Below are 57,671 nucleotides of genomic sequence, written 5' to 3' on the forward strand. Positions count from 1 at the left end.
ATAATTGATCGAGTCAATTACATTCTTAGCTACTAAAAGCACGCTAGCTTTTAGATTATTAATAGAAAAAACAGGGTATGTTTTTTCCTTACATACTGGTTGTTTTGTTCAGTTTTCAAGGAGCAAAATCGATGTTGTCTTTTTAAGTGACAACTCTTAAAATGTTACCACATCATCCTGATTATGTCAACAACTTTTTAAAATTTATTTCTTTAAAAGTTTTTGGCGTCTTAATCAGCGACCTACTAAATATATCATGGATATACCGTTAATGTCAACATTATTTTTCAATAAAAATTCTACTTAATGTCGTTAAATAAATCTGCCGTTCTCAGAACAGCAAGTACAACTTTACCACGATGAAATCAGTTAGTCAATGGATATTTTACTTTATAGTACGTCGGTATTTAATAGCCTAATATGTTCAACATTATCTATTTGACTGTTCTATTAGACTGAACTCCCGGGTTTCTGCGCTTCTCTGTCCATTAGACTTCTTCTATTAGACTGTAATCCAAGCTTTCACGATTCTCTGTCCATTAGACTTCTTCTATTAGACTGTAATCCGAGGGTTCACGCTTCTCTGTCCATTAGACTTCTTCTATTAGACTGTAATCCGAGGGTTCACGCTTCTCTGTCCATTAGACTTCTTCTATTAGACTGTAATCCGGGCTTTCACGCTTCTCTGTCCATTAGACTTCTTCTATTAGACCGGTCTTTGGTGTCATTTTGTACATTTTAGTGAAAACAATTCTATCGATTGTCTAGATTATGCTATACTATGCATGAAAGTATAAGGAGGATACATAAGAATGGCTCAACTCGTTTATTCAAGTAAAATTAACAAAATACGTTCTTTTGCCTTAATCTTAGTTTTTGCCGGGATTCTTTTAATGTATGTTGGCTTACTACTTAAAAAAGTTGAATGGGTAATGGTTCTATTCTTTATTCTCGGGGTTATATCCATTGTACTAAGTACAGTTGTTTATTTTTGGATTGGGATGCTTTCTACAAAAGCAATCCCCATTGTTTGCCCATCATGTAATAAACCAACAAAAATGCTAGGTCGCGTTGATGCCTGTATGCACTGTAAACAACCCTTAACTCTTGATAAAGAGCTTGAAGGAAAAGAATTTGATGAGAAATATAATTCAAGAAAATACCGTAGAGAGCTAAAGAAAAAACAATCCAACAAGTAAAGAGCATCTGCCTTATGGTAGATGCTCTTTTGCTATTTTTCCTTACATAAATAGCTATTAATCCAAGACCTATTGTGAACGTTATTGTTACAGACCATATCTGAGAATGGGGTTAGCATAATGATTTTGGTCATTGATAATTATGATTCATTTACCTTTAATCTAGTACAATATATCTATGAGCTTGGCCTGGAAGTAGAAGTTAAGAAGAATGATGAAATTTCTGTATCAGATATTTTACAGCTACATCCATCCCATATTCTTCTTTCACCAGGACCAGGTAATCCAAATCATGCTGGTGTTTGTTTAGAGGTGGTTAATAAACTGCATAAGCAATTCCCTATCTTAGGAGTTTGCTTGGGACATCAAATTATTGCACAAGCATTTGGTGGAAAAATTATCAGCGCAAAGGAACCCACACATGGTAAGATTTCCTATATCAATCATGATGGGAGAGGAATTTTCTTGAATTTAGAAAATCCATTACCGATAACACGTTACCATTCTTTAATGGTAGAAAGTGACAGCTTACCCGAATGCCTTGAAATAAGTGCTGTCACAGAAACAGGTGAAATTGCTGCTTTAAGACACAAAGATCTGCAAATCGAAGGTATTCAAGGTCATCCAGAATCAATTTTATCCAAGGGCGGCATGCAACTTTTACATAACTTTTTCCTAATCAAAAAAGGAGTTCAATCAAATGACTAATCCTTTTCTACACTTTGACTTTTATAGAAAGCCGATAACATTTAAAAATCCTATTAAAATAATTGCAGCAACAAAAATTGAACAGGTTCTTCCATCTCTATTAGAAGTACAGCAGGCTATTATGAATGGTTATTACGCAGCAGGCTTTATTTCTTATGAAGCAGGACCAGCTTTTAATCCTCACATGGACGTACATCATAATCATAAAATGCCACTTCTTTGGTTTGGTATTTATAATAATGTCAGTAACGAAGAACTCTCTCCAAAAGGATCTTTTTATACAAGTAATTGGGAATCAGATACAGACATTAATCAATATCAGAAATCTATACAGTCCATTAAGGATTACATACGTGTAGGGGATTCCTATCAAGTGAATTACACAATTAGAATGAATGCTCAATTTCATGGTGATCCAATTGCCTATTATCAGCAGTTAATCCATTCGCAATCCACAAACTATGGTGCATATCTAGATATTGGTCACTATAAAATTATATCTGCTTCACCAGAATTGTTCTTTCACCTAAAAAAAGGAAAGGTTATTACAAGACCTATGAAAGGGACAATTAGTAGAGGAGATAATCCTAAAGATGATAAAGCTAATGCTGATTGGCTTTTCCATTCGGAGAAAAATCGAGCCGAAAACGTCATGATAGTGGATCTGCTTCGTAATGATTTAGGTAGGATCGCAAAACCAGGAACTGTAAAGGTTCCAAAGCTTTTTTCTATCGAGGCATATCCGACTGTTTATCAAATGACCTCCACTGTTGAAGCGGAAATAGATTCAAAGAAAGGAATCTTGGAAGTTCTTCAGGCACTTTTTCCATGTGGATCAATTACTGGTGCACCAAAAATTAGTACGATGAAGATTATAAAGGAATTAGAGAATACTCCTCGAGAGGTTTATTGTGGTGCAATTGGGTATATCACACCAGAAAATGAAGCCATTTTTAATGTGCCTATTCGTACAGTCGTCCTCGATTCCGATGGAAAGGCAACCTACGGTGTTGGCGGAGGTATCACATGGGACTCCAATAAAGAAGATGAATATGAAGAGGTTTTAACGAAAACAAAGGTTCTTTCGAAGGGGCAGCAGTCTTTTCAACTTATCGAAACAATTGGACTTATAGCTGGGGAATATATCGTATTGGAAAATCACTTAAATAGATTAAGCAAATCAGCAAATTACTTTTCTTTTTCATTTCATTTAAACAAATTACGTAAAAAACTTGATGAGATTGCTCTCCTCTACTCTAAAGGAAAATGGAAAGTAAGAGTTCTACTAGGGAGGGACGGATTAACTTCTCTAGAAGTAACAGAAGAAAATATGATAGAAGGCAAACCAATCGTGACGTTGGCATCTCGTCCTATAAATAAATTGGATATCTTTCATTACCATAAAACAACGAAAAGAGACATCTATGAGGAATTGTTCGAACCGGATCTATTTGATGTTTTATTATGGAATGAGAATCAGGAAATAACTGAGTTTACTAAAGGAAATGTTGTAGTTGAAATGAATGGGACACTTTACACGCCACCTGTAGAATGCGGTTTGTTAGCGGGAACGTACAGGAAAATGCTTCTACAAAAAGAGGAAATTCATGAAAGAACCATTTCAATAAAAGAGCTTGATCAATGTCAGAGGATTTGGTTTATAAATAGCGTTAAGGAATGGCTTCCTGTTCAATTAAAATAAGCCCTGCTACATTGGTAACAGGGCTTCCAACTAGTGTTCCACCGTTTTTTGCTGTTGGCATTCTTCACAAATTCCATACACTTCCATCCTGTGATGGCTAACGGTAAAACCAGTAACTCTTTGAGCTAATGCTTCTACCTCATCTAAGGACGGATAATGAAAGTCAACAATTTTACCGCATGACTCACAAATTATATGGTAGTGATCACTTAAATTACATTCAAACCGACTAGAGGAATCGCCATATGTTAATTCACGAACTAGTCCATTTTCACGTAATACTCGCAAATTATTATAAACTGTTGCCACACTCATGTTGGGAAATTTTCCTTCAAGCGCTTTATAGATATCATCTGCTGTTGGGTGAATCATGGAGTTAAGAAGATAATCAAGCACCGCATGACGTTGTGGTGTAATTCGGACACCTGACTCTTTTAGTGTATTAATTGCCCGTTGAAGCTTTTCTTCAGACACGCCATGCACCTCGCTTTCATGTAGTATTCCTTTAACTATCGATTTTATTAAATAATAATCTTTATAAATAGTGTACGCTTTCCAAACGTTTTTTGTCAATCCTAGTATATTTTAAAAGGACGAATATTATAACGCCTCCGACTAAGCGAGGGTTATCTTCTTTATATTAATATGTTACAAAGTGATTTTATTCGTTTATACATCCGTATGTAGAGGTAATTCTTGACCTCCTAATACTTTATTGATATACCTTGCAGCAACAAATAGAAAATCCGATAATCTATTTAAATAACTCACTACAAAGGGATTTTGGATTTCCTCCCCAAGACCAACTGTTAAGCGTTCGGCTCTTCTTATTACGGTTCTAGCTACATGAAGGGCACTAGAAGGTCGGTTTCCTGAGGGTAGAATAAACTGCTTCAGGGGCTCTAATTCCTGATCCCATTCATCTATTTGTTCTTCTAGTTCATCAATGTGCTTTTTAGTAAGTTTCCAATATACCTCTTTATCAGTAGGTGTAGCAAGCTCTGCACCAACATGGAAAAGTATTGTTTGAACACGATGCATTTGATCAAGAAAAGCTGCTTTTCCCTCCCAGTCCTCTAGCTCGATTAAGCTTGTTGCAAGCCCTATCATAGAATTTGCCTCATCACAGGTCCCATACGCTTCAACACGCAGGTGATTTTTGGGGACGCGCTTTCCATATACTAGTGATGTTGTTCCTTTATCACCAGATCGTGTATATATCCTAGCCATTTCTAATACCCCCTAGTTGTATTAATGATATTTCTATAATTTGACGCTTTGCTTATAAAATTCTCTAGGTTTTCTTCAAATATTACTAATGCCCGCGGTAAATATTCAGGTGATTTACCGGAAATATGTGGTGTTACCGTAATATTTGGTTCCTTCCATAAAGGATGTTCTGCAGGAAGTGGCTCTTGTTCGAAAACATCTAGTATTGCATGAGCAATTTCTTTTTCTCGAACAGCGTTTAAAATTGTATCAGAAGCGACAATATCTCCTCTACCAATGTTCACAAACACTGCGCTATCTTTCATTCGTGTAAAGTGCCCCTCATTCAAAAGATACTTTGTTTCTTTTGTACTTGGTAAAACCGATACAACAAAATCCGCTTCTGGTAGCTTCTCGTTCAAAGAATTTAGCTGGTAGACCTCATCAAAGAAGTCTACATGGCATCCGCTACGAGAAATTCCAATCGTTTTCATCCGAAAGGCTTTGGCGAGTCTCGCAACTTCCTGACCAATTGCTCCTGTACCTAGCACTAACATCGTTTTCCCAGTAATTTCTTGTAAAGAAACCTTTGCCCATTTAGCTTGTTTTTCGTTCTCTATTAATTCTCTTTCAGTTCGATACACCTGTAACAGCATTGAAATGGTATATTCCGCCATTTGTATTTTATGAATTCCTTTAGCGTTAGTTACAAGGATATCTCTCGCCTCAATAGCTGGGAATGGTAATCGTTCTACTCCAGCAGAGAGAACCATAATCCACTTTAATCTAGCTGCTTTTTCAATAGTCTCTTCGTTAATATCCTCACCATATGTGACAAGAACAGTAGCTTGTTCTAAGAATTTCTCCGCCTCCACTATATCCTCACAAAAAACAAATTCTTGTTGCGGGTATTTCAGCCGAAGTGTATGCTGATGTTTTTCAGATAATTTAGCTGAAAATAGAATAACCAAATAACCCATCCCCCTCATTATAAATCCATTCACTCATAAAACTTAATTCTATATTAAAACATATGAATATAAATGAACAATAAAAGAAACAGTAAAAAACCTGGTCACAGAAATGAAACCAGGGTAATCCAGAGCTATTTTTTTTGATAAAGTTGTAGAAAAGTGCGAAATACTATTTTTAGATCTAATTTATAGGAGCAGTTCTGTGTGTAATATAGGTCATAAATAATCTTTTGTCCATGGCGTTCATTATCGATACCTTTAATTTGAGCATAGCCGGTTAGACCAGGTCGAACCTTTAGTCTATTAAGTTGACGCTTATTATAGTAGTCCGCTATTTCAGGCACCTCTGGGCTTGGCCCTACTAAGCTCATATCCCCCTTTATCACATTTAGTAATTGTGGTAGTTTATCCAAATGATATTTTTTCAACCATAATCCCGTTTCGGTAAATGTTACATGCTCATCTCTAGTTATCTTAAAAAAATCTGGTACCCCTCTTTCCCATGAACTTGGAAATGGAACAGGGGGAAACTGGCGAATTACTCTAGATGCATTTGTCATTGTACGAAATGACAACATCATAAAGGTGCGATTATTTTTACCTACTCGAAGCTCACGATTGAAAATAGGCTTTCCTTCTTTCTTACCAATGTAATAAGAAACAAACAAAAATAACGGTGACAGAACAACAACCAACACCACACTAATTACAACATCTAGTAGTCTCTTAATAAAGTAGTACAAATTAATATGAATAAAATAATTGGATCTTGTCTTTGCAGTTTCTAGCATTCCCACATGAACACACCTCTTTTGTACAGACTTTACTAATTCATATCTATTCAACTAGAGGTGCGTATATAACTCTGTCATGGAAAAGTAATATTAACATTCTATTAGCTACGGTATATTATTCTTTCAGATGAAAATAAAAAATATCAATAAATTAAAATAAGACCACACAAATTAGTGTGGTCTCTTCACTATCACGATAAATTTTCACGAATATACTCGAGAGCTTCCTGTACATGGCCTTCCACTTTTACTTTTCGATATTCTTTTTGAAGAATTCCATTCTTATCGATGATAAAGGTAGAGCGTTCAATGCCATAGTACTCCTTACCAAAGTTCTGTTTTAGCTTCCAAACACCGTATGCCTCTGCTACCTCATGTGATTCATCTGCTAATAGCAAAAACGGTAAATCATGTTTGTCCATAAATTTTTGATGGGAATCAATTGGGTCAGGACTAACACCGATAATTACAGCATTAAGTTCACCAAAGCTTTCATGGTGATCTCGAAAATCACAAGCTTCCGTTGTGCACCCTGGCGTCATATCTTTTGGATAAAAATATAAAACAACATGTTTTCCTTTGAAGTCTGCCAAGCCAACTTCCTTACCATCTGAACTAGGTAAAGTAAAGGTAGGTGCAGTTTTTCCTATCTCTAGATGCATTTTATTACCTCCAGTATCTATTGTATCTTCACTATAACACTTTAAAAGCTGGAAAAGCTAATCTCTTGCCCGTTCCCCCTTATGCTGTACGATATGGAAAACAAAAGCTGTCGGAAGAATGTAGCCGATTAACGCTTCAATCAATGCTAATAAGCGACCAATACCAATTGGAGTAATATCGCCATACCCGATAGTTAACATAGTAACCCCACTAAAATAAAAGGAATGGACCATGGAACCTAATGGGCTCACTTGTCGTAGCTCTCCTCCCTCGACTAGTAAAACACCTTCAAATGAAAGTATAAAATAGATTAAACCAAAGCCAAGAATAACAATAGTATAGGTAATGATTAATGCATAGAAAATTTCAGCTGAAAATCGCTTATCCCTCATACTAATTCCAAGTAGATTTTTTTCACCTGAGATGAACTGAGACAAACTTTTTATCATTACAAAACAAACTCCTACTATGAGGAGCCATGGCAGTATATTCATATAATCTCCCTTTACAATCTGCTATTATATGTATATGCCGTAAACTAGAAGGGCTTGTCATTTAATTTTCATCTTATTTGCGTTAAAATAGGTAAGTATGAATCATGGTCAATTGACCATTTATATAGGAGGTTTACATAGTGGATTTTACGAAGTCAGAGCTTCTACATGAAGAAGCGCAAAAACATATAGTCGGTGGTGTTAATTCACCTTCACGTGCGTATAAGGCTGTTGGTGGAGGAGCACCGGTTTATATGGATCGAGCAAAAGGAGCATATTTTTGGGATGTGGACGGTAATAAATATATCGATTACCTTGCAGCATATGGTCCAATTATTACGGGACATGCTCACCCGCATATTACAGAAGCTATTAAGAATGCAGCAGAAAATGGTGTCCTGTATGGAACACCAACACCTTTGGAAAATAAATTTGCTAAAATGCTAAAAGAAGCGATTCCTTCATTGGAAAAGGTACGTTTTACAAACTCTGGAACAGAAGCAGTAATGACAACTATCCGTGTAGCAAGAGCCTACACTGGCCGTACAAAAGTCATCAAATTTGCTGGTAGCTATCATGGTCACTTTGATGCTGTTCTTGTCCAAGCCGGATCAGGACCGTCCACATTAGGAACTCCTGACTCTGCTGGCATTCCATTATCTGTAGCACAAGATATGATTACTGTGCCATTTAATGACATCGATGCTTATAAAGAAGCTTTAGATAAATGGGGAGACGATCTTGCTTGTGTACTAGTAGAGCCGATTGTTGGTAACTTCGGTATTGTTGAGCCTAAGGAAGGCTTCCTTCAAGCAGTAAACGACTTAACCCATGAGGTTGGAGCACTAGTTATTTATGATGAAGTTATTACTGCTTTCCGCTTTACTTATGGAAGCTCTCAGCAAATCTATGGTGTTGAACCGGACATGACCGCTATGGGTAAAATCATAGGTGGCGGGTTACCAATCGGTGCTTATGGTAGTCGTAAGGATATAATGGAACAGGTTGCTCCACTTGGCCCAGCATATCAAGCAGGAACAATGGCTGGTAATCCTGCATCCATGTCAGCAGGTATCGCTTGTCTAGAGGTTTTACAACAAGAGGGCGTTTACGAAAGACTAGATGAACTTGGAGAACGACTTGAAAATGGAATTCGTGCAAAAGCAGACAAGTATAATATCGCCATTTCTATTAACCGATTAAAAGGCGCTTTAACTGTTTACTTTGGTAGCACGAATGAAGTAACTAACTATGCCGAAGCTGAGGCAAGCGATAGTGAAGCCTTTGCGAAGTTCTTTAAGCTAATGCTTAAGCAAGGCATTAATTTAGCGCCATCCAAATACGAAGCCTGGTTCCTGACTACTGAACATACTGAAGCAGATATAGATGAAACAATTGATGCTGTTGGAAATGCTTTTAAAGAAATGAGTACAAATTAATTTTTATATTCATTAAGGCAAACTAAAAATCGCCTACAAATTCTAGTTATTTGTAGGCGATTTTTATATTACTTTTTCTCAGATTGTTCTATCTCACGTTTGTGTGCCAAGTAAATTCTCTTGGAGATTAAGGTTTGAATAATAACGATAATACCTCCAACTGTCCAATATAACGGTAAAGCAGAGAAGGTGTTTAATGATATTACACCAATCATAATTGGTGACATTAATCCGATTATAGCCATTTGTTTTTTCATTTTTGGATCAAGACCAATTTGTGATACCTTATATTGAATAAAATAGACAATCACCGCTATTGCTATCATCAACATATCTCTTTCTCCTAGATTGAACCAAAGAAAGGTATGTGTCGCTATTTCTGGAGTTTGCCGGATTGCATAATAAAATCCAATTAGAAACGGAAACTGTATAAGTACCGGTAAACAACCACCAAATGATGCTAAAGGATTAAAATTATGCTTTTGATATAGTTGCATCATTTCTGCTTGCATCTTACGCTGAGACTCAGGATCTTTTTTATCCTTATATTTCTTCTGGATTTCGTCCATTTCTGGCTTAAGTTCTTTCATCTTATCTTGCATAATCAGATTATTCTTCGTTTGTTTAATCATAAATGGCATGACGACTAATCGAATAGCAATTGTGATTATGATGATGGATAAGCCATAATTATCATTAAAAAACTCTGCAATAAATTTAATAAGTGCGGAGAAATTATCAACGAATACTTCATGAAACCAGCCTGATGAATTAGCTGAATTACTACCTGAGCATCCTGCCAAAAAGACGGTTAATAAGATAAATACTCCGATGATATTTGTTTTCTTAAGGAAAGTGAATACAGATTTTTTTTGCATAGTAATCCTCCTTGTAATGTGAGTCGTAGTAGGTTTGTTGAGGATTTCGTTGCATCTTCTTCTTCATCTGGAAGTTCAATTCTTTTCGTGACTATAGCACGCCAGTTCCGCCTTGTTATAATTTCATTAGTAGCATTTTGATTTATCTTTAATTGTACTTTACTTCGTTTTATGCCATGTATGTCTATAGGTGTATCACGATATAACTGATTTGCAACGACAGAAATGAATTGAAACGCACATAGAACAGATAACAGCACACTCAAATAAAAATACATCGGTGAAAAATCACTAAAAAGCTCTATTAAAAAGTCCAAAATCATCTGTATTCACCTCCAATCTCTATCCTTTTCTACGTAACTAATCTTAATTCTGTTTCATCTTCTTTACAAAAGGAAATTTTTTCCTTTATATCAATCGTTTAAATGCTGAACTTGGTATAAATCATAGTAACTTCCCTTTTTCTCCATCAATTCCGAGTGTGATCCTATTTCAGTTATTTTTCCATTTTCAATTACTACAATTCTGTCGGCATGAGTTATAGTTGCTAACCGATGTGCAACTATAAATGTTGTTCGATCAGATGCTAATTTTTCAACAGCTTCTTGAATCATATGTTCACTCTCTAAATCTAAAGCAGATGTAGCTTCATCAAATATTAATATAGGCGGATTCTTTAAGAATACACGGGCAATAGCAATGCGCTGTTTTTGACCACCAGAAAGTTTGACACCTCTCTCACCTACTAGAGTAGCATAGCCCTCGGGCAATTCTTGAATAAAATCATGTGCATTTGCAGCCTTAGCTGCTTGAATAACCTCTTCATCTGTTGCATTTGGATTTCCCATCCGTATATTCTCTGCTACTGAATCACTAAATAATATATTATCCTGTAAAACCATTCCAATGTTATCGCGAAGTGAACGTGCTACAAAATCACGAAGATCGATTCCATCTATTTTAATCGCACCATCAGTCACATCATAGAGACGTGGGATCAAACTAATTAAAGTTGATTTCCCACCTCCACTCATACCAACAAAAGCAATTGTTTCTCCCTGTTTAACCCGAAGATTAATCCCTTTAAGAACTTCAGAATCTTCCTCGGCATATTTAAACGATACATTTTCAAAATCAATAGCACCATTTAATCGTCCAGCTTTTATAGCATTTGGCTTATCCACTATTTCATACGGCTCATTCATTAATTCAAAGACACGATCAATTGAAGCAATAGATTGTATGAGAATAGTTGAAGAGTTAATTAATCTTCGCAAAGGACTATAAACTCTTTCTAGATAACCAACAAAGGCTACCATGGTACCAAGAGTTAAATTATCTGTAATAACCTGGTAACCTGCAAAAGTTATAACTAATAAAGGTGCTAAATCGGTAATTGTATTCGTGACTGCAAACGTTTTTGCATTCCAAGTCGTATGTTCTAGTGCCTTGTTTAAAAAGCTCTTGTTTCGAACATTAAATTGCTCTTGCTCATAATCCTCTAATGCAAAGCTCCTAGTGACAGGTACGCCTTGAACTCGCTCATGCAAATGCCCTTGTACTTCAGCCAGTGCCTGAGAGCGCTGGCGTGTTAACTCTCTTAAGCGACTAAAGAAAAACTTTATGGAGAAACCGAACAACGGGAATAAAATGATTGCTACAATGGTTAACCAGATATCCATAGTTAGCATGATGCCAATCGCAATTAATATTGTTATTAAATCTAGCCATACATTCATTAAGCCTGTCATCACAAAATTCTTTGTTTGTTCGACATCATTTATTACCCGGGAAATAATTTCGCCAGTTTTTGTCGATGCATAATAACGAAGACTCAGATTCTGCAAGTGTCCAAAAAGCTTATCTCGTATATCGTAAAGTATCTTATTCCCTACCCATTGGGCAAGATATTGCCGAATATACTCAATCGGTGGACGTAACACTAGAAAAATAAAGAAGGAACCACCCATTATCCAAAATAAGTGACTTAGTTTTTCATTTGTATTCCAACCATTATGTCCGATTATGTCATCAATCACATATTTTAGAATTAAAGGTATCAATAATGGTATTCCAAATTTTAGGATTCCGATTAATATCGTCCAAAGTATTTTCCATTTATATGGTTTTACAAATTCCATATACTGCTTAATACTGCTCATTTTCATCAACTTTCTCTTCATATTTAGTAAACAAGCTAAAAAAGTAGAAAAGCCTTGCTACATTTGGTGTAACAAGGTTACTGGTGATGCAATTTACCAACGATACGTCAAAAATCGTTCATACCATTGATCAATAAAGCCGGGTGAGAATGGCCCCTTTCTTTGGTGAACCCAGCGTTGTAAATCATTAATATTATTATAAAGAATACGATCTAGCACTCCAGGATAATTCATTTGATTACGATGCATTTGATACTCATCTTCATCTAATAAATCAAAGGTCATATCTGGATATACTTTTAAATCTAGGTCATAGTCAATATATTTAATAGCATCATCTTCATAGACAAATGGTGAACTTATATTACAGTAATAATGAATTCCATCGTCACGTAGCATTCCAATTATATTAAACCAATGCTTTGAATGAAAATAACAAATAGCCGGCTCTCTTGTAACCCATGTGCGACCATCACTCTCCAGCACTAAAGTCCTATCATTTGCCCCGATAATAACCTGTTCGGTCCCCTTTAACACAATACTACTTTCCCATACACGGTGTAGGTGACCATTATGCTTATAGCTTTGTATTTGTATTTTTGATCCAGCCCTCGGAGCAGTCATGATAATCCCTTCCCATCTTACTGATTAGAAAAACTTGCATTCGCTCATCTCTTAACGAATAGGTTAGTTTTTCTTATGCCGGCGGAAAGTTGCTATACTTTCCTAACTGCCAAACAAGGATGTCCTTACCTTTTTTTGTTACTATTATATAGGTAAAGAAATAAAAGATAAAGCCAAAGGGCTTTTACAGGAAAGGTAGTTTTCTTTTCCAAAAAATATCCTGTAGTACGTGTTTCAAGCAAAAAGAGCTTCCGGGAGAGTGGAAGCTCTTTTTGTAGATTCGAGGGTAGTTAGATTATTTTTTGTTAGCTTGAGATTGTTGATTTTGCTTTTTAACTTCTTGTACATCTGTTTCAGAAGCAAACTCTGTACCGTATTTTCCTTGTTGTGCTGCTGCGTTCTGCTGTTGTACTTTTTGAACATTAGTTCCTGAAGCAGATTGGTTAGGATTTTTAGCCATCTATATCACCTCCGCAGTTTTAATTTCTCCAGTTCTCTATTTGTTATCCAAGATAATTTACTTCCATATTTTTTCTTTTTATGAAAACTGTACTTGCGGAGAGGATTATTTTAAAGATACTGCATCATTTTTTGATGTGATACCGGAAATGGATAAGAACTTAACTCTTCTACTGGTACAAAGCACAAACTATGATTAGTCCCATCCTCTACAATTAATTGTGCAGGATGAACCTCAAGTTCCCACGTTATATGGGAAAAGACATGTTTTAATTGTCCCTGCTTTTTCCCCATTTTAATTCGCAATCCGTATTGGTTGTAAAACCATTCCTCAACAGGACTACCGTTTAATTCTTTTACAGGAATCATTGGAAATTGCCAAAGATTAGCTAAAAGTCCATCCTTTGAACGTTTTTCAATTGCCACTTCTCCATTTTCATTTCGTATTTGCAAAACATGATAAGAGATTGTTTTGTTCTTCTTTGCTTTTGCTTTTACAGGTAGTTTATCTTCGATTCCAAGTGCAAAAGCTTGGCAATGTTCTTGAACAGGACAAAATAGACAGGAGGGCGATTTTGGCGTGCATACTGTTGCACCTAAGTCCATAATTGCTTGGTTAAATGATGATGGATCCTCATGGGAAATAACTTCATGTATGATTTGTTCAAAAAGCTTTTTTGTCTTCTGCTGAGCGATATCATCATCTATATTTAAAAGTCGAGAAAAGACACGCATTACATTCCCATCAACTGCTGGCACTGGTTTATTAAATGCTATGGATAAAATTGCACCTTTTGTGTAAGATCCTATCCCCTTTAATTGTTCTAGGTCCTTAGAATTATCAGGAACTTGTCCATTATATTGCTCCACCACCTCACGTACAGCATGCTGTAAATTTCTAGCTCTAGAATAATAACCAAGTCCTTCCCATGCTTTTAATACTTCCTGTTCCTCAGCAGCAGCTAAGTCATACACTGTCGGAAATTTTTCTAAAAAGTTATGGAAATATGGAATAACTGTATCTACTTTCGTTTGTTGAAGCATAATCTCAGAAACCCAGACTTTGTATGGATCCTGGTCTTTCCTCCATGGCAAATCTCGTTTATTAGCTTCATACCAGGACAGTAAATCCTGTTGAAAGCCCAAAATATTAAAATTATGTAACGTTCTATCTTGAACTGTCATATTAACACTTCCTTTATGGTACACTAAAGAAACACTACCAATACTTTGTTCATACATTTTTTTTAGTGAATCTTTTCAGATTTAATATTGTAGAGAAAATTAAAACCTCATATTGCTATAAAAACGATTCATATAAAACAGACTATATCACATTTTAATTGTACAAGGAGGAATCTGCTTCATGGATACTGGAACCCACATTGTTATGGGGGTTGCATTGGCAGGCCTATCCACACTTGATCCTGTCGTCAGCAATGATCCTGTACTATTTCACGCTATATTTGCCGGCACAATTCTTGGTTCACATGCACCAGATTTTGATACGGTGTTAAAATTACGTAATAACGCTACCTATATAAGACACCATCGAGGTGTAACGCATTCTGTTCCTGCTGTTATCTTCTGGGGGGTTCTTATTGCAAGTATAATTCATCTATTTGTACCACAAATCAATTTCTTTCATTTATGGCTGTGGACTGCTTTAGCAGTTGTTATCCATGTCTTTGTTGATATTTTTAATGCGTATGGAACGCAGGCATATCGCCCATTTACAAATCGATGGATTGCCCATGGCTTTATAAACACCTTTGATCCATATATTTTCACCTTGCATTTAGCAGGTATAGTTGCTTGGATTATAGGTGCAAATCCCGGGTACACTTGGCTCATCGTATATGCAGTGATTGTATTATATTACCTCAAACGGTATATGGATAAAAAAGAAATTGTAAGAACGATACGAACATATTTTCCAAATACAATAGAAGTTGCAACTTCGCCGACGGTTAAGCAAAACTATTGGCGAATAGCCATTACAACATCAACTCATTTTTATGTTGGAACAGTGGAGAATGGTCACATTGAAATTATTGACGAGTTCGAAAAGATTCCATTACCAGATTGGCCGATTATCAATATAGCGAAACAAGACAAAAACATTTCAGCATTTTTATCCTTTTCCCCGGTGTATCGTTGGGAAGTAAGTGAATTTAATGATTACACTGAGGTACGCTTTATTGATTTACGTTACCGGTCCAAGTCATACTATCCTTTTGTGGCAGTTGTAAAAATAAACCAGGATTTAGAAATAATTAGTTCCTATACTGGCTGGATTTTCTCTGAACACAAGCTACAGAACAAACTATATGTTGGAGATAGTCCTATTTAAGCTTTATTAGAAAAGAGGTGCTAATCTTATCGATTAGTACCTCTAATCTTATTTAGCCTAATAGCTTTTTCCCTAATAATGAAATGGGAATTGCTTCTTCTTTTTCATATACTTCATCCAATAGATTAACTCGGTGCCCCCATGCAAAAACACCTTCCATATAATTTATTTTGAAGCTATGTCCTAAGTCATTACGCATTTCGTATATGCTCCCTGGTAAAAAGTCTTCTGGGTTTAATGTATATGCTAATGCTACTTGCATTTTACGTTCGTACACAGCTAATTCACTAATATTTCCTAATTGTTCTGCCTTTTGTGCTTTCTCCTTAAGCTTCCCGATTTCCGCATATAGCTGTTCAACAGACAAATCACTGTAACGATAGTTCATATTGTTCTTCCCCTTTCAACTCTCTTTACATTTTATCAATTCTTTAGGACAATTGAAATGGTAATCACTTCAAAATACTTTCTAAAAAGGTGGTAATTCATCATGCCTTCAGTTGCAATAACTGGTGCAGGAACTGGGCTTGGGAAGGCCTTAGCATTTCAATATGCTAAAAATGGCTATAAGGTATATTTATTGGGTAGAAGAAATGCTCCATTACAGATTGTCCAACATGGAATACTTCAAAATGGTGGTGAGGCTGAGGTTGTACTCTGTGACGTAAGAGAAATTGCTTCCGTTCAAATTGCATTCCAACGAATTGAGAAGCTCGATGTTTTTATTAATAATGCTGGAATAGGTATTTTTGGTCCTGTAATGGATTACTCTGTTGATGATATAGATGCTATATTAGATACGAATGTAAAAGGAACCGTACTGACTGTACAAGCTGCCCTTCCTCTTATACGAGAAAGTAAAGGAAGAATCTTAACGATTATTTCCACTGCGGGATTGCGTGGGAAGGTAGATGAATCCTTATACTGTGCAAGTAAGTTCGCGGTTCGTGGCTTTACAGAAGCTCTTCAAGAAGAATGGAACGATGAGGACTTCACGATAACTGCGGTATATATGGGCGGAATGAATACTCCTTTTTGGAATAAATCTAAACATGTTAAGGATCCCTCTAACCTTAAAGCTCCAGAGATAGTTGCTGAGCAAATTTTTGCAGAGGATGATGGGCGGAAGGAAATTATTATTGACCGATAGACGGGTCCTTTAAAAGCATCAAAAAATAATCAATACTCAAAACAAGGACTTGCCTAAAGTGACAAGTCCTTTACTATACTCTATCTTCTATTTCATCAATAAATTGATTTATTAATTCCATATGAAATCCTTTCCGATACAAGCCTTCTTTCACTTTCATCTTTAATTCATAACCAAATTTCTTACCTTCATATTTACGTAAAAGCTTATCGCCTTGATAAACTAATGCTTCCCATTCATCCGTATCGTTTGCCTGATTTCTTAGTTGCATGATGACATCGCTTATTACAGGCTGTTCAAAGCCCTTTTGGATCAAGGTCATTTGCAGCTGTTGGAGCTGCTTTTTATAGGATTCCTTTTTACTTGTACCTATTTTTTTATTTACCCATTTCATTGCTTTTTCAAATTGTGTATCATAGGTGTAAAGAGCTATAGCCTCATCAGCTATAACAGCAGAAACGCCTTTATCCATTAGTTCTCGTTTAACCAAAAGTGGCCCTTTGGATGAAGTATTGATCCGTGTTAGCGTAAAAGCCTCAGCAAATTGCTGATCATTCAAAAGTCCTTCCTTCGTTAAGCGTTCCATAATTACTGCTATATGCTCTTCTTCTACTTCTTTTTGCTTTAGATAGTCGTACATTTCTTTACGAGAACGCATCCGGTAGCTTAAATAGTTTATGGCCAGAAGATACGATTTCTGAATAGTATCCTGCTTAATAAGTTGTTCTATTGTAGCTTCATCTAATTCAAGACCTTTACGAAGTCCAAACTCCACCAGGATAGCTTCATCAACACTGAATCCATAGGCATCGCTATCACCTTCAACTAGATAAACATTATATCGCTGTTTACTTTTTTTCTGTGTTGTAATACGGCTAATTTTCGCTGGCAACTTCTTCACCTCTTTTACTCATCATAACATGATAAAAAGAAAAAAGTTCGAAAAAGTGAGGGATCCTTATGAATTATCTATTAACTGGTGGAACTGGATTTGTCGGAAAACATCTCGTACAAAAACTAGTACAAAATGGCCACCAAGTATATATCTTAACCCGTACACCTGAAAAATTCCCCAATAAGCAAAATATCACTTACATCGGTTTTGAAAATTCTCTTCTTCTCCCGCCCATTCACGGTATCATTAATCTTGCTGGGGAAAGCCTGTATGGATACTGGACGAAAGAGAAGAAACAAAGAATAAAATCGAGTCGTATCAAAATAACACAAAAACTAATTGACATAATGAATAATATGAAAGAAAAGCCAAACGTTTTTATTAGTGGTTCGGCTGTAGGCTTTTATGGTGTATCGGAAGAAAAGATTTTCACGGAAGCAACCAAAAAGCCAGGAAAGGATTTTTTAGCAGATGTCGTTGTCAATTGGGAAGAGACTGCCTTCCAGGCGAAACAGCTAGGAATCAGAACTGTTTACGCAAGGTTTGGAGTAATCCTTGGAAAGGATGGAGGTACCTTTCCATTAATGACTTTACCAACTAAATTATTTTTTGGAGGTAGAATTGGTAGTGGAGAGCAATGGACGTCATGGGTTCATATAGAAGATGTCGTTCAGATGCTGTTATTTGCTCTACATAATGATCAGTTATCTGGGGCTTACAATATAACTGCACCTTATCCAGTTCGTAATAAAGAGTTTAATCAGGTCCTAGCCAAAAGCCTTCATCGTCCATACTGGTTCCCAACACCAAATATATTCGTACGAATTGCCACTGGTGAAATGAGTCAACTTGTTTTGAATGGGCAGTATGTCTTACCAAAAAAAGCATTGGATTATGGCTATTCCTTTGCTTATCCTTCACTCGAGTTGGCATTAAAAGACCTATGTTAATATCTGTTAAAAAAATTCACAAATTTTGTCGAGATTTTTGTTAAAAAAGTTGTTCCCTTTTGGATTAAATCATAGTATTATATGTATTGTTATAAATGAAAGTCAAAATATAATAGGGAAGGCAAATGGTGCGCCACCAGTTAATCTGGTTCTAGTGGGTTCGATTCCCACCCCGAATTTTTGTTGATCTTAATAAAAATTCGCGGGTGGGGTCCTAAACTAGATTCCTTTTCTTAGAACACCCTCCTGCTTAAATAAGGAGGGTTTTTCTATGCTAAAAAGACGTGAGTTGTGTGAGGTCCCGGTATTATTTGAGTTGATGTCACACCCTGAAGTCTTTCCTTTCGTTAGACATAAAGCAGCAACTAGTGATGAATTCTACTTTATCACCAAGAAAACTATAGAAGCAGAAGAATCTGGGAGATTAATATCAAGAACAATAGTTGACGAATACCAACAACCAATAGGGACAATTAATTTATTTGATATAGAAAATAATTATGGCTTTTTAGCAACATGGATTGGCCAGCCTTATTTTGGAAAAGGATATAATCGACTGGCAAAGGAACAGTTTTTCGACGAGTTATTTTTAGAATATGGTATCGAGACCATCTTCATGAAAGTAAGAAAAACCAACATCCGCTCCACTAAAGCCGTCCTTAAACTTCCTTACGTTGCCTTAGCCAACACTATTTATCCAGATATTTATACAAAAGTAAATGATAGAGAAGAAATTTATGATATTTTTGCAATTTCACAAGAGCATTATCTTTCCTATAGACAATTTGCAATTATCGACGCAAATGCAGATGGTGAGGTTGTTTAAATTTGTATAAAAATTCCTAAGTTGGTTATCCTAAGCATTAAAAAGCGAGGGATGACCATGCCTAAGGAAAAGCGTGAAATAAGGGATAAATATTTAAACAAAACCCAAGAAGTACTATATCAAAAAGAGTTTAAACGTGCTGACCGTGCAAGACATCAAGGAGATCGAGGCTAACCGCTTCGGTCTTTTTTTATTGTCTATAAAAAAACTAGATAATTTTAATTGAGCAACTTACCACCTCCTACTTCATGTTATTCACATAGTATTGTTGATATCTATTCACATACGCTTGTTGATAATGTGGATAATCAATATATATTCCTTTCCTTTAGTAAACAACTTGTGGACAAAGCTGTTGATAAAGTACGTTTCACTTCAAAATACTTTTCATTGACAGATTTGTTCCATCTGTTATACTATAAATATAACAGATGGAACAAAAGGAGTGTGCTGCAATGTGCTTATAAACCTTGACTTTGAAGCAAATGAGCCTATTTATCAGCAATTAACTAACCAAATAATTGATGGAATTGCACGAAAGGAGTTAAAGCCTGGTGAAGGCTTACCGTCTGTTCGATCCCTTGCAGCTGATATCGGTATCAATCTTCATACAGTGAATAAGGCTTACCAGCAATTAAAACAAGAAGGTTTTATCCTCATTCACCGTCAAAAAGGGGTCGTTATTAATCCAGATGGAGTGCCCAAGGCTGACGAGTCCTACCGTGCACAACTACAAAAAAAATTACGACCAATCATTGCTGAGTCAATTTGTCGTGATGTAGATGAACTCGAGTTTTTAGAGCTCTGCCAATCGATTTATAACTCATACAAGGGAGGGACTACCTCATGAACAATATCATTTTACTAACAGTATTGTTACCAATATTTATCTCGACTATCTTTATTCCGTACTGGACTAGGAGAACTGAAAGCTTTGGAATCACTATTCCTGAAGAGATTTATTATACGGATAGGTTAAAAAAAATGCGCAAGCAATTTGTGATTTTTTCCGCAGTTGCAAGCGTAATACTTACCTTATTATTTTTTATCGTCATTTCCATAAATGATATAAACGATGAAATATTTGCCATTTATTTCAGCTCTCTTATTGGGCTATATCTAATCGCTCATTTTTCCATTTATTATTATTTTCACCGCAAGATGAAAAAATTAAAGCAACAAGAGAAGTGGGGAAGTGATAAACCGCAGCAGGTATTTATAGACACTGAGTTTAGAAGACAACGACTTAATCATTCTAATCTTTGGTTTGTTATCCCTTTTCTTATTTCATTTGCTACCATTGCCGTATCATTCAAGTTTTACGATCATATTCCAAACCAGTTTCCTGTGCAATATAATTTTTCTGGTGAAGTAACGAATTGGGTTACAAAATCGCCACGAACAGTACTGGCTCTACCAATTATCCAGCTATATTTAATTCTATTATTTATGCTTTTGAATACAATGATTGCGAAAGCAAAGCAACAAATCCATGCTGAAAGACCAGTGGAATCTATGCAGCAAAATATAATTTTTAGAAGAAGATGGTCCATATTCTTAATAGGGACTGGAATCGGAACTTCCTTACTTCTAACATTAACCCAATTTTTTATTGTTTTCTCAATAAACCCAACGGTTATATCGTACATTTCAATAATCTTTACTTTTATACTAGTTGTCTGGGCTATAATTTTGTCGATCACAACAGGGCAAGGTGGTAGCCGAGTGAAAATCGCAAAAGGCAATAGTGGGGAAATCATCAATCGAGATGACGATAAGCATTGGAAATTAGGGGTTATCTATTTTAATCCAAATGACCCAGCAATATTCTTAGAGAAACGTTTTGGGGTCGGCTGGACAATTAATTTAGCAAGACCTCTTGCTTGGATTATATTTATCGTTCTAATTGGAACGTTAATTGCAATTCCTTATTTATTAGGAGTTTAAAATGAAAGGAGATACCATTAAATGGAGACTATAAATTGGGCTTTACTTGCACCCTTACTAATTATTGAATTCCTTTTGCTAATTGTTGCAATCGTTGACCTGATAAAGGTTAAAGAGACGAATGGACCTAAATGGATGTGGGCTTTAATTATAATAGTGATAAGCATTATTGGTCCGGTCCTTTACTTTATTTTTGGAAGGAGACAGCGCTAATGGTTGCTTTACTAACGGTAGAAAAACTAACAAAAAAATATGGTACAAAAACGATCGTTGATCAGATAAGCTTTAAATTTGGTCACCACAAATGTGTAGCTTTAATCGGACCAAACGGGGCTGGTAAGACGACTACACTTCGTACGTTGGCTGGTCTACTGCGACCCACCGAGGGTACTATTCAATTTGAATCACAAGCCAAAAATCAGGATATCCGTTCGTGGATTGGTTATTTACCACAGTATCCATCCTTCCATTCTTGGATGACTGGAAAAGAGTTTTTAACCTATAGTGGAAGACTAGCAAAACTTACAAAAATAGAAGCAGCTACAAGAGCTATAGAGCTATTAAAGGTAGTTGGAATTTCTGAAGAGGCCAGTAATGAGCGTATTTCAAGGTATTCCGGTGGAATGAAACAGCGACTTGGCATAGCTCAAGCAATTATTCATAAACCAAAATTATTAATACTTGATGAGCCTGTTGCCTCTTTAGATCCAATTGGTAGAAGAGAAGTGCTTGTTCTAATGGAGCAGTTAAAACAAGAAATGACCATCCTTTTCTCGACACATATTTTAAATGATGCGGAAGAAGTTAGTGATGAACTTTTACTATTAAACAAGGGAAAAATAATTGAGTCTGGCTCACTTCAGGACTTACAAAAAAAGTATCAAACAACTGTAATAAAGCTAGAAATAGACGATAGTGTAGATATTTATCAGGAAAAAATTAATGCGCTTGAATCCGTAGCTAATACAAAGATTGAGCGGGGTGCTCTATTTATTTCTACTGTAGATTTGAAGATAGCACGCGAAGAAATTTTAACTCTAGCAGCGAAGGAACACTGGCCAATAACAACATTTTCAATTAATCGCGCTTCATTAGAAGATATGTTTATGAGGGTGGTGAATAACTAATGCAATGGTCTACATTATTTCAAAAGGAATTACTAGAGAATTGGAGAAACAAAAAATGGATTTGGGTTCCGCTTGTTATTATTTTACTATCTATCATGGACCCAATAACGAATTATTTCCTGCCGCAAATAATTGAATCAGTAGGCGGTATGCCTGATGGAACAGTATTTGAACTACCTGATTTTTCACCCTCTGAGGTGATTATGATGAGTCTATCACAGCTTAGTAGCTTAGGCGTATTAGTTATTGTCTTACTTTCCATGGGAACGATTAGTGGAGAACGGAAAAGTGGTGTATCTGAACTAATTTTAGTGAAACCCGTTTCCTATAGTAATTATATTACATCAAAGTGGCTGTCTCTACTTTTACTTGTCTGGCTATCTCTTTTCCTAGGCTTATTAATGAGCTGGTACTATACAAATATTCTATATGGGACCTTATCCTTCGTCGATTTCACTAAGGTGTTTTTCTTCTATGGAATATGGCTTACATTAGTTGTATCACTCAGTATTTTTTATAATTCAATTTTTAAATCCTCCGGTTTAGTAGCATTTTTTACGATATTGACCATTATGATCATGAGCATTATTACGAAAATTTTTCACCATGTTCTGGACTGGAGCCCGAATAATCTATCAATCTACATCCAGGAAATGCTAACTGCAGAAAAAATTAACGGCGATCTTTGGGCGACTTCAGGTGTTGCGTTGGCTATTTCAGTGCTGTTGGTACTAGTCTCAATACAAATGTTTAAACGAAAAGAAATGGCAGGTTAATAATAAGCAGACTGGAAAGGCTATCCAGTCTGCTTATTTTAATTACGCTTCTCAATGGTAACTCTTCGAACAAATACAAAGGAGAATAAGTATAGTACTACACCTACTCCGAGGAGCTCAATAAAGAATACCATATCTAATTCTTTTGAAACACTGATGATAAATTCAAAAATCCACCCTTTTGCAATCCCAATGAGGAAAACGATAGCTAGAGTTCCAGCTACAATTCCACCACCAGCAAGACCATATTTATAAAATAATAAGCCCATAATAAACATAAATGCAAGGAGGAAAAACATTAAGCTAGTATCGATAAGAACACGGTTTAACCAGTTGTCTTCTACTAACATTGCTGGGTGTAGAAATTTAAAGTTATCGAGCACAGTACTTTTCGTAAGGAAAAGTACAATCTCCTGAATCGTATTAGCCACTAACGCTTTTACAAGAGCTACACCAAGAAAAAATATACCTAAACTAATAAATAAATTTTTACGAGTTGCTCCTATTTTTATTGCAAATGGAATCGTTTCCTTTACCGTCAAAAATCCTAAGATGATGCAGTAGATGTAAATAGCGAATGGAAATCCAAATGTAAAAGCTCCATCTTCAATTCCGAGAAGATAGTATGAAAATGCTAATGATACAATTAAAACAAGTAATAGAATTGACCAAAAAATGAGTAGGGAGTGACGAATATCAGTGATGTAAAAATAGAGTAAACCCTTTATTTGTTTATTCATGATTATGCCCCCTTCCTTTCTGTTAAATAAATCATAAGATCTTGAATAGGTACACCTTCAACCGTAAGACCCGATACCTTTGCCTCTTCCATATTTCCAAAAACATATGCGGTCATCATACCCGCAAGTTGCTTCGTAGTAATTACCTCTTTATTTTGAATAAAGGCTTTCACCTGCTCGAGAGACCCTGATACTGCATAAGACCTCTTTCGTAATACATCAGCATCCTCTTGCAGGGCTAATTTTCCTTCTTGTAATATGATAACCTCTTCAAACATTAAGCTAACCTCATCAATAAGATGTGTAGAAAATATAATCGTTCGCGGCTCATCTTCAAACTCTTCTAATAAGATATTATAAAACTTCTTCCGTGCTGCGGCATCCAGACCAATGTATGGCTCGTCAAAAACCGTTATTGGCGCCTTACTAGCGAGTCCGACAATAATTCCAAGTGCAGATTCCATCCCTTTGGATAATGTTTTCACCTTTGCCTTTGGATTAAGATTGTATTCCTTCACTAATGTATCTGCTAGTTTTTGATCCCAGGATGGATAGAAATAAGAATTAATTTTTAAGATGTTTTTCATGGTTAAATCTTTTTTAAAATTATTCCCCTCTTTGATTAAACAAACTGACTCTGTCAATGATTGATTGTCAAAAGGATTTTCTCCGTCTATTAAAATTTCACCATCACTAGCTAAAATCTGTCCTGCTAGGATTTCCATAAAGGTTGTTTTACCTGCACCATTCCGCCCTAGCAACCCATATATCTTCGGCTCATCAAGTTGAAAGGTTAGGCTATTTAATGCTAATTTTTCCCCATACTTCTTCGTTATATTTTTTACTTCAATCTTCATCCCCTTGTTCTCCCTCCATCATACTTATTAGCTCTGCTTGGCTAATGTGTAACTTTTTAGCTTCTTCCTTTAATGGCAAAATATAGCTTTCATAAAAGGTCTGCTTACGCTTATCTATAATAATTTCTTTTGCATCTTCTGTGACAAACATTCCAACACCCCTTCGTTTAAACAAAATATTCTCAGCCACTAGCTCATTTATCCCCTTTGCTGCGGTAGCCGGATTTATTTTATAAAAGGATGCGAATTCATTTGTAGAAGGTACTCGTTCCCCGGCTTTTATCGAGTCATTGATGATGGAATCTTCGATATGCTCTTTAATTTGGAGGTAAATTGGCTTGTTTTCATCCAATTGGTTTTTCATTTTTCTTCTCCTCGTTATATGGTTCATTACTTATGTAACTAACCATATAACAATAGAACCTTTTTGTCAACAATAATTTGCAAATTTTCTTAACAAATTTCAACAGGTGCCAGGAATCACAATACTGTGGCCCTGGCACCTGTCGTTTAGTTGGCATCCTGCAAGATTCCTTGCAGTGGTGATTTTTGAGGATAAATAAAGTAGTTTTTTCCTTCTGTATATATAACTAAATCACCAAATGCTGCAGTGGAATATATATGTGTGTTTAATTCGATTAGTTTTTCGATAACGCGATTGACGGGGTGACCAAAACGATTAAATTTACTGTAGGAGATAATGGCCACACTTGGATCCACTTCTTCTAGAAACTTACTGGAGCTACTTGTTTTAGATCCATGATGAGCAATCTTAATTATTTCTGCTCGTACATCATATTTTTGGGCGATTTTCTTTTCTTGTCTATCCTCAATATCTCCTAGAAACAAAAAATCCACGTCATTATAGCTAAGCTTAAGTGCAATCGAGGATTGATTATTACTCTTTCGTTTTCCATATCCATTTAAAATGCGAAAATCTAGTAGTGGATCAATGGAGATATGTTTGCCTACCTTGGCAATTGTCATTGGTATTTCCTGCCTTCGAACCTCATTCATGTAGCTAGCATAAGCCCTTGTTACATGTAGCTTCCCTGAATCTAAAATATGTTCCACCTCAAATGTATTCAAAACAGCTGGGAGCCCACCGATATGGTCTCGGTCTGGGTGAGTAGCTATAACAAGATGAAGCTTATCAACGCCAAGTCCTTTCAAATACTGAACTACTATTTTCCCTGCTCTTGGTGGTCCGGCGTCAATTAAGATATTCTTACCATTCGGAGTTTTAATAAATATGCTGTCACCCTGTCCTACATTGATAAAATGGACATCCATTTTTTTGGCAAGCTGTTTAGCATAGGTAGGTGACTTGTCTACCGCCGCAAAAACAAGGAAAAACAGCATTATGAGTGCAAATAATCTTTTGTATTGCAGCATGACGAATACATCCTTTTTATTTAATTCTTTATTATACTTTCACGCTTCCGAAAGAATTATTTATTGTTTATTTTACTTTTCCCCTATTTAACAAGATAATAAGGCTAGATAGATTATTCAGTAAGCTAGGGAGGGGAAACTTTTGAAAAATGAAAAAGAAAAAATGGTGAATGGTGAACTATATAATCCAGCTGACCCAGTATTAGTTGCAGACAGAATTAATGCTCGTAGGCTAACGAGATTATATAACCAGACCGTTGAAACAGAACTCGAGAAAAGAACAGAAATATTAAAAGACCTATTTGGATCAACTGGAAGTGAAATATATGTAGAGCCATCATTTCGTTGTGACTACGGCTACAATATTCATGTTGGGGAAAACTTCTATGCTAATTTTAATTGTGTATTTTTAGATGTATGTAAAATTAGTATAGGTGATAACTGTTTTATTGCACCAGGTGTTCACATTTATACGGCAACTCATCCACTTAATGCAAAAGAAAGAACATCTGGAGTAGAATTTGGTAAGGCTGTTAGTATTGGTGACAACGTCTGGATTGGTGGGGGTTCTATTATTAATCCAGGGGTTACGATAGGTAATAACGTTGTCATTGGTTCTGGAGCTGTTGTGACGAAGGATGTACCAGATAATGTAGTGGTTGGTGGAAACCCTGCAAAAATAATAAAACAGATTGAAAACTAAAATAAATATTAAAGGTAAAGGAATAACACCTCATTAAGAGAGACGTTATTCCTTCCCACAGCAACATATCTATTGAATATTATACATATAATCAGATACTTCTTCAGGCACCTTAAAGCTAAACGTTTGTTTTTTAATTTGGAAGTCGATATACGGAACATCCTGAAAAACCATTATCTTAGCGACTTCCTTTAGTTCTTTTTCTTTATCATTGGACCCGCCAAGTTTTTTCATTTCACTATTAAATAAAATGAATCTCTTTTCAATGCTAGAATTTGAAGGTGCTTTTTCTAGTTTCCACTTATTTATCTGAAGTGCCTGAACAATTTCTTCTATGCCCTCGTTATCCGTAATGGTTGCTATCACCCGAATTATTTTCTCCTAACACTTCAATTTTTTGTGTTTCTTCTAAGCTAGTGTTCCAGTCATTACGATTTCCTCACTCTTACAGCCAAGCAAAATAATAAGAAAACAGATTGCTAACACTAGCAAAACTTTTTTCAGCCTCATTTTATTCTCCTTTTAAATATTTGATTATTTTTCTTTACAAATTATTATTCATCTTTATGTAAGAAGGTTAGTACTACCAACAATTGGTCATTCTAACATAGCTTATTCTATGGAGAGAAATAAAGAAAAATATCCGAAAAAAAACGCATTGGAAACTATTCCAATGCGTCACAACATTTTTACTTATTCAGATGCCATATTTACTACTATTTCGCCATCTTTCACTGACACGTGAATTTTGTCTACATTCTCTTCTTCAAGTAAAAGATCTGTTAACGGATCTTCTATTTTATCTTGGATTACTCGGCGTAATGGTCGAGCACCAAATTTAGGATCATAGCCAAGTTTTACAAGTGATTTCTTCGCATCACTAGTTATCGTAATTTCCATATTATTTTCTTTAATCGTGTTCTTCAATTCACCAAGCATTAAGTCAACAATATCTATTAAATTATCTTCACTTAATTCATTGAACTCCACTATAGAATCGAAACGGTTTAAGAACTCTGGTTTAAAATAAGCACTTAAATTTTCTAATGTTGATACAGACTCATGTTTGTCTTTATTAAAGCCAACCGTGATTGGTTTAAAACCTGTTCCAGCATTACTTGTCATGATAATAACAGTATCCTTAAAGCTTACCTTTCTGCCTTGGGAATCTGTTAAATGACCATCCTCCATGATTTGGAGGAAAATATTTTGCACATCAGGATGAGCTTTTTCAATTTCATCTAGCAAGATAATAGAGTATGGACTACGACGAACACGTTCTGTTAATTGACCTGCTTCGTCATGGCCAATATATCCTGGAGGTGCACCGATGATTTTAGACACAGAATGTTTCTCCATGTACTCACTCATATCAAGACGAATTAACACATCACGCGAACCGAATAACTCTTCGGCTAATGCTTTCGTTAGTTCTGTCTTCCCAACACCAGTAGGGCCAATAAATAAGAAGGAACCGATTGGACGATATTTAGATTTTAGGCCTGCTCGACTGCGTCGAATAGCCTTAGCAACTTTATCTACTGCTTTATCCTGACCAATTACTTTTTTACGAAGATTTTCACCAATATTTTTCATTTTCTCTTGTTCATCAGCTTGTAGCTTCGTTACAGGAATACCCGTTTTCTCTTCAACAATCAATTGTATATCAGAGACATCGACATCTATTACCTGTTCTTCACCTTTTGCCTTTTCTAGCTGCTTTTGTAATTGTATTTCTTGGTAACGAAGATTTGCTGCACGTTCATAATCCTCTTGTTCTGCAGCAGCTTCTTTTTCCTTCACAATTTCATCAATACGCTTTTGAATGGAGACAGAATCGTTTTGTGAATTTGTTAGGTTTAATCGTGAACCAACCTCATCCATTAAATCAATTGCCTTGTCTGGTAAAAAGCGATCCTGAATATACCGTGCAGAAAGTGTAACAAATGCACGGATTGCTTCATCCGAATAGCGAACTTCATGGAATTTTTCAAAACGTTCTTTTAAACCATTTAGTATTTGAATTGCTTCTTCAATAGTTGGTTCCTTTACCATAATTGGTTGGAATCGACGTTCAAGAGCAGCATCTTTTTCTATTTGACGATACTCTTTTAGGGTTGTTGCACCAATTATTTGTAACTCACCTCGGGCTAAGGCAGGCTTTAAAATATTACCTGCATCCATCTGAGAACCTTCTGCAGTTCCTGCACCTACTAAAAGATGGACTTCATCAACAAATAAAATGGTATCCTTTCGTTGATGCAATTCTTTTATTAATTGTTTCATACGTTGTTCAAATTGACCGCGAATGCCAGTATTAGCAACTAGTGAAGCTACATCTAAAAGATATATTTCTTTATTCATTAATTTTGCTGGTACGGCACCCTCAGCAATTTTTAATGCTAGTCCTTCCGCAATTGCTGTTTTACCAACTCCAGGCTCACCAATTAATACGGGATTATTTTTTGTTCTTCTATTTAAGGTCTCAATTACTCGCTTAACCTCTTGATCACGACCAATGACTGGATCAATTTCGCCAGCACGAGCTGCGTCTGTTAAGTTTTTACCGAGCTGATCTAGTAATCCATTACGTTTCTTCGCTTTTTGTTTGGTTTGTGTAGCAGTGTTAGAATTTGCATTTGCGAAACCGTTATCCTGGAAAAAATTTGGTGCAAATGCATCATTTTCTCCATCAAAGAACGGATTTTGGAAAAATCCATTTGCATTCATCATATTTTCTTGGATTTCACGGAAACATGAATTGCAAAGGTGCATCTGCATTTTTTCATCATTAAATTGCATTGCCATGTTAATATTCGCTTCATTTACACCACATTTTTGACATTTCATATTCCATTCCTCCTATTTCATCGTTAACCATTTTAGTAAGGTCAATTTGACTTTGACTATCTTTGACCTTATGCCTACATTATACTCTGACCTTTTTTGACTTTCAAGTATTTTGTTATGTTTTTTTAGAAATTTATTCTTAGATTGTTTACGATGGTATATTTGTAGTGGGTTGGTATCTTGAACTACAATTATTGCGCAGGTTTGAATTTTATATATCGTGAACATTTTGGAGGTTTATATTTTGGTTTATTGAGCATATTATCGTCTCGTTGGGGTTCATACTTTTGACTATTGGGTACATGCTCATCTCGTGAGGCTCATAATCTTTAACTACTAAGCACGAAGAAAAAGACAGCAAGTGCGCTGTCTTCACATCTATTAATTGGACTTAACATTCCTATCCGCTTCTAACTGCCGTAATTCCACTCGTCTAATTTTCCCAGATACTGTTTTGGGAAGCTCTTCGATGAACTCGATCACACGAGGATATTTATAAGGGGCAGTTAAATTTTTTACATGCTCCTGTAATTCCTTCACTAGTTCGTCGGGATCTATTAATATATTTTTCTTTAGCACAACAAATGCCTTAACAATACTTCCCCTAATTTCGTCTGGACTAGCAATAACTGCACACTCTGCCACAAAAGGATGTTTAACTAAGGCATCTTCTACCTCAAAAGGACCGATAGTGTATCCTGAGCTAATGATTATATCATCACTTCGTCCCTCAAACCAAAAATATCCATCTTCATCTTTTCTTGCTCGATCTCCAGTAATATAAAAATCACCACGTCGAGAACGTTTAGTACGGTCCGGATCCTTATAATATTCGAGGAATAATGCAGGACTATTTAATCGAACAGCAATGTCACCAACCTCGTTTACTCCCACCGGTTCCCCAAATTCATCAACAATTTCCACATCATTACCAGGGGTTGGTTTACCCATCGAACCTGGCTTCACCTTCATATCCTTCATAACACCCAACAATAACGTATTTTCAGTTTGACCATAGCCATCACGAACGGTAACATGAAAATATTTTTGGAACGTGTTAATTACCTCTACATTTAATGGTTCACCTGCTGAAACTGCACTATTTAAATGTGGAAGGTGATATTTATCTAGGTTATCCACCTTTGCCATCATACGATATTCCGTTGGTGTACAGCAAAGAACATTTATTTCATGTTTTTCTAACAGAGACAAATATTTTTCAGCATGAAACTTTCCGATATATATAAAACCAGTTGCACCCATACCAAGGACAGACAAGAAAGGACTCCAAATCCACTTTTGCCAACCAGGTCCTGCAGTAGCCCAGACCTTATCCCCTTCTTTTACACAGAGCCAATTTTCTGGTGCTGTTTTCAGATGTGCGAATCCCCAACCATGTGTATGTACAACCCCCTTCGGATTACCAGTCGTACCTGAGGTATAGGAAATAAAAGCAATATCGTCCCGAGTCGTTTCTTCCATATTAAGTTCCATAGAAGCGTCTTCCATCAGTCCATCAAGATACTTCCAGCCATCTACAGATTCTCCAACTACAAATTTAACTAATGAATTATATTCAGAAAGCCCCTTGTATTGCTCTGTAAAGGGATAGTAGCTTACAACACCATTTATTTCACCGTGGCTTATACGGTATTGGAGATCCTGTGTTTTTAGCATTTCAGAACTTGGCACAATGATGATTCCATTCTTAAGTGCTGCCAAGTATACCTCGTATGCTTCAATCATTCTAGGGATCATGACAAGTAGTTTATCGCCTTTTTTCAGACCATTACTTTTAAAAACATTCCCTATTTTATTCATATTTTCTATGAGTTTACCATAAGAAATTTCCCGTATATCTCCACGTTCATTTTCCCAAATTAATGCTTTTCTGTTCGGTTGACTAGCATATTTTTCCACTTCCATTGCGATGTTATAATCCTCTGGTGCTATTAATTCCTCTCTATTCATACAATCACTCCCCTATTATAATTGTAGGGTTTATTATATCAATAATTCTGAAATGTTTAAATATTATTCAGCGAAAAATAAAAAAGAGACAGATTGTCTCTGTCTCAGTTCTACCTTAAAATCCGTATATTCCTTTAGGAACCTTATCTTTTATCACAAATTCGTCCAGACTCTTAAATGTATAGCCATTCTTTTTTAAATCCTGAAGCATTTTTTCCATTGCCATCGCATTATCCTCTGAAACTGCATGCAGTAGAATTATTGCACCAGGATGCACCTGTTCCATGACTTGGTCATAGGCATACTGCCAGCCCTTTTGTGCATTTGTATTCCAATCAATTATAGCTAATGACCAGAATACATGAATATACCCTAGTTCATTTGCCCATTCTAATGTTTGTTGATTGAACATCCCCTTGGGTGGTCGAACATACTTTATATCATCTTGACTAGATACCTTCCGAACAGCTTCCTCCAGCGTTTCTAATTCTCTCTTCATGACCTCTTTGGTAAGAATGGTAAAATCGGGATGGTGATACGAGTGGTTTCCGATTATATGTCCTTCATCAACCATTCGCTTAATTAACTCTGGTTGACTATTTACATAATGGCCGGTCACAAAAAACGTTGCAGGGACTTTTTCTTTTTTTAAAACATCCAATATCCCTTCCGTATAGCCCTGTTCATAGCCATTATCAAAGGTTAAGTAAAGTGTCTTTTCACCCGAGTCGTCAACATAATATGCGCCATACTCTTTCAAGATTTCTCCATATCTTCCAACGTCAGGAATCTCATGATCTTTATTTTTTTTATACCCCCAACCATACCCAGCAGCTTCTGTCCCATGAATATTAACGAAAAAAAAGGCAAGAAAAAACACAAAGGCAGTTGGTCGTAAACGATTTATTCTAAACATAATACCCCACCTATTTTTTTCTTACCTTTTGCTAAATGAACTATTTTTATACAGGTTAATACTTCTATGCCTATTACAGGAACAATGCAGCCATCCATCCAAATAAGAATAGTGGAATATTAAAATGAGTAAATGTAGGTACACAGGTGTCCCAAATATGATTATGTTTTCCATCTGCATTTAGTCCTGATGTTGGCCCAAGGGTACTATCTGATGCAGGTGATCCTGCATCACCTAACGCTCCCGCTGTCCCTATTAATGCAGCTGTTGCAATCGGACTAAAACCTGCTGACAAACAAATAGGAACGAATAATGCTGCAATAATTGGAATGGTTCCAAACGATGAGCCGATTCCCATCGTAATTAGTAAACCAACTAGCAGTAAGACAAATGCGATTAGTGCTTTATTATTCCCTAAATATCCAGACGATGCTTCTACTAATGCATCCACTGCACCTGTATCTTTTAAAATAGTCCCATATCCAGATGCAACCAACATAACAAATGCAATAGAACCCATCATACCTACACCATCAGATATTATTTTATCTCCTTTTGAAAATGGAACCACGAAGAAAAGAAACATCAATCCTAAACCAATTAGAGCACCGATTATTAAGCTACCAGAAATTATCTGTGCGATAAGTGCCCCTACAATAGCGAAAACTGTCAGCAAATGCTTCAAATTAAATGAAATATCAGCTGATTGCTTCTCATTATATAACGTTGCATCTTGACCATTAGAAGTATATTCTTTATCCTTACGATACGTTATAAATACAGCGATGAGTAAACCAACAATCATCCCTAGCCCTGGAATTATCATCGACTTAGCTACTTCTCCCATTGTTATAGTGGCACCATTTTGCACCAATCCATCGTATATGATCCCGTGAAATATAAGTCCAAAACCTGCCGGAATCAAAATATAAGGAGCCTGCAATCCAAATGTTAAGGCAACTGCCACACCTCTTCTATCTACCTGCATCCTATCAAATAATGTTAATAAAGGCGGTATTAATATAGGAATAAAGGCAATATGAACCGGCACAACGTTTTGTGACAAGGATGCTACACCAGCTATAACTAATAAGAGCGTAGTTTTCTTTCCACTCATAATCCGAATTAAATATTTTACTAATATGTTTGTTATGCCTGTATAACTAATCGCAACAGCAAAAGCACCAAGTAATACATAGCTTAGCGCTGTGTTAGCTTGACCACCCATGCCACTAACTAGCATCTCAACAGCTTCTACTATATTTAGCCCTGACATTACCCCAGCAACTATTGCCGCGATAATGATAGATAAAATAACATTAACTCGTAATAAACTTAGAATAACCATTAATAACACTGAAACAACAACGACCCACTCCATATTTTCTTCCCCCTGCATTCCGTTTGCTTTATCACTTTAATATGATAAAGCAATAAAGCAATTTTATCAACCTCTTATTGTAGAAAAACGGATAGACTTATTTCTAATAGAACGAATACTGTAATCAAAAAGGCTCCGCACGTATGAATGCAGAGCTTTTCCTTCAACTAACTTATCTAACCTCATAAGAAAAAGAAATATGGTCTTGAATCGGAATCCAAGCACCGATACCTTGTTTGGTTACATTTTTTATCACTAATGTAGTTTTAGTCCCTTTCAACTGAATGTAAACCTCTCCAAATGTTACTTTTCCTTTTTCGTTAACTGCAGGAGCAAACGCGTGTAATAATCCGTATTTTTGTGGTTGAACCCCATAGGAATTTTCCTTTTTTGTTCCATTTCCAATGGTTGTATTATAGGATAGGGGGAGCTTTGTTTTTTGCTTTGCTGCCATAATTATCATTTGCTTTACATCGTCTGGATTCGCTATTTTGTTGGTTAGGGCACCTTTTATATTTTTCTGTTCTTGTTGAATATAGTTAATTTTTTGTACTTCTCCACCACCAATATTATTTAGCTCATTAACATTAATTTTTTGATATTCCCAGTTAATATTGGTATCGTCTGATTCATAATTTAGTGGCCATCTTCCTAAAAAAACCATGCCACGATATCCAAAGGCAATTGGAGATGGATTTAAAGTTGTTTCATTGAGCATTTTAATTAAATTTGGATTGGAAATCTTTACTTTTGAGGTATCTATTAATTCTTGTGAAAGCTCACTAGGCTCGATAACCTCTTCATCCTCGGTAGAATTAGGGAAGGTATTTTCCTTTGCAATATCTAATACATGGCTAGGAATATCGAATTTATTCGTTTTTGCCTCTTTTTCCTTAGCAACAGCAGGTAAAGGAAATTGTAATGCAATGAAAATCGTAATTAATGCTATGATGTATTTATTATTCATCTGCCCATTCCTCTCTTTTTGCCTTAGTTTTTTCGAGCACAAATTTTTTATACATAAATAATAGAAAAGTCGGCATGGGCGTACTACACATCACTTAATCTGTTCATTTATTTTATCATCAGGGGGAACAAGCATGATATTAGATCGTTTTCGCTTTTGGATTTTAACATTACTTGTTACAATATCAGGAATGTCACAGGGTATGCTAATGCCACTATTAGCCATCATTCTTGAACAGGCTGGTATCTCATCTTCTATAAATGGGTTACATGCCACAGGTCTCTATATCGGTGTCTTACTCGCTTCGCCATTTATGGAAAAACCGATGCACAAGTATGGCTTTAAACCAATAATCGTAATAGGTGGACTAGTTGTTATCGTCTCTCTTGCCATTTTCCCTATATGGGAATCACTTTGGTTTTGGTTTATTCTCCGCGTTACAATCGGTATAGGCGATAATATGTTACATTTTGGAACACAGACATGGATAACAACTACTGCAGATAAAAACTCTCGTGGTAGAAGCATTTCCATTTACGGCATGTCGTTTGGACTCGGATTTGCAATTGGTCCATTGTTAACACGACTAATAGAATTCCATGAATCCCTACCCTTTATTGTTTCAGCTGCACTTAGTACATTAGTATGGTTACTAATGTTATTCGTTCGAAACAAATGGCCAAAAAATACTGTGGATACAATCTCTACCACAAAGGATAGCTCTATGAGACGATTTATCCAAACGACCAAAATAGCGTGGATTGCCCTTTTACCACCACTTGCCTATGGCTTTTTAGAAGCAACATTGCATGCTACCTTTCCTATTTATGGACTGCGAATTGGTCATAATGTTGACGTGCTCTCACTAATTATTCCATGTTTTGCCGCTGGAAGTTTAGTTTCCCAGCTGCCATTAGGAATTCTTAGTGACAAATATGGCAGAAGACATATTTTACTCGTTATTATTTCTTTAGGTCTATGCTGTTTTTTCGCTGCAGCATTGCTTGAGACATCTTCTGTCTCCTTATTTATCTTATTTTCCTTAGCAGGGGTTTTCGTTGGATCACTTTATTCATTGGGAATATCCTATATGACAGACTTGTTACCAACAGCATTACTACCTGCTGGTAATCTTTTATGCAGTATTGCCTTTAGTGTAGGAAGTCTAGGTGGACCTTATCTAGGCGGACTATTTATCGAGCTTTTTCCTGGAGTTTCATTCTTTTATGTAATAGCTTTTGTATTAGCGATAATAGTAGCCTTAATGCTATTTAAAGGGGATAAGAATGCAGAGATGCTTCCCCTTTAACTTCTTGGTTTTGGAAATGTAAAACAGGAGACCTCATCAGATCTCCTGTTTTACATATTTATTAAACCTTTTTTCCAATCGTTCCTGCAAAAATGCAATTCCAATCCCTATCGGCCAATAAATTAGTGCCACCATAATGTACATTGTCATCGCATCAAAGGTACGTCCAGCTACGATTTGTGCCTTTTGAAAAAGTTCTGGTACAGTAATAATGGCTGCAAGTGATGTTGACAGCATTATACTCAAGAAAACATTCGCCAATGGTGGTATAGCTATTCGAATCGCCTGTGGGAGAATAATAATCCTAAGTGCCTGCCAGTATCCGATGTTCAGTGCTTTAGCTGCTTCCCACTGGCCTTTATCCACACTACTTAATGCTGCTCGATAAATCTCAGCAATATAAGCCGCACTATTTAAACCAAAAGCAATAGAAGCAGCTAGAAACGCAGTAAGCTTAATTCCAATAATCGGTAAGCCATAATAGATAAGAAACAAAAACACAATAATCGGTGTACTTCTCATAAATGAAATATACAGCCGTGATGGCCATCTTAGAACAAGCTTAGCTGATCCTCTTGCCAAAGCTATGAAAAATCCTAATACCAAACCAACTAACATTCCAATGACTGCTAATAGAATTGTTACAGGAACACCCTGCAATAAGAATGGTAAACTCTCCCACGCTAATTCTGCATCAAACAAATTGTTTAATTGTACGCGATCTATTTCAAACATACGATCACCTTAGTCAATACCCTCAATTTCAATTACTTCTTCTTCAGGTTCCTTCGAGACGTCTAATCCCCCGAAGAACTCACCAGAGATTTTCGTTAAGGTACCATCCTCTTTCATATCGGCTATTACTTCATCTATCTTCTTTAAAAGCACTTTAGCCTCTTTTGAAACGACTACATTATTTGTTGTTGGATGAAAGCGCAGGTCCGGATGTAGCGTAATATTGAACTCAGGAAATGCAGTAATCGCAAGTTTTTGTAAATAGTAATCATTTATTACTACGTCTGTTCGCCCATTATGAACATCACGAAGATAAGCATCATTCGTCACATTACCATATGTAACAACCTCAGCATCAAATTTTCTAGCAATATCACTATAAACTGTAGTTGCCGCACCTCCAGCTTTTTTCCCTTTTAAATCTTCTAATGTATGAATTCCTGATAAATCATCTGCCCTTACAATCATCGTTGCAAATGAATATTTAATCGGTTCAGAAAAACCAAATTTATCTCGACTTGCCTCACGTGGACCTGCTTGGATCATATCAACACGTCCACTCTGCAATGCAGAAAGCATCGCATCAAAAGCCATCGTCTCGAATTTAACGTCAACCCCTAAACGTTTACCAATTTCACGAGCAACTTCTACATCATATCCAGTCAGCTCCTCTGATCCTTCTGGATAATAAGATGCTGGAAATAATGTCCCAGCTGTCCCTACAACAATCTCGCCAGATTCTTGGATTGATGCCCAAATTTTATCTTCTGTTTTTTCTTCCGTATCGTTCCCACATGCTGATAAGAGCAGAAAAATACTAGATAAGATGGTTAACCAAATAATTTTTTTCACAATAACTCCCCCTATTTAACCTGTTACACATTTTCAACAATTCTGATTGTAACAGTATATATCATTCATAGCAATATAATTACTCACAGAGAAAAAGCTGTATTCGCATTATTATTAGGTGAAATGTAACAATATGAAGGTTAGACTGAAAAATTGACATTACTAGTATTCATGTTAAACTGTAATAAATATTACATTATAATAATTATAATTTAGGTAGGTGTATATCATCTTAGGAGGGGAAAATATTGCATTTACTTTCAAGACATAAGTTAGATGAACGTTTATTTACAAAATCCAAGGTAGCATTTTGGGAAAAAGTATTTTCTAATCTAGAATTAATTGCTGCTTTCATAAGTGGGGCAATCATACTAATTACATGGCTTTCAAAAGATCATCTTTCGGATACCACGTGGGTTATATTACATCTATTTGCATTTGCTATTGGCGGATATGCAAAAGCAAAGGAAGGAATTACCGAAACAGTAAAAAATAAAGAAGTAAATGTAGAATTGCTTATGATTTTCGCTGCTATCGGTTCAACTATTATTGGTTATTGGACAGAAGGAGCCATACTGATATTTATTTTCGCTTTGTCTGGTGCACTAGAGACATATACTACAAATAAGAGCAATAAAGAAATTTCTGCACTTCTAAAATTACAGCCGGAAACAGCTTCTGTGATTAAAAATGGTTCAGAACAAATAGTTCCAGTAGAAGAATTAGTAATAGGAGATAAAATTCTCGTGCGTGCCGGGGAGAGAATCCCTGCTGATGGGATGATAATAAAGGGCACTACATCAATAGATGAAAGTGCGATTACCGGTGAATCCATACCAGTTTTAAAAGAAAGAAACGAACAAGTCCTAGCTGGAACAGTTTCGATCGATGGGACCATCACAATTGAAATTACAAAACAAGCCAATGATACCATGTTCCAGAAGATTATTAATCTAGTCCAATCCGCACAAGAAGAAAAATCCCCTTCTCAACAATTTATAGATAAGTTCGAAGGGACATATGTAAAAGTTGTTCTTGTTGTGTTTTTGATTATGCTATTCTTACCTTACCTTTTATTTGATTGGTCCTTAGAAGACAGTATTTATCGAGCAATCATTCTTCTAGTGGTTGCATCACCCTGTGCATTAGTTGCTTCGATTATGCCAGCAACTTTATCTGCTATTTCAAATGGTGCTAGGAGTGGTGTACTATTTAAAGGCGGCATACACATAGAAAATCTTAGTCAGATCAAGGCTATTGCATTTGACAAAACAGGTACCTTAACAACTGGAAAACTAGCCGTAACAGATTATTACATTACACCTGATATGGATCAAAATACTATCATTGGAATTACTGGTGAAATTGAAAATGGGTCTTCACATCCGGTTGCCAATGCTATCTCCTCTTTCAGTATAAATAATAGTTTGAAAGGAGATTGGGAAATTTCGAATATAAAGACCGTTAGCGGTAATGGTGTAGAAGCATGTGTAGATGGTCAGCTATGGAAGATTGGCAAAGCTAATTATGTAGGCATTGAGCTGGCAGAAGCCTTTCATGGCGGAATAATGAGGAAGCACCAAAGTGAAGGAAAAACCATTGTTTTCGTAAAAGCAAATGAAAAAATAGTAGCACTATATGCCTTAAAGGACTCTATACGAGAAGATGCTAAAGAATTAATTCATAATCTAAATAAGCTTGGTGTAGAGACAGTTATGTTAACAGGGGATAATGAATTAACTGCTAAAGAAATCGCTGAGGAATCTGGTATTACACATTATATTGCTAATTGCCTCCCCGAAGAAAAGGTAACACATATAAAAAAACTTAAAGAAACATATGAGAATGTAGCAATGGTTGGTGATGGAATAAATGATGCTCCAGCATTGGCTACAGCTAATCTCGGTATTGCAATGGGAGAAGGAACTGATGTTGCATTAGAAACTGCTGACATTATTCTCATGAAAAGTGATCTAGCCAAGATTACTAAAGCTATAAAGCTTTCTAGTAGAATGAACCAAATCATCAAACAAAATGTATTCTTCTCCATTAGTGTTATCGCTATCTTGATTCTATCCAACTACTTTCAAGCCTTGGATTTACCACTTGGAGTAATAGGTCACGAAGGTAGTACTATCCTTGTAATCCTAAATGGGTTACGGCTATTAAAATAAGCTCCTTGGGGTTATCCCCTAGGAGCTTTATTACATTTTGATAAGTGTTGCATTTATAATTCCACCAACAATTACAATAAATGCTGATATATAAAACCATATCATCAACGATATTACTGCCCCTAAACTTCCATACATGGTTGAATAATGCGCTAGATTAGCTACATAATAGGAGAAAACATAGGAAGTTAATTGCCATGCTATGGTAGAAAAAAGCGATCCCCAAAATACATCTTTAAAACGTACTTTCGCATTTGGGGCAAAGCGATATAGAAAAAGAAATACGATAAAAAACACAATTGATGTAAATACCCATCTGAGCATTTCCCACACTGTTACAAAGTCGTCGGATAAACCAAAAAACGAGAATAAATAAATCCCGATCATTTTTCCTAGGACAGGAAGCAAAATAGCAAGAAACAATATACCAACCATTGCAATCGTAAATACTACTGCTATAAACCTAGAAAAAATAAATGAACGATTCTCTTCAACCTCGTAAGCACTATTTAATACCCTCATAATTGCATTAATCCCATTTGAAGCTACCCATAATGTACCAATTATTCCTATCGACAACAGATGACCATTTTGTTGCTCAACCAATTGCTGGACGTTTTCCTCAATCAATTGCATCGAATCTCGTGGAGCCACTGATGATAGCATTAAGGTCAAGATATCAGTATTTATAGGAAGATACCCAAGCAATGTCACCAATACAACTAGTAAGGGGAAAAGAGATAATAGAAAAAAATAAGCTAACTGTGCAGATAATCCAAATGCTTGTTCCTCGTATATTCGCCCAATTAGCTTGTTTAAGAAAGCTTTTGCCTTTTGCAAGCCATCCCCTCCCAACTAACATTATCCCTCTATTCTTTTTGGTTTTGACAATTTTTCTAATGAGTTTTCAACTTGTTCAAGTGCATTCATAGCATTTTGCGCTTGGTAACTGAAGCTTTCACTAAATTCTTCTACCGCAATTCTTGCATTACGAATCCCTTGTGTTGGATTATGAATAAAGTTAGATGACTTATCTCTAATTATTCTTAATTTATGCTTTGAATAATTTCTAGTCTCCCAGTCACATAGCGCTACAACTCCACCCACTGCTGCACCAATAACCATACCAGTGATTAATCTTCTCTTTCCCATCTGTTCGTTCGCTCCTTTTTATTAGATGTTATGGTTGTCCCGAATATACGAAAGTAAATGCCCACATCCTTTTGAAACTAACTCATAAGTATAGTCAAAATCTCCCGTATAATAAGGATCTGGAATATTTTCTTCCTTCGCTTCTGGTACGAATTCCATCAATTTTGCTATCCTGACATGACCATCGTCCGAATTAATTTGATATAGGTCTTTTATATTTTGGTCATCCATCGCAATAATATAATCAAAATCATCCCAATCCTGTTTTGACACCTGTCTCGCTTTCAAGCCAGCATAGTTTATATGATATTTATCTAAAATTTTTCTTGTTCCCTCATGAGGTGGTTCTCCAACATGCCAGTTCCCAATTCCACCAGAATCTACTTTAATTGCATTGGATAAATTATTCCTATTTACAAGGTCACGAAATATCGCCTCTGCCATTGGCGAACGGCAAATATTTCCTAGGCAAACAAATAATACATGAATCATCTATTATTCCACCTTTCAACTCCTATTATAATCCTATAATTACCATTGTTTAAATGAAAAGTATGAAAAATAGAATCTATTGTCTTTATCTGTCAAACAAGTCATTTTCTAAGAAATCTTTTATACATATGATATAGATAAAAGAATTATTAAAAAGGGAGGGATAAATGATGCAGGCTGTAATAAATAATATTAGTAATTTTGTATGGGGACCACCAATGTTGATTCTGATTGTAGGGACAGGTATCTATTTAACTCTACGTCTAGGATTTCTACAAATTCGCACCCTTCCATATGCACTACGACTCGCTTTTAGCCCTAAACGTCAGGATAAAAAGTCAAAAGGAGATATTAGTCACTATCAAGCACTTACTACTGCAATGGCGGCAACAATCGGTACAGGAAATATTGTTGGAGTTGCAACGGCTGTTGTACTAGGGGGGCCAGGAGCAGTTTTTTGGATGTGGATTACTGCATTATTCGGTATGGCAACAAAGTATGCTGAGGCTATACTTGCTGTCAAATACCGAGTAGAAAATAGTAAGGGTGAAATGTCTGGTGGTCCGATGTATTACTTAGAAAGAGGGTTAAATGCCAAATGGTTAGGAATATTATTTGCTCTATTTGGTGCTGTCGCAGCATTTGGTATTGGAAATATGGTCCAATCCAACTCCGTATCCGATGCTTTGGAGAGCTCATTTAATATTCCAACATGGGCAACTGGAATTGCTCTCACTATATTAGCTGGCTTAGTTATCATTGGTGGAATTAAAAGTATCGGAAAGGTGACAGCATTCTTTGTACCAATAATGGCATTATTTTATGTCATCGGTGGTCTTATCATTATCTTCATGAATCTTTCAATTGTTCCGGATGCTATTGCTCTTATATTTACAGACGCCTTTTCCGCTAGTGCTGTAGGTGGTGGAATTCTCGGTACTGTTATCCGTTATGGAGTTGCACGTGGAGTTTTCTCAAATGAAGCAGGTTTAGGCTCAGCACCAATAGCGGCAGCAGCTGCAAAAACGGACTACCCTGGCAGACAGGCCTTAGTATCCATGACACAAGTATTTATCGATACTATTATTGTGTGTTCTATCACAGGAATAACCATTGTTATGGCTGGCTTAGCTGATAGCGGCCTTGAGGGTGGCCCATTAACCATGGCTTCCTTTGAACTTTTCCTAGGAGAAACTGGAGCACATATCGTTACAATTGGTATCGTGTTATTCGCTTTCTCAACGATTGTCGGCTGGTCTTATTATGGAGAAAAATGCTTTGCTTATCTATTTAATAACGATAAAGTAGTTCCAATTTATCGTGTACTCTTCGTTCTAGCTGTTCTCTATGGTTCTATCGAAACACTTGACTTAGTCTGGGGAATCTCTGATGTCATGAACGCATTAATGGCAGTGCCTAACTTAATCGGAATTCTAGGATTAACGGGTGTGGTCGTATACGAAACCAAGAAATTCCTAGAGGTTGCCAAAAAGGAAAAAGAGCAAGAACGAATAAGTAATACGTAATAAATATAAAGGAAGAATTTAGAAAAGCATTCGTCAACCTGCTTGTTGGCGGATGCCTTTTAAGTTTCAAAGTACACTAATAAATTCTCACTTTAACTAATCCTCAAGTAATATCCCTGCTATTCTTAAAGCCTCACATGCCTCATCAAGAATTAATTCATTCTCCGCTTCAATGGTATGTAAGTGTACACCTTCTGTAAGCTGGGAAAGAAGCGATGCACCTGTGTTATTCAGTTCATCAAGAAAAGTATTAACATCTTTTCTATTTTTCAGCATCAATGATCCTGTGATATCGCCATAAATAGGATGTTCTACCATGACATTTCGTATTACAACTCCATGATCAACTAATATATACAGCTCCTCTGCTGTCTGTTCGGCTGTGTGCTTTACTACTATTACTCTAGAAGCATGCTGTTCATAATTATTTTCCCGCAAGTAAATATATCCTCTGGCAGTCGCTATAATTGGCTCACCTGTTGCTTTTAATAGAGAAATATCCTGAACAATGACCTGACGACTTACATTGGTTCGCTCTGATATCTCCTTTCCAGTTAGGGGCTCACTTTCTTCCTTTAACCACGATAGTATTAGTTTCCGCCTATTTTCCCCTAAAATCTTATTCGTTTCCCCACTCATTCTCTATTAACCTCCACATCAAAATTTTATCAGGAATAGTGCTAAATGTTATTTCTATTATAGCTAACTTTCTTAGACAAAGCATTTGAGGAGATAAAAAAATCAATTGCAAATTAGAGCTATTTGTGTAAATATATGTGTAAAGACATATGTAAACATTATTTTGTATTAGTATGGGGTTTACAACTTGTGGAGGAGATAAGAAATGGAGAAAAGAAAATCAAATTGGTTTTGGGGAATAGTTATTAGTTTCACCATCCTATTAGCCTATATCGTACCATACACTATTCTTTCCAAAGTACACGCCTGGAATGGTAGCTTCCTATACTGGACTATAACAGGCATTATTATCATCATAGCGAATTTATTTATCACTAGAGGCTGGAGGGATTAGCTTGAATACTAGTCTTGTTATTTGGGGTATTGTTATTTATACCATTGTTGCTTCTCTGATTGCGATTTTATCAAGAAAAGGGAATCTACCTGGGATGTCGGGCTATTTTATAGGAAATCGTAAAATGAACGGAATTCTGTCCGCACTTAGCTATAGTGCTACAACCTATAGTGCATTTATGATGGTAGGACTTGCAGGGCTAACCTATCAAGGGGGTGTAGGGGCATTAGGCTTTGAAATTGTTTATTTTACAGGGGTTTCACTCATTTTGATCTTCGGGCCAAGATTTTGGTTAATAGGAAAGAAAAATGGCTATGTTACACCTTCAGAAATGGTTGGAGATCGTTATAAGAGCAAGGCTGTTGCCGCTGTAATTGCACTCGTTAGCTGCTTGTTTTTAATTCCGTATAGTGCAGTTCAGCTTGCAGGAGTCGGCTACCTACTCCAAGGAATGACCAATAATTCTATTCCATTTACTGTTGGAGTTATTATTGCTGTTATCTTAGCATTGTTCTTTTCCTATACTGCTGGTATCCGCTCTGTTGTTTGGACTGATTCATTACAGGCAATATTTATGATTATTACCTCAACACTAGTAGTCATTCTAATTGTTCATTCATTAGGAGGGTTTACTCAATTCTTTGAGAATATTCAAGCTACAAAGCCTGAGTCTCTATCGGTTCCAGGAAATGGCTACTTTAGCTTCATTACATTTCTTAGCTTAACCATACCATGGTTCTTCTTTAGCATATCAAATCCACAGGTTAGCCAACGGATGTTTATGCCAAACTCCTTTAAGGGGTTACGTCAGATGCTAATTGGGTTTCTAATATTTGGACTCATTTATACGTTAGTTTCCGTTTTATGGGGATTCTCAGCTTTACAGCTTTATCCTGATTTAGACAATGCAGACCTAGCAACGCCTAGCTTATTATCTTCTAGTGTCGTCCCACCACTATTAGGTGTTATCGTTATGGTAGGTATCCTAGCAGCAGCTGTATCAACCATTGACTCTATTATGTTAACCTTATCTTCCATGTTTGCTCGGGACGTATATGGAAATATGAAAAGTCGACCAGATGATAGCAAACAATTAAAGGTAGGAAAGATAGTCATTCCAGTAATTGCTATCCTGGCATATGCCTTTGCCGAATTAGAATTAAATTTGATAGCTGTATTATCCGTAGCAGCTTCCTCTGGATTAATTGTCGCCGTTCCTGCAACAATAGGAGCTTTTTTCTGGAAAAGAGGTACTGCACCTGCTGTCCTTTCAAGTGTATTAGTCAGTGCGTTCTTAGTATTGTTCTTGGAAGCGACTGGCACTAAACCATTCGGACTTGGATCAGGGATTTGGGGGCTTCTCGTATCAACACTCTTATTTATAGGGGTTAGTCTCTTCACCAAGGCTCCAAAGGAAAAAGCAGAGGAATTTATTTCTATAATGAAAAATTATCATCGAAAAGTTAGCACGAACAAAAATGGATGAAAAATATTAATAATATAAATACGCCAAAAGAGCCTGTAAGTATATCTCACAGGCTCTTTATTAGATTATATACCGAAGTAGAATCAGAATTTGTCGCTATATATTAGAAAACTAATTCGCTAAAGGCGCAATACAAGCTTCATCATTATTCTTAGCAGTATTAACATAGTTTGAAACATTATAAGCTGCAAATTTTTCTGGTTCTAGGTTAAAGAGAAATTCATGTGCTTTATTAGGTTCCATCACTTCTGGTGCAATCCATTCATCCTCCTTATTCTTCGGAAGGATAATTGGCATTCGATGATGTATCTCCTTCATAAAAGGATTTGCTTCACGTGTTAATATCGTGCAAGTAAACAAGTCCTTTCCATCATGGCTCCACCTATCCCACAAACCTGCAAAAGTAAAAAGCTTTCGGTCCGTTAAGTGGATGCGCTTAGGTTGTTTCGTATCCCCTATTCGTTGCCATTCATAAAAGCTATCAGCTACTATTAAACAACGCTTACGCTTCATAAGATTTTTAAAGCTAGGCTTTTGATGTGCAGATTCACTTCTGGCATTAATCATTTTATAGCCAATCCTGTCATCTGTTGCGAATGAAGGAACAAGCCCCCAGCGTAAATATCCTGCTCGCTTCGCTTTTCCATCGTTAATAATAGCTAACACTTTTTGACCTGGAGCAATATTAAAGCTAGGCTGATAATCATCAATCTCTTGTTGAATTCCATACTCCTCTAAAATTTCTAGCTCATCTGCTAAAAGCGTGTACCTCCCACACATGAAAATACCTCCTTCAACATAGCTATTAGAAAACACTTAAATCCCACTGAGAGGCAATATGCTTCAGTAGCTTTATACCTGCTATACTGTTCCCTCTATCTTCTAATGCCGGTCCATAAACTCCAATTCCACAACCTTCTATAAAAGGAAGGTATCTCTCTCTTACCCTTGGTGGTGCTACCGCCATGATTCCACCAGAGACCCCACTTTTTGCAGGGATTCCAACATAGGTAGCAAATTTTCCTGATGCATCATACATACCGCAGGTTAGCATTAAGGCTTTTACAATTCGAGCTATTTGTCGTGGAATGATTTCTCCCTCACCAAAGGGATCCCTTCCATCATTGGCAAGTATTAAACCAATCCTTGCTAAGTCATCAACCGTTATTTCAATGGAGCATTGCTTAAAATAAGTCTCTAATGTTAATTCAAGATTAGACTCCAAAAATCCTGTCTCCACTAAATAATAACCAATTGCCCTATTTCTAGCCGAAGACTCCTCCTCTGATTCAAATACAGCCTGATTTATAGTAGGGCGATAGCCAATCATTTTTTCCAATAGCTTTAAAATCGGTTCTAGTTTTTCCATTGCCGTCTTACCATTTAACATTGATGTAACGGTTAATGCACCTGCATTCACAAAAGGATTTAACGGTTTATCAATGCTTTTCATTTCCAAGTGCATGATAGAATTAAATGCCTCCCCGGTCGGTTCAACGTCAACCCGGTCAAGAACATAACCAATCCCCTTTTCCATACAGGCCACCATAAAACTAATTACTTTAGAAATGCTTTGGATTGTAAACGGAATATCCGTATCACCTGATTTAACAATCATGCCATTCTTTCCATGAATAGAAATTCCAAGATGGTTTGGATTTGCTTTTGCCAAAATTGGAATATAGGATGCTACTTGTCCCTCTTTTGTATGCTTTCGATAAAAATCAACCCAATCATCTACATATCCTTGCAACCAGTCTTTGTCTGCCTTTGTGCTCCAATTCACAGTACCCTGAACCATCTATTTCACCTCAAAAAACTATTCGACAAAAATCATCTGCTAACAGTAGTATGTATCGTAATTCTCTATATATCAACTAAATTAACTAACATTTTCCGTTACAAAAAAAACAGCGGGCTGGAACTATAAGCCTCACTGCTCTTAGAATAGATAAAACTAGTGTGTGTGAATTACAATATCCTCATTAGAGGCATCCTCATTACTAAGCACATCGTTCAGTGGTAATGCGGATTGAACAATTCCTTGAAGCTTTGCAGCTAATTCAGCACTTTTTAATGATATAAATTGTTCTGGTAAAATCGGTTTATGAATAGTCATGTAGATGGTTGTACCCTTTACACGTCCATTCTCTTCCTCTAGCATTTTATAAGTTCCATTTATTGTAACAGGCACAATCGGCACTTTAGCTTTAGTTGCTAGACGTAAACTACCTGGTTTAAATTCATTAAGCTTCGTCCCTCTACTTCGCGTACCTTCAGGAAAAATAACAATGGAATGACCATTTTTCAAATTTTCAATCCCTTGATTAATAGCGTTCATTGATTGACGCCGATCAGATCGGTCAATAAAAACACACTGAAGCAGCTCCATCCAGGTACTAATAATTGGTAGTTTTTTTATCTCTTTTTTAGCAATGAATCCAACCGGTCTTCCAAGATGTCCTAAAATGGCTAATATATCAAATAACCCTTGATGGTTTGCTACATATAGAACTGGCCCATCAGGAATATTTTCTCTTCCTGTAACATGAACATTTGTGCCTGATTTCTGAATTACCTTTTGCGAAACACGCATCGGTGTCTCAAAAATTTTTCTACGTGTTTCATCTGTGCTAGGTTGTTGAATGAATCGCTTCGCTTGTTTTAAATTGAATAGACTTCCAATAACTAATAGAATCGCATATGTATAAATCCAAAACGTAAATAACATCGCTGTCCCCTCCATTGTTCATTATACTAAGAACCTAGCAATGTTAAAAGTTTCGAGTGAACTAAAAATTATGCCAGAGGACTGTAATTAAATTCCCCAAATTAAGCTGAGAAAGACAATCCCTTTTATTCTTAGACATAAACTAACATGTATTTTTCACCATATTTTTCCTCTTCTATTACATTCGGAAAAAAATGTAAAGCAATTGAAACTTGAGTTTGTCTCCAGAATATCTTATTTTAGTATAGTAGCTATTTTTATATAAAACATTAGAAAGCCAATAATTGCTAATAATGTTAAATATATTGCAGATAATAAATTTATCTGACCTTATAACACCCATAAATTTATTGTCGAATAAGAAAGTTATAATACACAAACATTATTCGTCATCACTGGAGGATTTTATTATGTTTTCAAATGCAGAAATTGGAATTGATCTTGGAACTGCTAATATACTTATTTATTCCAAAAACAAAGGAATTATTTTAAACGAGCCATCTGTCGTAGCCATAGACATAAACACAAAACAGGTAGTTGCTGTTGGTGCTGATGCAAAAGAGATGATAGGTAAGACCCCAAGAAACATTGTCCCTATCCGACCATTAAAAGACGGTGTTATTGCCGATTATGATATTACTGCACAAATGCTAAAGGCTTTTCTTAAAAAAGTAAGTAAAACACTAGGCATGTCAATGCGTAAACCAAATGTAGTTGTATGCACACCATCTGGAAGCACAACTGTTGAACGAAGAGCAATCCATAATGCCGTGACAAGCTATGGTGCAAAACAGGTTCATTTGATTGAAGAACCAGTAGCAGCAGCTATTGGTGCTGATTTGCCAGTGGATGAACCAATCGCTAACGTTATTGTTGATATCGGCGGAGGTACCGCAGAGATTGGGATAATTTCTCTAGGTGGAGTAGTTTCCTCAAGCTCGGTTCGTGTTGGTGGAGACAAGATGGACGACGAAATTATTCAATACATCCGTAAAAAATATAATATTTTAATTGGTGAACGTACTGCAGAAAATGTAAAAATTGAAATTGCTTATGCACATCCAAATCATAAAGAAGAGTTTGTTGATGTACGTGGTCGTGATATGGTAACAGGTTTACCAAAAACCGTAACGATTTCATCAAAAGAAGTATACCAAGCTATTAAAGAGTCCCTAGAGCAAATACTACAGGCTATTCATGTTACGCTTGAAAATTGCCCACCAGAACTAAGCGGTGATATTGTTGATCGTGGAATTGTTATTACTGGTGGAGGTTCCTTATTAAAGGGTATGCAAGAATGGCTTGCAACCGAGTTATCCGTCCCAGTTCATATTGCACCAAACCCACTTGAATCAGTTGCAATTGGTACAGGTAAAGCAATTAAAATGATAGCAAAGCTTGAGAAAGCTGCAAAATAAAACGGGAGTTCTCTCCTGTTTTATTTTTTATGATTACTAAAATTTTTGTTATTTTTATACAATTTTCCTATTATATTTCCGTAGCTTGGTGTTGTTTTCTGATATCAGTATTGTAATCCCCAACATTTAATTTATGATTACAATTTTGAATGACAACGAAAACGAAAGCTAGCCTTCCTTTAAATTGAAAAAATTCCTCTAACACTATTTACAAATTTTTCAGAATACATTAAACTGAAACTAATGAGTCGTGTAAAGCGCTTACAAATCAATGCGACATGACTGTTTATACAATTACTACTAGTATCAAAATAACTGCCTAGCTTGTTCACAGTTCATCTCCTGACCTGTTTCAACAAGCCTAAAGCCAGTTCATCATGATACAGCTTCCTTGCTGTGTTCATTTTGAGATTGGCTTTTTTTGTTTGTTAAAATGTAACATCACATGGACAAATTAGAAAGGAGTGAAGTCGTGACGGGAGCTTTAAGTAAAATAAGAGTACTTGACTTATCCCGTGTTCTTGCAGGACCTTACTGCACGATGATCCTAGGTGATCTAGGTGCTGAAGTGGTAAAAGTAGAAGCACCCGGTGGAAGTGATGAGACACGATTCTGGGGGCCACCTTTTCAGAATGGTATAAGTGCCTATTATTTGTGTGCTAATCGTAATAAGAAAAATATCACACTTAACTTAAAGTCCACAGAGGGAATTGATACAATTAAGAGCTTAATTCAGGAGTCTGACGTCATTATTCATAATTTTAAAACGGGAACCATGGAGCGTTTTGGAATTGATTACGAATCATTAGAAAAACTAAACCCTGGTATCGTGTACTGCTCCATTACTGGCTTTGGTGAAACTGGCCCGTATAAAGAGTTACCTGGCTATGATTTTATCATTCAAGCCATGAGTGGGCTAATGAGTATTACTGGTGATGAACATTCCGGTCCCCAAAAGGTAGGGGTCGCAATTACAGATATTTTGACTGGAATGTATGCAGCAATCGGTATCCAAGCAGCATTGCTTGAACGAGAAAAGTCAGGACGAGGTCAAAAACTGGATATTTCTCTATATGACTCTGCTGTGAGCGCATTAGTCAATATTGGAAGTAATTATTTAATGGCTCAAAAAGTCCCATCTCGACTTGGTAATCAGCATGCCAATATTGTTCCCTACCAAACTTTTGAAACAATGGATGGACATATGGTGATTGCTATTGGAAATGACAATCAATTCAAAGCTTTTTGTACTATTCTAGGAAAAGAACAATATAGTGAAGATGAGCGTTTTAAGACAAATCCAAAGCGTGTAGAAAATCGGGATACGATTGTTCCACTAATCCAAAAAGTTTTACTGACAAAACCAACTAGCTACTGGCTAGACAGATGCCATGAACACAATATTCCATGTGGACCAATTCAAAATTTACAAGAAGTTACGGATGACCCTCAGTTACACGCACGGGAAATGTTTTGGGAAATGGAACACCCAACTGCTGGCGTTATAAAGATGATTGGAAGTCCGTTAAAACTATCTCGAACACCAGTTACATTAAGGCATCATCCCCCAAACCCTGGAGAGCACAATGATGAACTTTTAGATTCTCTTAAAGTGAACAAGGAGAAGTGAGTAAAATGGCTCCAAATAATAAATTGACTGATTCTGAACAAGTGGTTGAATTTATGAACAATCTGGAACATCCTTTTAAAGAGGAAATTATTGCAGTAAGAAAAATAATTTTAGCAACGAACAACAGAATCACCGAAAAAATAAAATGGAATGCACCAAGTTTCTGTGTGAATGGTGATGATAAGATAACATTCAATCTTCGTGGAAAAGGATTTTTTCGATTAATATTTCATTGTGGGGCAAAAGTAAAGGAAGTCCCACATAGGCAACCCCTCATTAACGATGAAGGCGGTTTATTAGAATGGGCCAGTTCAGATAGAGCAATATTGAAATTTACTGACATGAATGATGTGATATCGAAAGAAAATTATTTGAAAGAAATTATTAATAAATGGATTGATGCAACAGAAAGTTATCCAAATTAAATAGGAGTGAATACAAATGAATTTTAATTTTTCAGAAGAACAAAACTTGTTACGTCAAACGGTAAGAAGTTTCGTAGATAAAGAGGTTATGCCATATATCGCAGAATGGGATCGCCAAGGGCAATTTGACCCAACTATTTATAACAAACTTGCAGACTTAGGATTTATGGGAGTTTGCATTCCTGAAGAATATGGTGGAAGTGGAATGGATTATAACTCTTTAGCGATTGTGTGTGAAGAGCTTGAACGTGGGGATACAGCATTTCGAACTGCTGTTTCGGTTCATACAGGATTAAATTCTATGACTCTATTACAATGGGGAACAGAAGAACAAAAACAAAAGTATCTGACACCTCAAGCAAAAGGAGAAAAAATTGGCGCCTTCGGTTTAACTGAGCCGGGAGCTGGTTCTGATGTAGCTTCTCTTCAATCGACTGCAGTGCGAAATGGGGATTATTATATTTTAAATGGGCAAAAAACATGGATTTCACTTTGTGATGTTGCTGATCACTTCCTAGTTTTTGCTTATACAGATAAATCGAAAAAGCATCACGGTATTTCTGCATTCATTGTGGAAAGAACCTGGGAGGGGTTCTCCTCTAAAGCAATTAAGGGGAAGCATGGTATTCGTTCTGGGAATACTGGGGAGCTTTTCTTCGATAATGTAAAAGTACCTGCTGAAAACTTACTAGGGGAAGAAGGTGAAGGCTTTAAGATTGCCATGTCAGCTCTTGACAATGGTAGATTCACCGTTGCGGCTGGTGCAGTTGGGCAAATAATGGCTTGCCTTGAATCGAGTGTGAAATACTGCCATGAACGTGAAACATTTGGAAAACCAATCGGTAAGCATCAGTTAGTACAGCAAATGATTGCAAAGATGGAAGCAGGTCTACAGATGAGTCGACTCCTTGTCTATCGTGCTGGCGAACTGAAAAACGAAGGAAAACGGAATACAAGAGAAACCTCTCTAGCAAAGTGGCAAGCATGTGATTTTGCTAATCAAGCAGCAGATGATGCAATGCAAATTCATGGTGCATACGGTTATTCCGACGAATATCCGGTTGAGCGCTATCTTCGTAATTCTAAAGCACCGGTTATTTATGAAGGAACTAGAGAAATTCATACCATTATGCAGGCAGAGTATGTCCTTGGTTACCGTAAAGATAAACCATTAAATAAAACATTACCAGCCTGGAACCCAGATAAAGAATTAGTGTAAAGTTACATGTAATTATCGCACCTGTAAATTGATAGAACGATACGGGTGCGATATGCTTATTTATAGAAATAAAATACTCTTTAGGGAGGATGAAAATATGATTTCCACATTAACAAAAAGTATTTATATTAATGGGGTTTGGCGTGAGGTAGATGAGGAAAAAACACAAACTGTGTATAATCCTGCTACATTAGAACCAATATCAGCGGTTGCTTATGGAGGGCAGGAGGAAACAAGAGAAGCAATTGAAGCTGCTGCTAATGCCTTTCCACAATGGAGCGAAATGACCGGAAGACAGCGTTCTCGCATTCTATATAAAGCTGCTGAGCTGATGCGTAAAGATGCAAAACGACTAGGAGAAATCCTTACTTCTGAGCAGGGTAAACCTCTTAATGAAGCTATTGGTGAGGTAAAAGGTGCGGCTGGCTTTTTACTTTGGTATGCAGAGGAGGCTTCTCGTGGATATGGTGAATGGATCCCTTCTTCCGTTAAATCAAAACGCATGTTAGTTATACCAAAACCCATTGGTGTTGTAGGCGCCATTACACCATGGAACTTTCCCTCATCGATGATTACTCGTAAATTAGGTCCCGCTCTAGCAGCAGGGTGTACGGCTGTATTAAAGCCTTCACCTGAAACACCGTTATCCGCAATTGAAATTGTTAAAATATTTGAAGAAGCCGGCATGCCTCCTGGAGTCGTGAATCTTGTAACAGGGGATGCACAGGAAATTGGAAAAGAAATGCTAACGAATAAAGAAGTGAAACTTATTACATTTACTGGTTCGACTGCTGTCGGAAAATACTTAATGCGTGAAGCCGCTGACCAGGTAAAAAAAGTATCGCTGGAGCTTGGTGGTCACGCACCAATCATTGCCTTTGAAGATGCCGATCTGGAAAAAGCAACTTCCCTATCTTTAGCAAGTAAATTTCGTAACAATGGGCAAACCTGTATTTGTGCTAACCGCCTTTATGTACATGAATCCATTGCTGATAAATTTACGGCTCTATTAAAAGAAAAGCTGGAAAAAATGAAGGTTGGTAATGGTATGGATGAAGGGGTTGAACTAGGCCCGCTAATTAGTGAACAGGCACGTGAAAAGGTTGAGGCCCATCTTCTCGATGCACTTGAAAAAGGGGCCGAAATTGTGTCTGGTGGAAACAAATGGGAAGGTGAATTAAAAGGTTACTTCTGCCCTCCTACCATTGTTAAAAACGCAACAGATGATATGATTGTAATGAATCAAGAAACATTCGGACCGTTATTCCCAATCCAAACATTTACCGATGAAGACGAAGTAATTCAAAAAGCAAACAATACAGATTATGGTTTAGCTGCTTATATTTTTACGGAGAACACTGCCCGCACATTACGAGTTGCGGAAAAACTAGACTATGGTATGGTTGGTGTAAATGATGTCTTCCCTTCCGTTCCAGAGGCACCATTTGGTGGAATTAAACAGTCTGGTAGTGGTGGTAAAGAAGGTGGTCATCACGGAATGGATGAATTTTTGGAGAGAAAATTGGTATCGATTGCAATTGACTAAGCATAGAAAAAATCGGTATTAGCTTTTTGCTAGTACCGATTTTTTCTCTTAATTAGGGCAATTCCATCCATACTCTTCTTCAAAGCTACAGACAAGCCCTCCATTAGTGCTTCCATCTGGTTTTACATGGTAGTAATGAATTTCTTCTCCTTTCTTATCAAGATATAACAAGGTGTAGCTTTCTACTTTTTTATTTTCATTCCATTCTACGAATAATTGGGCTTGAATGATGCCATTTTCCATGCCATGAATATCTGCACCATTCTGGAATCCTTGGTCATCATAGGCATACCCTCCAATTGTTCCAAAATCATATCGCCAAAACTTCGTTCCATCATTAGTGGATTTCCCAGTAATAAATTCGCTACCGAACAAGGTTTTCACTTCATTTTCTGATAGTAAAATATTTAGTTTTTTCTTAAATTCTTCCATATGCTTTATTTGATCATTACCTTCCTTAAACGTTGGGTTTACTAAATAAGAGTTCATGATAGAATCACCCCTTATTTGTAGGCTATAGCCCCTTTGTTCTGTAACGTTTAATAATACCCTTGAAGTAGAATATGTTGTTGTACCTCCGTTGGACAATTCTAATTCAACTTCATATAGCCCTTCTCCAAGTTCAGAATCATAAAAATTAAAATTGAATGTATCACCTCGTTTTATTTCAGAACTATCAGCATTTGCCGCACCTTGTAACCGCACCATTCTCCCGTCCTGATAGATTTTTAAATATATGTGACTTATATTAAAATTAGTTTGATTCTCGATACGAATCGTAATTTCATCCTCTTCTTCATTTGCAATGGGAGCATCACCAGATACTTCAGGTGCCGGTTCTGTTTGATTGTTTCCTGCCAGGTTGAGGTTGCTATAATTCAATAGTGGTAAAGCGATGATAATGATTAATCCTAAAACAACAGCAGTTGCGACATAATGCTTCCATTGAAAGGCTGTTTTTTTGGGGAATGATTCTTCCATTTTTCGATTGATTTTAGTGAGAATTTCCTGTTGCTCATGGTTAGAGAGCTTTATTCTATTGTTCAATCCTTTTAACCCTTGATTCATTTCATCATATGGTCTCATGACTAAAATTCTCCTTTCCCAGTTCTTTTCGCAGTGCTTTAATCGCTCGAAATAAAGTAACCTTTACCTTATTTTCCGTCCAGCCTAGAATTTCCGCTGTTTCACTTATCGAAAATTCCTTAATCTTTCTAAGTACGATAACATCCCGATAGGATAATTTCAGTTTACTAAGTGATAAGTATAGTTCTTTTTCCGTCTCATTTAAAATGGCCATTTCCTCTGGACTTGGTTCATTTGCATTCAATAAGGAAAATGAATCCAATAAAGATGCAATTGGCTTCTTCTTCCTCATATCATCAATAGTCACATTTCTAGCAATTCGAAAAAGCCAGCCTCTGACATTGTCGCCCTTGAACGAATTAATATTACTGTATGCACGAAGAAAGGTATCCTGTAAGATATCCTTTGCTAGCTCATGGTCACTGACTAAAAAATATATATAATTATAAATATCATTACTATAAGCTAGGTACCAATCGCTTATACGCTGTTTCCCGACATGTTGGTCCATAACCTCATTTCCTCTCCATTAATTTAGTGCCTTTACTTAATCAACGAATCTATGTTTAAAAAGTTACATATAAAAAAATAAACGCCGATTATAGCGTTTATTTCTTCTATTTTTATATCCTGACTAACCAAATGCCACATCCAAAATCATCATTAAAACAAAGCCAATCATTAAACTCATCGAAGCCAGGTCCTTATTTCCTTTTTCCTGAGAGCTCGGAATAACTTCTTCAGCGACAACAAATATCATCGCGCCAGCAGCAAAGCTTAAAGCATAAGGTAATAACGGCTCAATGAAGGCTACTGCAAATGCACCGATTACTGCGGCTATTGGTTCTACCATTCCCGAAAATTGTCCATAAAGGAAGCTCTTTCCTCGGGACATTCCCTCACCGCGTAATGGCATAGATACAGCGACACCCTCTGGGAAGTTCTGTATACCAATTCCAATGGCCAATGTTATTGCGCCTGCCAATGATGCCTCGGTTCCACCATTTGCTAAAGCCCCAAATGCTATACCTACCGCTAGACCCTCTGGAATATTATGCAATGTGATAGCCAATACCAAAAGCGTACTCCTTTTTCTTTCGAAATGACGACGTCCTTCTGCCTTTCCAATTGGTGTATTTGGATGAAGATGAGGAAGAATTTTATCGATTCCCCATAAAAATACACCACCTAATAAAAATCCAAAAGCAGCTGGAAACCATGCCGCAATTGCATTATCCTTTGACATTTCGATGGAAGGAGCAAGCAATGACCAGTAGCTTGCTGCTATCATAACCCCACCAGCAAAGCCAAGCATACTGTCTAGGAGACGTTGATTTAAATTCTTTGTGGCAAATACTACTGCAGCTCCAAGTGCTGTCATCCCCCAAGTAAAAAGTGTTGCAAATAATGCTTGCGTAATTGGGCTAAACTGTTCAAAAAACTCTACCATATGAAAAGAACTCCTTAGTAAGTAACCTGTATTATGATTAAAATGTTTCCTTCAGTAAACATTTTAATCCCAGACCATAAACTAGTCAATTATAATAAATTAGAATATCATTACTAGTTTCATGCAAAAATACAATTTCATGCCCACAAGTTACCTAAAAGTTCCTTAGATTTTATTTCATATTGAAAGTGTTCCCCTTACAAATTCAGCAAATTTTTCTTCTTCTTCTGAAAAAGGATTGTGATTACTTTCTTCAAATATAGTTAGTGAGGAATTTGGGATTGATTCGGCAATTTCA

Annotated in this window: 62 protein-coding genes (1 of these 62 running past the window's edge); 25 read left to right on the plus strand and 37 right to left on the minus strand. The window is 36.4% G+C overall.

Annotated features, from left to right (window positions below):
- Nucleotides 1-812 precede the first annotated feature (812 nt).
- The 3 genes from KI338_RS12310 to pabB all read left to right on the plus strand — a co-directional run bounded on the left by KI338_RS12310 (nt 813) and on the right by pabB (nt 3,609).
- Complete coding sequence (locus KI338_RS12310; RefSeq protein ID WP_212921313.1) at nt 813-1,199, plus strand: YgzB family protein; 387 nt, start codon at nt 813-815, stop codon at nt 1,197-1,199.
- A gap of 120 nt (nt 1,200-1,319) precedes the next feature.
- Nucleotides 1,320-1,907: an anthranilate synthase component II gene (locus KI338_RS12315; RefSeq protein WP_212921314.1), complete on the plus strand. Its 588-nt coding sequence runs from the start codon at nt 1,320-1,322 to the stop codon at nt 1,905-1,907.
- Complete coding sequence (gene pabB / locus KI338_RS12320) at nt 1,900-3,609, plus strand: aminodeoxychorismate synthase component I (RefSeq protein WP_212921315.1); 1,710 nt, start codon at nt 1,900-1,902, stop codon at nt 3,607-3,609. The genes KI338_RS12315 and pabB overlap by 8 nt, the downstream gene beginning before the upstream one ends.
- A 30-nt stretch (nt 3,610-3,639) precedes the next feature.
- Here the strand turns inward: pabB and perR are convergent, their stop codons facing one another.
- From perR to KI338_RS12350, 6 genes are all read right to left on the minus strand, one after another.
- The gene (perR, locus tag KI338_RS12325) at nt 3,640-4,083 is read right to left on the minus strand and encodes a peroxide-responsive transcriptional repressor PerR (protein WP_212921316.1); all 444 of its coding nucleotides are present in this window, start codon (nt 4,081-4,083) and stop codon (nt 3,640-3,642) included.
- 195 nt (nt 4,084-4,278) lie between these two features.
- Nucleotides 4,279-4,839 (minus strand): cob(I)yrinic acid a,c-diamide adenosyltransferase, encoded by a 561-nt coding sequence (locus KI338_RS12330; protein ID WP_212921317.1) that lies wholly within the window; start codon nt 4,837-4,839, stop codon nt 4,279-4,281.
- Between the two features lie 2 nt (nt 4,840-4,841).
- The gene (locus tag KI338_RS12335; protein WP_244853587.1) at nt 4,842-5,789 is read right to left on the minus strand and encodes a D-2-hydroxyacid dehydrogenase; all 948 of its coding nucleotides are present in this window, start codon (nt 5,787-5,789) and stop codon (nt 4,842-4,844) included.
- Between the two features lie 134 nt (nt 5,790-5,923).
- Entirely contained in the window at nt 5,924-6,583 is a 660-nt protein-coding gene (locus tag KI338_RS12340) for a sugar transferase (protein ID WP_244853615.1), read from the minus strand.
- Between the two features lie 194 nt (nt 6,584-6,777).
- Nucleotides 6,778-7,248 carry a thioredoxin-dependent thiol peroxidase gene (gene bcp / locus KI338_RS12345; RefSeq protein WP_212921320.1) on the minus strand — a complete coding sequence of 157 codons (471 nt, stop codon included), beginning with the start codon at nt 7,246-7,248 and terminating at the stop codon, nt 6,778-6,780.
- Nucleotides 7,249-7,305: 57 nt separating this feature from the next.
- Nucleotides 7,306-7,698 carry a potassium channel family protein gene (locus tag KI338_RS12350; protein WP_244853589.1) on the minus strand — a complete coding sequence of 131 codons (393 nt, stop codon included), beginning with the start codon at nt 7,696-7,698 and terminating at the stop codon, nt 7,306-7,308.
- 185 nt (nt 7,699-7,883) lie between these two features.
- Here KI338_RS12350 and KI338_RS12355 point away from each other — a divergent pair, with 185 nt between their 5' ends.
- Nucleotides 7,884-9,182: a glutamate-1-semialdehyde 2,1-aminomutase gene (locus tag KI338_RS12355; RefSeq protein ID WP_212921322.1), complete on the plus strand. Its 1,299-nt coding sequence runs from the start codon at nt 7,884-7,886 to the stop codon at nt 9,180-9,182.
- 68 nt (nt 9,183-9,250) lie between these two features.
- On the opposite strand, the gene yidC is transcribed toward KI338_RS12355, so the two are convergent.
- From yidC to mutY, 6 genes are all read right to left on the minus strand, one after another.
- On the minus strand, nt 9,251-10,060 hold the full coding sequence (yidC, locus tag KI338_RS12360; RefSeq protein ID WP_212921323.1) for a membrane protein insertase YidC: 810 nt from the start codon (nt 10,058-10,060) through the stop codon (nt 9,251-9,253).
- The gene (locus KI338_RS12365; RefSeq protein WP_212921324.1) at nt 9,994-10,383 is read right to left on the minus strand and encodes a hypothetical protein; all 390 of its coding nucleotides are present in this window, start codon (nt 10,381-10,383) and stop codon (nt 9,994-9,996) included. Before KI338_RS12365 ends, yidC begins: the two co-directional genes overlap by 67 nt.
- A 90-nt stretch (nt 10,384-10,473) precedes the next feature.
- Nucleotides 10,474-12,222 carry an ABC transporter ATP-binding protein gene (locus KI338_RS12370; RefSeq protein ID WP_212921577.1) on the minus strand — a complete coding sequence of 583 codons (1,749 nt, stop codon included), beginning with the start codon at nt 12,220-12,222 and terminating at the stop codon, nt 10,474-10,476.
- A 93-nt stretch (nt 12,223-12,315) separates the two neighbouring features.
- Nucleotides 12,316-12,846 (minus strand): nucleoside tri-diphosphate phosphatase, encoded by a 531-nt coding sequence (ntdP, locus tag KI338_RS12375; RefSeq protein ID WP_212921325.1) that lies wholly within the window; start codon nt 12,844-12,846, stop codon nt 12,316-12,318.
- Between the two features lie 295 nt (nt 12,847-13,141).
- Nucleotides 13,142-13,306: a gamma-type small acid-soluble spore protein gene (locus tag KI338_RS12380; protein ID WP_212921326.1), complete on the minus strand. Its 165-nt coding sequence runs from the start codon at nt 13,304-13,306 to the stop codon at nt 13,142-13,144.
- Nucleotides 13,307-13,416: 110 nt separating this feature from the next.
- Nucleotides 13,417-14,490, minus strand: a complete 1,074-nt coding sequence (mutY, locus tag KI338_RS12385) for an A/G-specific adenine glycosylase (protein ID WP_212921327.1) — start codon at nt 14,488-14,490, stop codon at nt 13,417-13,419.
- 181 nt (nt 14,491-14,671) lie between these two features.
- Here mutY and KI338_RS12390 point away from each other — a divergent pair, with 181 nt between their 5' ends.
- Nucleotides 14,672-15,658 carry a metal-dependent hydrolase gene (locus KI338_RS12390; RefSeq protein WP_212921328.1) on the plus strand — a complete coding sequence of 329 codons (987 nt, stop codon included), beginning with the start codon at nt 14,672-14,674 and terminating at the stop codon, nt 15,656-15,658.
- Nucleotides 15,659-15,710: 52 nt separating this feature from the next.
- Here KI338_RS12390 and KI338_RS12395 read toward each other — a convergent pair whose 3' ends face one another.
- On the minus strand, nt 15,711-16,046 hold the full coding sequence (locus tag KI338_RS12395; protein WP_212921329.1) for a YfhH family protein: 336 nt from the start codon (nt 16,044-16,046) through the stop codon (nt 15,711-15,713).
- Between the two features lie 102 nt (nt 16,047-16,148).
- Between KI338_RS12395 and KI338_RS12400 the strand changes: the two genes are divergently transcribed.
- Entirely contained in the window at nt 16,149-16,808 is a 660-nt protein-coding gene (locus KI338_RS12400; RefSeq protein WP_212921330.1) for an SDR family NAD(P)-dependent oxidoreductase, read from the plus strand.
- 73 nt (nt 16,809-16,881) lie between these two features.
- On the opposite strand, the gene recX is transcribed toward KI338_RS12400, so the two are convergent.
- Nucleotides 16,882-17,700, minus strand: coding sequence for a recombination regulator RecX (gene recX, locus KI338_RS12405; protein ID WP_212921331.1), 819 nt, complete (start codon nt 17,698-17,700; stop codon nt 16,882-16,884).
- 68 nt (nt 17,701-17,768) lie between these two features.
- Here recX and KI338_RS12410 point away from each other — a divergent pair, with 68 nt between their 5' ends.
- The 8 genes from KI338_RS12410 to KI338_RS12445 all read left to right on the plus strand — a co-directional run bounded on the left by KI338_RS12410 (nt 17,769) and on the right by KI338_RS12445 (nt 23,329).
- Nucleotides 17,769-18,653, plus strand: coding sequence for a TIGR01777 family oxidoreductase (locus KI338_RS12410; RefSeq protein ID WP_212921332.1), 885 nt, complete (start codon nt 17,769-17,771; stop codon nt 18,651-18,653).
- A gap of 271 nt (nt 18,654-18,924) precedes the next feature.
- A complete protein-coding gene (locus KI338_RS12415) occupies nt 18,925-19,479 on the plus strand; it encodes a GNAT family N-acetyltransferase (protein WP_212921333.1) in 555 nt (184 codons plus the stop codon).
- A 57-nt stretch (nt 19,480-19,536) separates the two neighbouring features.
- A complete protein-coding gene (locus KI338_RS12420; RefSeq protein ID WP_212921334.1) occupies nt 19,537-19,653 on the plus strand; it encodes a YfhE family protein in 117 nt (38 codons plus the stop codon).
- Between the two features lie 283 nt (nt 19,654-19,936).
- Complete coding sequence (locus tag KI338_RS12425; protein ID WP_212921335.1) at nt 19,937-20,329, plus strand: GntR family transcriptional regulator; 393 nt, start codon at nt 19,937-19,939, stop codon at nt 20,327-20,329.
- Nucleotides 20,326-21,426 (plus strand): DUF1648 domain-containing protein, encoded by a 1,101-nt coding sequence (locus tag KI338_RS12430; protein WP_212921336.1) that lies wholly within the window; start codon nt 20,326-20,328, stop codon nt 21,424-21,426. The genes KI338_RS12425 and KI338_RS12430 overlap by 4 nt, the downstream gene beginning before the upstream one ends.
- A gap of 21 nt (nt 21,427-21,447) precedes the next feature.
- Nucleotides 21,448-21,639, plus strand: a complete 192-nt coding sequence (locus KI338_RS12435) for a PLDc N-terminal domain-containing protein (RefSeq protein WP_212921337.1) — start codon at nt 21,448-21,450, stop codon at nt 21,637-21,639.
- Entirely contained in the window at nt 21,639-22,553 is a 915-nt protein-coding gene (locus KI338_RS12440) for an ABC transporter ATP-binding protein (RefSeq protein ID WP_212921338.1), read from the plus strand. Before KI338_RS12435 ends, KI338_RS12440 begins: the two co-directional genes overlap by 1 nt.
- A complete protein-coding gene (locus KI338_RS12445) occupies nt 22,553-23,329 on the plus strand; it encodes an ABC transporter permease (protein WP_212921339.1) in 777 nt (258 codons plus the stop codon). Before KI338_RS12440 ends, KI338_RS12445 begins: the two co-directional genes overlap by 1 nt.
- Nucleotides 23,330-23,367: 38 nt before the next feature.
- Here the strand turns inward: KI338_RS12445 and KI338_RS12450 are convergent, their stop codons facing one another.
- The 4 genes from KI338_RS12450 to KI338_RS12465 form a co-directional block, all read right to left on the minus strand.
- Complete coding sequence (locus KI338_RS12450) at nt 23,368-24,069, minus strand: hypothetical protein (protein WP_212921340.1); 702 nt, start codon at nt 24,067-24,069, stop codon at nt 23,368-23,370.
- Nucleotides 24,070-24,071: 2 nt separating this feature from the next.
- A complete protein-coding gene (locus KI338_RS12455; protein ID WP_212921341.1) occupies nt 24,072-24,926 on the minus strand; it encodes an ABC transporter ATP-binding protein in 855 nt (284 codons plus the stop codon).
- On the minus strand, nt 24,916-25,290 hold the full coding sequence (locus KI338_RS12460; RefSeq protein WP_212921342.1) for a GntR family transcriptional regulator: 375 nt from the start codon (nt 25,288-25,290) through the stop codon (nt 24,916-24,918). The genes KI338_RS12455 and KI338_RS12460 overlap by 11 nt, the downstream gene beginning before the upstream one ends.
- A 146-nt stretch (nt 25,291-25,436) precedes the next feature.
- Nucleotides 25,437-26,321 (minus strand): ComEC/Rec2 family competence protein, encoded by an 885-nt coding sequence (locus tag KI338_RS12465; RefSeq protein ID WP_212921343.1) that lies wholly within the window; start codon nt 26,319-26,321, stop codon nt 25,437-25,439.
- 142 nt (nt 26,322-26,463) lie between these two features.
- Between KI338_RS12465 and KI338_RS12470 the strand changes: the two genes are divergently transcribed.
- Complete coding sequence (locus KI338_RS12470; protein WP_212921344.1) at nt 26,464-27,024, plus strand: sugar O-acetyltransferase; 561 nt, start codon at nt 26,464-26,466, stop codon at nt 27,022-27,024.
- A 69-nt stretch (nt 27,025-27,093) separates the two neighbouring features.
- On the opposite strand, the gene KI338_RS12475 is transcribed toward KI338_RS12470, so the two are convergent.
- From KI338_RS12475 to KI338_RS12500, 6 genes are all read right to left on the minus strand, one after another.
- Nucleotides 27,094-27,390, minus strand: a complete 297-nt coding sequence (locus KI338_RS12475; protein ID WP_212921345.1) for a hypothetical protein — start codon at nt 27,388-27,390, stop codon at nt 27,094-27,096.
- 327 nt (nt 27,391-27,717) lie between these two features.
- Nucleotides 27,718-29,874, minus strand: coding sequence for an ATP-dependent Clp protease ATP-binding subunit (locus KI338_RS12480; protein ID WP_212921346.1), 2,157 nt, complete (start codon nt 29,872-29,874; stop codon nt 27,718-27,720).
- Between the two features lie 381 nt (nt 29,875-30,255).
- Entirely contained in the window at nt 30,256-31,845 is a 1,590-nt protein-coding gene (mbcS, locus tag KI338_RS12485; protein ID WP_212921347.1) for an acyl-CoA synthetase MbcS, read from the minus strand.
- A 115-nt stretch (nt 31,846-31,960) separates the two neighbouring features.
- The gene (gene pdaA / locus KI338_RS12490; RefSeq protein ID WP_212921348.1) at nt 31,961-32,761 is read right to left on the minus strand and encodes a delta-lactam-biosynthetic de-N-acetylase; all 801 of its coding nucleotides are present in this window, start codon (nt 32,759-32,761) and stop codon (nt 31,961-31,963) included.
- A gap of 73 nt (nt 32,762-32,834) precedes the next feature.
- Nucleotides 32,835-34,142, minus strand: coding sequence for a Na+/H+ antiporter family protein (locus tag KI338_RS12495; protein ID WP_212921349.1), 1,308 nt, complete (start codon nt 34,140-34,142; stop codon nt 32,835-32,837).
- A 172-nt stretch (nt 34,143-34,314) separates the two neighbouring features.
- Nucleotides 34,315-35,109, minus strand: a complete 795-nt coding sequence (locus tag KI338_RS12500; protein ID WP_212921350.1) for a YfkD famly protein — start codon at nt 35,107-35,109, stop codon at nt 34,315-34,317.
- A gap of 133 nt (nt 35,110-35,242) precedes the next feature.
- Between KI338_RS12500 and KI338_RS12505 the strand changes: the two genes are divergently transcribed.
- Nucleotides 35,243-36,418 (plus strand): MFS transporter, encoded by a 1,176-nt coding sequence (locus KI338_RS12505; protein WP_212921351.1) that lies wholly within the window; start codon nt 35,243-35,245, stop codon nt 36,416-36,418.
- A gap of 36 nt (nt 36,419-36,454) precedes the next feature.
- Here the strand turns inward: KI338_RS12505 and KI338_RS12510 are convergent, their stop codons facing one another.
- Together KI338_RS12510 and KI338_RS12515 are read right to left on the minus strand one after the other, a co-directional pair.
- A complete protein-coding gene (locus KI338_RS12510) occupies nt 36,455-37,153 on the minus strand; it encodes an amino acid ABC transporter permease (protein WP_212921352.1) in 699 nt (232 codons plus the stop codon).
- Between the two features lie 9 nt (nt 37,154-37,162).
- Nucleotides 37,163-38,005 carry a transporter substrate-binding domain-containing protein gene (locus tag KI338_RS12515; protein WP_212921353.1) on the minus strand — a complete coding sequence of 281 codons (843 nt, stop codon included), beginning with the start codon at nt 38,003-38,005 and terminating at the stop codon, nt 37,163-37,165.
- Between the two features lie 248 nt (nt 38,006-38,253).
- Here KI338_RS12515 and KI338_RS12520 point away from each other — a divergent pair, with 248 nt between their 5' ends.
- A complete protein-coding gene (locus KI338_RS12520) occupies nt 38,254-40,179 on the plus strand; it encodes a heavy metal translocating P-type ATPase (RefSeq protein ID WP_212921354.1) in 1,926 nt (641 codons plus the stop codon).
- Nucleotides 40,180-40,209: 30 nt separating this feature from the next.
- Here KI338_RS12520 and KI338_RS12525 read toward each other — a convergent pair whose 3' ends face one another.
- Genes KI338_RS12525 through KI338_RS12535 form a run of 3 tightly spaced genes read right to left on the minus strand, consistent with a single transcriptional unit; the run spans nt 40,210 to nt 41,823 of the window.
- Nucleotides 40,210-41,019, minus strand: coding sequence for a YihY/virulence factor BrkB family protein (locus tag KI338_RS12525; protein WP_212921355.1), 810 nt, complete (start codon nt 41,017-41,019; stop codon nt 40,210-40,212).
- 21 nt (nt 41,020-41,040) lie between these two features.
- Nucleotides 41,041-41,331, minus strand: a complete 291-nt coding sequence (locus KI338_RS12530; RefSeq protein WP_212921356.1) for a YtxH domain-containing protein — start codon at nt 41,329-41,331, stop codon at nt 41,041-41,043.
- A gap of 21 nt (nt 41,332-41,352) precedes the next feature.
- Nucleotides 41,353-41,823, minus strand: a complete 471-nt coding sequence (locus tag KI338_RS12535) for a low molecular weight protein-tyrosine-phosphatase (RefSeq protein WP_212921357.1) — start codon at nt 41,821-41,823, stop codon at nt 41,353-41,355.
- Between the two features lie 170 nt (nt 41,824-41,993).
- On the opposite strand from KI338_RS12535, the gene KI338_RS12540 reads away from it, so the two are divergent.
- The gene (locus KI338_RS12540; protein ID WP_212921578.1) at nt 41,994-43,349 is read left to right on the plus strand and encodes an alanine/glycine:cation symporter family protein; all 1,356 of its coding nucleotides are present in this window, start codon (nt 41,994-41,996) and stop codon (nt 43,347-43,349) included.
- Nucleotides 43,350-43,445: 96 nt separating this feature from the next.
- Here KI338_RS12540 and KI338_RS12545 read toward each other — a convergent pair whose 3' ends face one another.
- Nucleotides 43,446-43,988 carry a transcription repressor NadR gene (locus KI338_RS12545; RefSeq protein ID WP_212921358.1) on the minus strand — a complete coding sequence of 181 codons (543 nt, stop codon included), beginning with the start codon at nt 43,986-43,988 and terminating at the stop codon, nt 43,446-43,448.
- Nucleotides 43,989-44,193: 205 nt separating this feature from the next.
- Between KI338_RS12545 and KI338_RS12550 the strand changes: the two genes are divergently transcribed.
- The gene (locus KI338_RS12550; protein ID WP_212921359.1) at nt 44,194-44,382 is read left to right on the plus strand and encodes a hypothetical protein; all 189 of its coding nucleotides are present in this window, start codon (nt 44,194-44,196) and stop codon (nt 44,380-44,382) included.
- A 1-nt stretch (nt 44,383) separates the two neighbouring features.
- A complete protein-coding gene (locus KI338_RS12555) occupies nt 44,384-45,868 on the plus strand; it encodes a sodium:solute symporter family protein (protein WP_212921360.1) in 1,485 nt (494 codons plus the stop codon).
- Nucleotides 45,869-45,979: 111 nt separating this feature from the next.
- Here KI338_RS12555 and KI338_RS12560 read toward each other — a convergent pair whose 3' ends face one another.
- The 3 genes from KI338_RS12560 to KI338_RS12570 form a co-directional block, all read right to left on the minus strand.
- Nucleotides 45,980-46,648 (minus strand): SOS response-associated peptidase, encoded by a 669-nt coding sequence (locus KI338_RS12560; RefSeq protein ID WP_212921361.1) that lies wholly within the window; start codon nt 46,646-46,648, stop codon nt 45,980-45,982.
- A gap of 25 nt (nt 46,649-46,673) precedes the next feature.
- Complete coding sequence (locus tag KI338_RS12565; RefSeq protein WP_212921362.1) at nt 46,674-47,669, minus strand: glutaminase; 996 nt, start codon at nt 47,667-47,669, stop codon at nt 46,674-46,676.
- Between the two features lie 156 nt (nt 47,670-47,825).
- Entirely contained in the window at nt 47,826-48,599 is a 774-nt protein-coding gene (locus KI338_RS12570; RefSeq protein ID WP_212921363.1) for a lysophospholipid acyltransferase family protein, read from the minus strand.
- A 410-nt stretch (nt 48,600-49,009) separates the two neighbouring features.
- Here KI338_RS12570 and mreBH point away from each other — a divergent pair, with 410 nt between their 5' ends.
- From mreBH to KI338_RS12595, 5 genes are all read left to right on the plus strand, one after another.
- Entirely contained in the window at nt 49,010-50,017 is a 1,008-nt protein-coding gene (gene mreBH / locus KI338_RS12575) for a rod-share determining protein MreBH (protein ID WP_212921364.1), read from the plus strand.
- A gap of 472 nt (nt 50,018-50,489) precedes the next feature.
- On the plus strand, nt 50,490-51,647 hold the full coding sequence (locus tag KI338_RS12580; RefSeq protein WP_212921365.1) for a CaiB/BaiF CoA transferase family protein: 1,158 nt from the start codon (nt 50,490-50,492) through the stop codon (nt 51,645-51,647).
- Nucleotides 51,648-51,652: 5 nt separating this feature from the next.
- Nucleotides 51,653-52,072 (plus strand): DUF1801 domain-containing protein, encoded by a 420-nt coding sequence (locus KI338_RS12585; protein WP_212921366.1) that lies wholly within the window; start codon nt 51,653-51,655, stop codon nt 52,070-52,072.
- A gap of 16 nt (nt 52,073-52,088) precedes the next feature.
- On the plus strand, nt 52,089-53,291 hold the full coding sequence (locus KI338_RS12590; protein ID WP_212921367.1) for an acyl-CoA dehydrogenase family protein: 1,203 nt from the start codon (nt 52,089-52,091) through the stop codon (nt 53,289-53,291).
- A gap of 97 nt (nt 53,292-53,388) precedes the next feature.
- Entirely contained in the window at nt 53,389-54,837 is a 1,449-nt protein-coding gene (locus KI338_RS12595; RefSeq protein WP_212921368.1) for an NAD-dependent succinate-semialdehyde dehydrogenase, read from the plus strand.
- A 48-nt stretch (nt 54,838-54,885) separates the two neighbouring features.
- On the opposite strand, the gene KI338_RS12600 is transcribed toward KI338_RS12595, so the two are convergent.
- The 4 genes from KI338_RS12600 to KI338_RS12615 form a co-directional block, all read right to left on the minus strand.
- Nucleotides 54,886-55,923: a hypothetical protein gene (locus KI338_RS12600; protein ID WP_212921369.1), complete on the minus strand. Its 1,038-nt coding sequence runs from the start codon at nt 55,921-55,923 to the stop codon at nt 54,886-54,888.
- Nucleotides 55,910-56,434: an RNA polymerase sigma factor gene (locus KI338_RS12605; protein WP_212921370.1), complete on the minus strand. Its 525-nt coding sequence runs from the start codon at nt 56,432-56,434 to the stop codon at nt 55,910-55,912. Before KI338_RS12605 ends, KI338_RS12600 begins: the two co-directional genes overlap by 14 nt.
- Nucleotides 56,435-56,557: 123 nt before the next feature.
- Entirely contained in the window at nt 56,558-57,373 is an 816-nt protein-coding gene (locus tag KI338_RS12610) for a ZIP family metal transporter (protein ID WP_212921371.1), read from the minus strand.
- 177 nt (nt 57,374-57,550) lie between these two features.
- Nucleotides 57,551-57,671: the end of an alpha/beta fold hydrolase gene (locus KI338_RS12615; RefSeq protein WP_212921372.1), read on the minus strand. The gene runs 719 nt beyond the window's last position; 121 of the gene's 840 nt are visible here — the last part of the coding sequence; its start codon lies beyond the right edge, outside the window — the gene reads right to left on this strand; it ends in the stop codon at nt 57,551-57,553.

The organism is Ornithinibacillus bavariensis (assembly GCF_018333235.1).
GTDB classification, from domain to species: Bacteria; Bacillota; Bacilli; order Bacillales; family Amphibacillaceae; genus Ornithinibacillus; species Ornithinibacillus bavariensis.

Excerpts from the sequence above, each read along its gene's own strand:
- bcp (WP_212921320.1), bottom strand. The coding sequence starts at position 7,248 with ATGCATCTAGAGATAGGAAAAACTGCACCTACCTTTACTTTACCTAGT.
- KI338_RS12465 (WP_212921343.1), bottom strand. The coding sequence starts at position 26,321 with ATGCTGCAATACAAAAGATTATTTGCACTCATAATGCTGTTTTTCCTT.
- KI338_RS12500 (WP_212921350.1), bottom strand. The coding sequence starts at position 35,109 with ATGAATAATAAATACATCATAGCATTAATTACGATTTTCATTGCATTA.
- pdaA (WP_212921348.1), bottom strand. The coding sequence starts at position 32,761 with ATGTTTAGAATAAATCGTTTACGACCAACTGCCTTTGTGTTTTTTCTT.
- KI338_RS12410 (WP_212921332.1), top strand. The coding sequence starts at position 17,769 with ATGAATTATCTATTAACTGGTGGAACTGGATTTGTCGGAAAACATCTC.
- KI338_RS12530 (WP_212921356.1), bottom strand. The coding sequence starts at position 41,331 with ATGGGAAAGAGAAGATTAATCACTGGTATGGTTATTGGTGCAGCAGTG.
- KI338_RS12535 (WP_212921357.1), bottom strand. The coding sequence starts at position 41,823 with ATGATTCATGTATTATTTGTTTGCCTAGGAAATATTTGCCGTTCGCCA.
- ntdP (WP_212921325.1), bottom strand. The coding sequence starts at position 12,846 with ATGACTGCTCCGAGGGCTGGATCAAAAATACAAATACAAAGCTATAAG.
- KI338_RS12350 (WP_244853589.1), bottom strand. The coding sequence starts at position 7,698 with ATGATAAAAAGTTTGTCTCAGTTCATCTCAGGTGAAAAAAATCTACTT.
- KI338_RS12565 (WP_212921362.1), bottom strand. The coding sequence starts at position 47,669 with ATGGTTCAGGGTACTGTGAATTGGAGCACAAAGGCAGACAAAGACTGG.
- KI338_RS12600 (WP_212921369.1), bottom strand. The coding sequence starts at position 55,923 with ATGAGACCATATGATGAAATGAATCAAGGGTTAAAAGGATTGAACAAT.
- KI338_RS12595 (WP_212921368.1), top strand. The coding sequence starts at position 53,389 with ATGATTTCCACATTAACAAAAAGTATTTATATTAATGGGGTTTGGCGT.
- KI338_RS12315 (WP_212921314.1), top strand. The coding sequence starts at position 1,320 with ATGATTTTGGTCATTGATAATTATGATTCATTTACCTTTAATCTAGTA.
- mreBH (WP_212921364.1), top strand. The coding sequence starts at position 49,010 with ATGTTTTCAAATGCAGAAATTGGAATTGATCTTGGAACTGCTAATATA.
- KI338_RS12450 (WP_212921340.1), bottom strand. The coding sequence starts at position 24,069 with ATGAATAAACAAATAAAGGGTTTACTCTATTTTTACATCACTGATATT.
- KI338_RS12330 (WP_212921317.1), bottom strand. The coding sequence starts at position 4,839 with ATGGCTAGGATATATACACGATCTGGTGATAAAGGAACAACATCACTA.
- KI338_RS12560 (WP_212921361.1), bottom strand. The coding sequence starts at position 46,648 with ATGTGTGGGAGGTACACGCTTTTAGCAGATGAGCTAGAAATTTTAGAG.
- KI338_RS12440 (WP_212921338.1), top strand. The coding sequence starts at position 21,639 with ATGGTTGCTTTACTAACGGTAGAAAAACTAACAAAAAAATATGGTACA.
- KI338_RS12455 (WP_212921341.1), bottom strand. The coding sequence starts at position 24,926 with ATGAAGATTGAAGTAAAAAATATAACGAAGAAGTATGGGGAAAAATTA.
- KI338_RS12415 (WP_212921333.1), top strand. The coding sequence starts at position 18,925 with ATGCTAAAAAGACGTGAGTTGTGTGAGGTCCCGGTATTATTTGAGTTG.
- pabB (WP_212921315.1), top strand. The coding sequence starts at position 1,900 with ATGACTAATCCTTTTCTACACTTTGACTTTTATAGAAAGCCGATAACA.
- KI338_RS12585 (WP_212921366.1), top strand. The coding sequence starts at position 51,653 with ATGGCTCCAAATAATAAATTGACTGATTCTGAACAAGTGGTTGAATTT.
- KI338_RS12610 (WP_212921371.1), bottom strand. The coding sequence starts at position 57,373 with ATGGTAGAGTTTTTTGAACAGTTTAGCCCAATTACGCAAGCATTATTT.
- KI338_RS12400 (WP_212921330.1), top strand. The coding sequence starts at position 16,149 with ATGCCTTCAGTTGCAATAACTGGTGCAGGAACTGGGCTTGGGAAGGCC.
- KI338_RS12310 (WP_212921313.1), top strand. The coding sequence starts at position 813 with ATGGCTCAACTCGTTTATTCAAGTAAAATTAACAAAATACGTTCTTTT.
- KI338_RS12540 (WP_212921578.1), top strand. The coding sequence starts at position 41,994 with ATGCAGGCTGTAATAAATAATATTAGTAATTTTGTATGGGGACCACCA.
- KI338_RS12435 (WP_212921337.1), top strand. The coding sequence starts at position 21,448 with ATGGAGACTATAAATTGGGCTTTACTTGCACCCTTACTAATTATTGAA.
- KI338_RS12420 (WP_212921334.1), top strand. The coding sequence starts at position 19,537 with ATGCCTAAGGAAAAGCGTGAAATAAGGGATAAATATTTAAACAAAACC.
- KI338_RS12340 (WP_244853615.1), bottom strand. The coding sequence starts at position 6,583 with ATGCTAGAAACTGCAAAGACAAGATCCAATTATTTTATTCATATTAAT.
- KI338_RS12545 (WP_212921358.1), bottom strand. The coding sequence starts at position 43,988 with ATGAGTGGGGAAACGAATAAGATTTTAGGGGAAAATAGGCGGAAACTA.
- KI338_RS12550 (WP_212921359.1), top strand. The coding sequence starts at position 44,194 with ATGGAGAAAAGAAAATCAAATTGGTTTTGGGGAATAGTTATTAGTTTC.
- mbcS (WP_212921347.1), bottom strand. The coding sequence starts at position 31,845 with ATGAATAGAGAGGAATTAATAGCACCAGAGGATTATAACATCGCAATG.
- mutY (WP_212921327.1), bottom strand. The coding sequence starts at position 14,490 with ATGACAGTTCAAGATAGAACGTTACATAATTTTAATATTTTGGGCTTT.
- KI338_RS12510 (WP_212921352.1), bottom strand. The coding sequence starts at position 37,153 with ATGTTTGAAATAGATCGCGTACAATTAAACAATTTGTTTGATGCAGAA.
- KI338_RS12590 (WP_212921367.1), top strand. The coding sequence starts at position 52,089 with ATGAATTTTAATTTTTCAGAAGAACAAAACTTGTTACGTCAAACGGTA.
- yidC (WP_212921323.1), bottom strand. The coding sequence starts at position 10,060 with ATGCAAAAAAAATCTGTATTCACTTTCCTTAAGAAAACAAATATCATC.
- KI338_RS12480 (WP_212921346.1), bottom strand. The coding sequence starts at position 29,874 with ATGAAATGTCAAAAATGTGGTGTAAATGAAGCGAATATTAACATGGCA.
- KI338_RS12460 (WP_212921342.1), bottom strand. The coding sequence starts at position 25,290 with ATGAAAAACCAATTGGATGAAAACAAGCCAATTTACCTCCAAATTAAA.
- KI338_RS12430 (WP_212921336.1), top strand. The coding sequence starts at position 20,326 with ATGAACAATATCATTTTACTAACAGTATTGTTACCAATATTTATCTCG.
- KI338_RS12380 (WP_212921326.1), bottom strand. The coding sequence starts at position 13,306 with ATGGCTAAAAATCCTAACCAATCTGCTTCAGGAACTAATGTTCAAAAA.
- KI338_RS12570 (WP_212921363.1), bottom strand. The coding sequence starts at position 48,599 with ATGTTATTTACGTTTTGGATTTATACATATGCGATTCTATTAGTTATT.
- KI338_RS12505 (WP_212921351.1), top strand. The coding sequence starts at position 35,243 with ATGATATTAGATCGTTTTCGCTTTTGGATTTTAACATTACTTGTTACA.
- KI338_RS12390 (WP_212921328.1), top strand. The coding sequence starts at position 14,672 with ATGGATACTGGAACCCACATTGTTATGGGGGTTGCATTGGCAGGCCTA.
- KI338_RS12370 (WP_212921577.1), bottom strand. The coding sequence starts at position 12,222 with ATGAGCAGTATTAAGCAGTATATGGAATTTGTAAAACCATATAAATGG.
- KI338_RS12365 (WP_212921324.1), bottom strand. The coding sequence starts at position 10,383 with ATGATTTTGGACTTTTTAATAGAGCTTTTTAGTGATTTTTCACCGATG.
- KI338_RS12495 (WP_212921349.1), bottom strand. The coding sequence starts at position 34,142 with ATGGAGTGGGTCGTTGTTGTTTCAGTGTTATTAATGGTTATTCTAAGT.
- KI338_RS12445 (WP_212921339.1), top strand. The coding sequence starts at position 22,553 with ATGCAATGGTCTACATTATTTCAAAAGGAATTACTAGAGAATTGGAGA.
- KI338_RS12605 (WP_212921370.1), bottom strand. The coding sequence starts at position 56,434 with ATGGACCAACATGTCGGGAAACAGCGTATAAGCGATTGGTACCTAGCT.
- KI338_RS12395 (WP_212921329.1), bottom strand. The coding sequence starts at position 16,046 with ATGAACTATCGTTACAGTGATTTGTCTGTTGAACAGCTATATGCGGAA.